This is a genomic window from Novosphingobium sp. AAP93, assembly GCF_001296055.1.
Taxonomy (GTDB): Bacteria; Pseudomonadota; Alphaproteobacteria; order Sphingomonadales; family Sphingomonadaceae; genus Novosphingobium.
This window is the reverse complement of record NZ_LJHZ01000075.1, coordinates 1-56,078: the sequence shown is the minus strand read 5'-3', so window position 1 is coordinate 56,078 and position 56,078 is coordinate 1. Positions and strand designations below refer to the sequence as shown.

The following is a 56,078-nucleotide window of genomic DNA, read 5'->3' as shown; positions in this document are numbered from 1 at the left end:
AGCACGCCCATCAGCTTCGCCGGGATGATCAGGAAGTCCGAGGTGAAGGCGCGCAGGATCGCGTAGAACGGCCAGAAGTACCATTCGGGAACGATGTGCGCGGGGGTCGAAAGCGGGTTCGCCGGGATATAGTTGTCCGGGTGGCCCAGCAGGTTCGGTGCGAAGAACACCAGCGCGCAGTAGACCATCAGGAAGATGCCGAGGCCGAAGCCGTCCTTGGCGGTGTAGTAGGGGTGGAACGGCACGGTGTCCGATTCCTGCTTCACCTCAACGCCGGTCGGGTTGGACGAGCCGGGGATGTGCAGCGCCCAGACGTGGAGGATGATCACACCCAGGATCACGAAGGGCAGCAGGAAGTGCAGCGAGAAGAAGCGGTTGAGCGCGGCGTTGTCCGGCGCAAAGCCACCGAGCAGCCATTCCTGCAGCGGCGGGCCGACCAGCGGGATCGCCGAGAACAGGCCGGTGATGACCTTGGCGCCCCAGAAGCTCATCTGGCCCCAGGGAAGCACGTAGCCCATGAAGGCGGTCGCCATCATGAGCAGGAAGATCACGACGCCCAGCAGCCAGATCATTTCGCGCGGGGCCTTGTACGAGGAGTAGAAGAAGCCGCGGAAGATGTGGGTGTAGACCACGATGAAGAACATGCTCGCGCCGTTGGCGTGGGCATAACGGAGCATCCAGCCCCAGTTCACGTCGCGCATGATGTGCTCGACGCTGTCAAACGCCACGCCGGCATTCGCCGCGTAGTGCATGGCGAGGACAACGCCCGTCACGATCTGCAGAACCAGCGCGAAACCGGCGAGCACGCCGAAGTTCCACATGTAGTTCAGGTTGCGCGGAACCGGATAACCGGCGCCGACCGCGTTGTAGACAAAGCGGGGGAGGGGAAGCTTCTCATCGATCCACTGCATCAGCGGATGCGACGGCTTGTATTCGTTCGCCCAGGGAAAGCTCATCGTGTCAGTCCTCAGCCGATCTTCACGACAGTGTCGGAAGAGAATTCATGGGGGGGCACCTCAAGGTTCTTGGGCGCGGGGCCTTTGCGAATGCGGGCCGCGGTATCGTAGACCGAGCCGTGGCAGGGGCAGAAATAGCCGCCGAACTCGCCCTTCACTTCGCCCTCGCCGGCGCCGAGCGGCACGCAGCCGAGGTGGGTGCAGACGCCCATCGTGATCAGCCAGTTGGTCTTGCCCGCGGTGGTGCGCTGCTCGAGCGTCTGCGGGTCACGCAGGCTCGCCACATCGACCGCGTCGGCCGACTTGATTTCCTCGGGCGTCAGATTGCGGATGAAGACCGGCTGCTTGCGCCACACGGCCTTGATCGCCTGACCCGGCGCAATCGCCGAGATGTCGATTTCGGTCGAGCTTTCCGCCAGCACGTCGGCTGAAGGTGCCATTTGCGAAATCAACGGATAGAGCGCGGCGAGACCGCCGACGCCTGCGAAGCTCACCGCAGCAATATTGATGAAGTCACGGCGCCGTACGCCGTCACCAGCCATGGTAGCCTCAGCGATGCTTGCTTGTTCAGCCATTGCCATTCCCTGCCTGCGCTGCCGCCGCCACGGATCGGGCGCGATAGCGTGTCCTAAAATGTCCCACACCGATCCGGCGGGAAAGTGCCCAAAGGGACGCTCGTCCAGCCATGCCGCACCAATCCCCCGCCTGCGCGAGAGTCCGGTCCCCTTGGGCGCGCCTGATAGACGCAAAGCCTTGCGTTTGCCAACAAGCATTTTGTCGCGAAGGCGAGGCAGCTAATCGCATTTTAAACAGGGACTTGGCTGATTACTGCAAGTCATTCGCAAGACCGGTCTTGCTGCGGTGTGACAAAGTATCAATCGGCCGCCTTTCAGATGACTCGGTGGAGCCCTGCCCCATCGGGCCATCCCGGCGCCGCAAGACCCATCACCTTGAACAAGGCGCCCATTTCCGCCGGGGCGGTGAGGCGGATCGTCGCTGCCTCGATGGCCTCCGCCGCCTGGGGCGCCGCCCGCGCAAGGCTCCCGGCCCGTGCCCCGATGCCGAGGGCGGCAAGCCAGTGCCCTTGCGTGCTGGTCCCCAACCAGCGCGCACCGGCCTGCTCTGCAACTTCGCCTAGCGTGGCAAAGTCGACATGCGCGGTGAGGTCCGCCTCGCCCGGCGCGGCAAAAACATCCACTTTCCGGTGTGCGCGAACCGCCTGCAAGGTGCTGCCCAATTGCGGCTCGGCATAGCCATAGTCGATCAACAGCGCCGCGCCACCCTGCGCCGCAAGTCGGCCCGCCACTTCCTGCACGATCGTCGCCGCAGCCGGCGATGCCTCGACGATTGCGCCTTCGGCCGCCGTGGCGAAGCGCTCAGGTACCGCCGCATCCATCGGCCTTGTCCCCGCAACCGGGAGGAACGCACCATCAGCATCAAGCCCCACCATGCGTTCGCGCCAGCCGCTCGCCGTGCGCACCAGCTGCCGCACCGGCAGTGCATCGAGGAACTCGTTGGCGACGATCAGCAAGGGCTTGTCCGTCGGCAACCCGGAAAGATCGTGATGCCACACCGCGCCCGGATGCGCCGCTTCCTGCAGGGCCTTGAGCGCCGGACTGGTCTCGACAAAATGCACCTCGGGACAGAGCCCGCCGCGCCGGGCCGCCCGCAGCGCATCCCGCGCCAAAGTCCCGCGTCCAGGGCCAAGCTCCACATAGCAGGCACCCTCCGGCCTCCCGGCGCGCTGCCAGAGATCCGCCAGCCACAGGCCGATCAGTTCGCCGAACATCTGGCTGATCTCGGGCGCGGTCACGAAGTCGCCCGCCGCGCCCAGCGGATCGCGCGAGCCATAGTAGCGCGCGTTCGCCTCGGCCATGTAGTGCGCGATCGAGATTGGCCCGGTTGCCGCAATCAACCGCGCGAAAACTGCCGTCAGCCCCTCTGTCATCGCTCCCGCTCCGCGCTCAGGATACGATTGTCTGCCCCGCAGTCTGCCCGGCCGGCTGGATCGTCACCGCCAGCGGCGGGCTCATCAGCGCGCGGAACGCGAGGCCCAGCCCGATCGCCATCATCGGCAGGGTCAGCCACTGGCCCATCGAGAGCCCGCTGCGCATCGCGAAATCGAGCAGCTGCGCGTCCGGCTCGCGGTAGAATTCCACCATGAACCGCGCCAGCGCATAGCCGAGGCCAAATACCCCCACGAGCAGGCCCGGCCGCCAGCGCGCGCGGGTCCTCCAGAACAGGAGGAACAGCACGACGCCGAGGACGAGGCCCTCCAGCAGCGCCTCGTACAGCTGGCTGGGATGGCGCGGCATCGGGCCAGCGCCGGGGAACACCATCACCCACGGCACTTTCGAATCGGTCACCCGCCCCCACAGCTCGCCGTTCACGAAGTTGGCACAGCGGCCGAAGAACAGGCCCGGCGGCACGCAGACGGCGATGTAGTCGCAAGTCCGCACGAAGTTCAGCCCGCCGCGCCACGAAACCCAGGCGATGGCGATGACCGTGCCGATCAGGCCGCCATGAAAGCTCATGCCGCCCTCCCACAAGCGGATCAGCCGCGCAGGATCGGTCAGCAGTTCCGGCGCATAGAACGCCGCATAGCCAAGCCGGCCGCCGAGGATGACTCCCAGCGTGGCGTAGAAGAACAAGTCATCGGCATGGCGCTGCGCCAGCGGTGCGCCCGGCTGGCGGATCATCCGTCCGAGCTGGAAGTAGGCCAGCATGATCCCCGCCAGATAGGCAAGGCTGTACCACTTGATCGCGAAAAACCCGAGGTCGATCGCGATCGGCGACAGGCCGAGGTTCTCCCAGTGCAGCGGCGGGTGACCCGCAACAGCGGCGGCTGCGGCGGCCGATAGTGACAGCAAGGGTCAAGCTCCCTAGAGTTCTCGCAACGACGAGGTTTGTAACAGAACGGTTTTGTTTTGTGCCGCGTGCGCCGCAGCCTTGCGCGGCCTTCTGGCACAGGGCAAACCCGTCAGGCAAACCGAATAAAAGGTTGGACCCCGACGCTGTACCTTTTGCAGGGTAGCCAAGCGAATTGGGGCTGAGAGGAGAGTTCAGATACCCATGTTGACCCAGCTCGATCGGGATCTCGCCCAGGTGATGGATGGGCTTACCGCCCCCGGCGGCATGCTCGCCACCACACCCTTCCGCGCCTTCGATCGCGACCTCCCGATGATTGCTGCCGCCCCGCCCACGCTCGGCGCCTATTTCACCCAGTTCTGCACGTTCCACGGCGCGAAGGAGTACATCGTCGATGGTGATGTGCGCCTGACCTTTGCCCAGACGCTCGAAGCCGCGCGAATCGCCGCAGGCGGCCTCGTTGCCGGGCATGGCCTCCAGAAGGGTGACCGCGTCGGCATCGCCGCGCGCAATTCGGCGAACTGGATCGTCGCCTACATGGCGGTGCTCATGGCCGGCGGCTGCGCTGTCCTCATCAACGGCTGGTGGCAGGGCGAGGAAATGGCCCAAGGTATCGACATGGTCGGCTGCCGCATGATCATCGCCGACCGCCAGCGTGCCGAGCGCCTGACCGGCATCGCCCACGGTGCCGAGATCATCCCGCTCGTCCACGATTGCTATCCCTCCGAAGGCCTTGCCGCGCTCACCGCCAAAGGCGGCGATGCTTCTACCCCGCTCCACGAAGTCGGACCCGACGATCTCGCCACGATCCTGTTCACCTCGGGCTCGACCGGCGTCTCGAAGGGCGCCTACTCCAACCACCGCGGCGTGGTGCAGGGCACCTTCAGCTACCTCGCGCAGAGCGTCATGGTCCTCGGCCTGATGACCGCGCGCGGCGAGGCGCCCCCACCGAACGCGCAGCCCATCGCGCTCGTCAACGTTCCGCTGTTCCACGTCACCGGTGAAGTGCCGCTGATGCTCCAGTCCTACGCGCTCGGCCGCAAGCTGGTGCTCATGCCAAAGTGGGACGCGGTCACCGCGATGCAGCTCATCGAGCGCGAGAAGGTAACCTATTTCGTCGGCGTCCCGCTGATGAGCTACGAGATCGCCACGCACCCCGATCACGACAAGTACGACCTTTCGACTTGTGTCACCTTCGCCGCCGGCGGTGCCCCGCGTCCGGTCGAGCACGTCGACCGTATCCGCAAGGCGCTGCCCCACGCCTTCCCAATCCTCGGCTACGGCCTCACCGAAACCAACGGCGTCGGCTGCGGAAACTTCAACGAGAACTACATCGCCAAGCCCGGCAGCACCGGCACCCCCTCGCGCCCGCTCGTCGACCTTGCGATCCTTGACGATAGCGGAAACCCTGTCGTGCAGGGCCAGCTCGGCGAAGTCGCGATCCGCAGCGTCTGCAATTTCCTCGGCTACTGGGACAACCCCGAGGCGACCGCTGCCGCCATCATGCCCGATGGCTACTTCCGCACCGGCGATCTCGGCTATCTCGATCCCGAAGGCTACCTCTTCATCGTCGACCGCAAGAAGGACATCATCATCCGCGGCGGCGAGAACATCGCCTGCATCGAGGTCGAAAACGCGATCTACGCGCACCCCGGCGTCGCCGAAGCCAGCGTGTTCGGCCTGCCCGACGAGCTCTACGGCGAAGTCCCCGTCGCGGTCTATCTTGCCAAGGAAGGCTGCACGGTAAGCCCGGACGACCTGCGCACGTTCCTCGCCTCCCACATCGCCGCCTTCAAGATCCCCGTGCAGTTCTGGGAAGAACATGAAGCGCTGCCCCGCCTCGGCACCGAAAAGGTGGACAAGCGCACCCTCAAGCAGCGCTACGGGGCGCAATGGCAAGAGACGCGCAAGGCGGGATAGGCTAGAGGGGAGGGGTCATGATCACCCCCCGGATTCCCAACCAGCGCGCCATCATCGATCGCCGGGCGCTTGCCGATGCGATTGCCGAACAGGTCGCGGCGCAGGGCGACAAGGCCCGGACCGCGATCGTCGAGCTGCTGCGCTATGCCCTCGCCAAAGGGCGTGACGAACTCGCCCGGCGCTTGCGCGAAAAGCCTTCGCACGGAACCGAATGCGCGCAGGGTCAGGCCTTCCTGATCGATCAATTGGTGCGCGTGATCCACGATCACGTCGTCGGCCACGTCTATCGCGCGAGCAACCGCTCGACCGGCGAACGCATCGCGCTGGTCGCGGTCGGCGGCTACGGGCGCGGCGAGATGGCGCCTCACTCGGACGTCGACATCGCCTTCCTCACCCCGACCAAGCCGACGGCATGGTGCGAGCAGGTGATCGAGGCGATGCTCTATTTCTTCTGGGACCTGGGTCTCAAGGTCGGCCAGTCTAGCCGCTCGCTCGACGAGATGGTGCGCATGGCGCGCAGCGATCTCACCATCCGCACCGCGCTGCTCGAAGGCCGCTATATCTGGGGTGACCGCGCTCTTTACGAAGAAGGCTCGCGCCGCTTCTGGGCCGAAGTCGTCACCGGCACCGAGCGCCAGTTCGTCGCCGAGAAGCTCGCCGAGCGCAACGAGCGGCACAAGAAGCTGGGTGACAGTCGCTACGTCGTCGAGCCCAATGTGAAGGAAGGCAAGGGCGGCCTGCGCGACCTCCACACGCTCTACTGGATCGGCAAATACATCCACAAGGTTCGAGATCCCAGCGAACTCGTCGAAGTCGGCCTGCTCACCGCTGCCGAATACCGAGCCTTCCGCCGCGCCGAGAGCTTCTTCTGGTCGGTCCGCTGCCACCTCCATGCCGTCACCGGCCGCGCCGAGGACCGCCTGACCTTCGATCTCCAGCGCGAAGTCGCGCTGCGCATGAACTTCGCCGATCGCCCGTGCAAAAGCGCGGTCGAGCGCTTCATGCAGTACTTCTTCCTGCAGGCGACGCAGGTCGGCTCGCTCACCGGCATGTTCCTTGCCCAGCTCGATGAACAGTTCGCCAAGACGAAGCTCGGCTTCTTCGCCGCGCTGCGCGGCCGCCGCAAGCGCAAGATCGGCGCCTTTCCGATCCAGGCCGAAAAGCTCGGCGCCGACGGCGATGATTTCTTCCGGCAGGATCCCGTCCGCCTGATCGAGATCTTCCTCGTGGCCGACCGCGAGGGCCTCGAAATCCACCCCGAAGCGATGCGCCTCGCGCGGCGCGATTCCGGCCTGATCGACGCATCGGTCCGCCGCGATCCGCGCGCGAACACGATGTTCATGGAACTGCTCACCAGCCGCCGCGACCCCGAAACCGCGCTGCGCTGGATGAGCGAGGCGGGCATCTTCGGGCGCTTCGTCCCCGATTTCGGCCGCGTCGTCGCGCAGATGCAGTTCGACATGTACCACCACTATACGGTCGACGAGCATACCATCCGCGCCATCGGCCTCCTGTCGCGCATCGAGAAGGGCGAGGAAACCGAGCAGCATCCGATGGCGACCGAGGTCATCTCGAAGGTCGCCTCGCGCCGCGTGCTCTATGTAGCGACCCTGCTCCACGATATCGCCAAGGGCCGGCGCGGCGATCACTCGATCCTCGGCGCGGAAATCGCGATGAAGCTCTGCCCGCGCCTCGGCATGTCGCCGGCCGAAACGGAACTCGTCGCATGGCTGGTGCGTTGGCATCTCCTGATGAGTGCAACCGCCTTCAAGCGCGATCTTGCGGACTACAAGACCATCGCCGACTTTGCCGGCCGTGTGCAGAGCCAGGAGCGGCTGCGTCTCCTCCTGGTGCTCACCATCGTCGATATCCGCGCGGTTGGCCCCGGCATCTGGAACTCGTGGAAGCGCCAGCTGCTGGGCGATCTGTTCACCTCCACCGAGGAAGTGCTGCGCCTCGGCCACAAGCAATATGGCCGCGCCGAACGCATTGCCGCCAAGAAGAAGGCTGTCGCCGCCCTCCTCAAGGAGCGCGACGCCCTCATCGGCACGGTCGGCAAGCAACTCGGCGATGCCTACTGGATCGCCGAGCCCGAGGACATTATCGCGCTCAACCTCCAGCAGATGGATATCTCGCTCGATGAGCCGCTGACAGTCGAAGCCCACTGGTACCCTGCGCGCGGAGCCACGCTCGTTACCGTGCTGGCCGCCGACCACCCCGGCTTGTTCTACCGCATCGCCGGCGGCATCCACCTCGCCGGCGGCAACATCATCGACGCGCGCATCCACACCGCGCGCAACGGCCTCGCGGTCGACAACTTCCTCGTGCAGGATCCGCTTGGCCGCCCGCTCAACGAGCCCGCGCAGATCGCCCGGCTCAAGAACGCCATTGCCGATGCGCTCGCCAACCGGGTCAAGCTCCTGCCCCAGCTTGCCGCGCGCCCCTCCGCCCGCCCCCGCGCCGAGGCGTTCGAGGTCGAGCCCATCGTCATCTTCGACAACAAGGCCTCCAACCGCTTCACCGTGATCGAGGTCGGCGCGCGCGATCGCCCCGCGCTGCTCAGCCAGCTCGCCCGCGCACTGTTCGAGGCGCGGCTGGTCGTCCACTCCGCCCACATCGCCACTTACGGCGAACGCGCGGTCGATACGTTCTACGTGACCGACCTGCTCGGCGAGAAGATCGAGGCCGATACCCGCATGCGCGCCGTCGAGAAGCGCCTGATCGAAGCGGCGGAGGATCGTCGCAGCAAGGCCGCCGCGGCATGACCGAGGCGCAATACCTCGCCGGCCGCATCCTCCTCGCCATGCCCGGCATGGGCGACACCCGCTTTGATCACGCCGTCATCGCGATGTGCGTGCATGATGAACACGGCGCGCTCGGCATCGGTGTCGGCAGCATTCGCGAAGGCGTGACCCTGCACAGCCTGCTCACCGACGTCGGCATCGATCCCGGCGTCGCGCCCGATGGTCCGGTGCTCAACGGCGGTCCGGTCGAAACCTCGCGCGGTTTCGTGCTCCACAGCACCGATTGGGGCGGCAGCGGTTCGGTAGAGGTCAGCCCGCTCTGCGCCTTGTCCGCTTCGATGGACGTCCTGCGCGCCATCGCCGAAGGGCGCGGCCCCTCGAAATGGCTCGTCGCGCTCGGCTATGCCGGCTGGGGCGCCGGCCAGCTCGAAGGCGAAATGCGCCATCACGGCTGGTACGCCGCCCAGGGCCGCAGCGAGATCCTGTTCGAAACCCCCGTCGCCGCCCGCTGGGCCGCCACCTGGCGCGCCGAGGGCATCGACCCCTCCCACCTCGTCAGCCAGACCGGCCGCGCCTGAGCCGTGCCCCCTATGCTGATCCGCCGCGCCGAAGCCGGAGACGCTGCCGCAATCTGGGCAATCATCGAGCCGATAATCCGCGCCGGCGAGACCTATGCCCTAGATCGAGCGATGAGCGAGGCCGACGCGCTGGCCTACTGGCTCAGTCCTGATCGTGAGACGTTTGTGGTTGAAGCGGATGGCGCCATCCTCGGCACCTACTACCTTCGCGCCAATCAGGCTGGCGGCGGCAGCCACGTTTGCAATTGCGGCTACATGACGAGCCCTGCCGCCATGGGCCGTGGCGTGGCCCGCACCATGTGTGCCCATTCGATCGAACAGGCCCGCGAACGAGGTTTTCGGGCCATGCAGTTCAACTTCGTTGTCAGCACCAATGAGCGAGCTGTCAGCCTCTGGCAAACGCTGGGGTTCGAGATCGTCGGGCGTTTGCCCAAGGCATTCCACCATCCGGTCCGAGGTTATGTCGATGCCCTGGTCATGTTTCGCGGTCTCTGCTGACCCTTCTGATGAACATCACTTTCCTGCGAATCGCTGCAGTGCCTCATCCTTGCCAATCAGCGGCAGCAGCGCCTTCATATCCGGTCCGTGGTCCATGCCTGTCAGCGCCTGCCGCAGCGGCAGAAACAGCGCCTTGCCCTTGCGTCCGGTCATGTCCTTGAGGGCTCCGGTCAGCGCACCCCAAGGTTCGTCCGACAAATCAATTCCTGCGAGGACTGTCGCCGCCTGATCCAGAAAAGCCCGCGTTTCCGCATCGAATTCCGGCGCCGCAATCGGCCCCGTTACGACGCGCCACCAATCGGCAGCTTCAGCCACAGCGTTCAGATTGGGCCGGATAGCCGCCCACGCAGCTTCGCCCATACCCTTCGGCAACCGCTCCGCCACCCGCGCAAACGGCAGCCGATGGATTACCGCTGCATTCACCCGCGCCAGTTCCGCATCATCGAACCGCGCCGGCGCCCGTCCGAACCGCGCAAGGTCAAAGCTCGCCGCCAGGTCGTCCGCGTCCAGCGCCGGATCGATCGGATCGCTCGTGCCCAGCCGCGCCAGCAGTGCGATCAGCGCCTCGGGCTCGATCCCGCTCTCGCGCATCTCTGCCACGCCTAGCGAGCCCAGCCGCTTGGAAAGCTTGCCCTCCGCGCCCGTCAGCAGCGCCTCATGCGCAAAGCGCGGCACCTGTGCACCCAGCGCCGCGAACATCTGCAGCTGAGTTGCGGTGTTGGAAACATGGTCCTCGCCGCGCAGCACGTCGGTCACGCCCATCTTGATGTCATCGATCACCGAAGGCAGCATGTAGAGCCACGATCCATCCGCCCGCCGCACAACGGGATCGGACATCTGGCGCGGATCGAAATGCTGGGCCCCGCGGATGCCATCAACCCATTCGATCGGCGTTTCATGGTCAAGCAGGAAGCGCCAGTGCGGCGCCTCGCCCGCCGCAGCCTTGGCCGCATGGTCCGCCTCGCCCAGCTTCAGTGCGGCGCGGTCATAGATCGGCGGCAGCCCGCGCCCCAGCAGCACCTTGCGCTTGAGCTCCAGTTCCTGCGCCGTCTCGTAGCAGCGATAAAGCCGCCCCGCCGCGACCAGTTTCTCGAATGCCGCCTCATAGATCGCAAAACGTGCAGATTGCCGCTCCTCGCGCTCGGGATGGAGCCCCAGCCACGCCAGATCGGCGCGGATCGCCTCGACATGCTCCTCGCGGCTGCGTGCAACGTCGGTATCGTCGATCCGCAGCAGGAACCGCCCGCCGCTTTTCTTCGCCAGCAGCCAGTTGTGCAGCGCCGTGCGGATATTGCCGACATGCAGCGTGCCGGTGGGCGAGGGAGCGAAGCGCGTAGTGACCGTCATGGCCTGTGCCTATAGCGGCCCCCGCTTGCCCGACAAGGTCAGCGCATCAGCATCAGCGCGTGCGTGCAGGCAGCCCACAGCGGCTCATGGCGGTCGGGCCGGACAAGGCCGCCAATCGCGGCGTCGAACGCCGTTCGGTCCCTTGCGCACCCGGCCTCGGCGAGCAGGGCCACCGTCGCCTCGTCCGGCGAAAGACGCTGGCAACACGCTCGACCGACGACGAAAGGTTCAGGCCACGCCTGCGCCACCGCACGCACCAGATCATGCACGGCATAGGCCGCCTCGCAATTGCACAGTCGCAGGGCCAGTGCCGGCAAGGGGTCGGTCCGATCGCGTGCGGCAAGCGCGCAAAGTCGGAAGGCATGAACCACTTCCTGCGCGGCAGGGCTTTGCGCTTGCAACACGCGCGGCTTGGCGAGTGCAGCGATGGTGGCGGCGTAGCGGGTGAGCGAAGTCATGGCCAAACCTGTCTGTTGCGAGCGATTCGCAAGTTATCAGGTCGCGCTCCTTCGTCAATGCGAATCGTTCGCAATAAGATCAGCCGGTGCGGAAACCATGCGTAATCGGATAGCGCCGGTCGCGCCCGAAGTTGCGCATGCCCAGCTTCACCCCCGGCGGGGCCTGACGACGCTTGTACTCCGCCACGTTGAGCAACCGCTCGATCCGCGCGACTGTAGCCCGCTCGAAGCCTTCCGCCACCAGTTGGTCGACGCTCTTCTCGTGCTCTACCAGTCCCAGCAGGATGCCATCGAGCACCGCGTAATCCGGCAGCGAATCCGAATCCTTCTGGTCCGGGCGCAGTTCGGCACTGGGCGGCTTGGTGATGATCCGCTCGGGCATGACCATGCCTTCTGGCCCCAGCCCGATCTTGGGCCGCGCGGCATTGCGCCAGCGCGAGATCGCGAACACGGTCGTCTTGTAGGCGTCCTTGAGCGGGTTGTAGCCGCCGTTCATGTCACCATAGATCGTCGCGTAGCCGACGCTCATTTCGCTCTTGTTGCCGGTCGTCACCAGCATCGGGCCAAACTTGTTCGAAAGCGCCATCAAGGTCGTGCCGCGAATGCGCGACTGCAGGTTCTCCTCGGTGAGGTCCGGCGAGCGGCCCTCGAACGTCGGCGCCAGCATATCGGCAAAGGCATCCACCGCCGGCACGATCGGGATCGTATCGAGCCGCACGCCCAGCATCTTCGCGCAGGCCTCTGCGTCTTCAAGACTCTCGGCGCTGGTATAGGCACTGGGCATCATCACGCACCACACCCGCTCCGGCCCCAGCGCATCGACTGCAATCGCCGCGCAGATTGCCGAATCGATCCCGCCCGAAAGCCCAAGGACCACGCCGGGGAACCGGTTGGTGTTCACATAGTCGCGCAATGCCAGGACCATCGCGCAGTAGATATCCTCGGGATGCTCGGCGAGTTCGCAGACCACGCCCGGCTGGCAGCGCCAGCGGTTGCCGACCTTGTTCCAGACCGTGTCGACAATCGCTTCTTCCCAGTCCGGCAGCTGCGCCCACAGCGCGCCCTCAGGACCGACGACAAAGCTCGCCCCGTCAAACACGACTTCATCCTGCCCGCCGACGCGGTTCACGAAGACCAGCGGAATGCCGGTATCGATCGCCCGGCGCTTGGCCACGCCTTCGATCCGCAGCTCTTCCTTGTCGATCTCGTAAGGGCTGCCATTGATGCAGATGAAGATTTCGGCGCCCTGTTCGGCCAGATGGCGGCACACCGGTGCGTGCCAGATGTCCTCGCAGATCGGCAGGCCCAGCATCGCGCCGCGAAATGGCACCGGCTCCGGCAGCGGACCGGGCAGGAAATAGCGCTTCTCGTCGAAAGTGCCGTAGTTGGGCAGTTCGACCTTGAAGCGCACCGCCGCCACTTTGCCCTGATCAAGCAGCGCCACCCCATTGTGCAGCGCTCCGTCGCGGACGAACACCGAGCCGACCAGCATCGCCGGCCCGCCGTCCGCCGTGGCCGCCGCCAGCGCATCCAGCGCAATCGCCGCGCGTTCGATCAGCGCCGGCTTCAGGATGAGGTCTTCCGGCGGATAGCCGATCAGCTGCAGTTCCGGATAGACGATGAGGTCGCTGCCCTCCGCGCGTTCGCGCACGGCGAGCATCGCGGCGGTGTTTGCGACCAGATCGCCGACCTTCTGGTTGAGCTGGGCAAGTGTGATGATGAGTGTATCGGCCATGGGGTGACCCTAGGCGGCATTGGCCCGGCAGTTCAAGGACCACCATTGGTGCAAAACCGTATGTCGGAACGTTGCAATGCTGTCATCTTGGGCTAAGGGCGCAGCCATCGCCCAGATTCGAGGGACTCGGGGAAGCCCATGAAGATCATGTCCGGCAACGGCAACCTGCCGCTGGCCCGCGCCATCGCCGCCTATCTCGAACTGCCGCTGACCGAGGCTTCGGTCCGCCGCTTTGCCGACGAGGAAGTCTTCGTCGAGATCCACGAAAACGTGCGCGGCGAGGACGTGTTTATCGTCCAGTCGACCGGCTACCCGGCCAACGACAATCTGATGGAACTGCTGATCTGCATCGATGCGCTGCGCCGCGCCTCGGCCAAGCGGATCACCGCAGTAGTTCCCTACTTCGGCTATGCAAGGCAGGATCGCAAGCCAGGCCCGCGCACGCCGATCTCGGCCAAGCTCGTCGCCAACCTGATCACCACGGCGGGTGCCGACCGCGTCCTCGCCGTCGATCTCCATGCCGGGCAGATCCAGGGCTTCTTCGACATCCCGACCGACAACCTCTTCGCCGCGCCCGTCATGGCCGCCGATATCCAGACGCGCTACGGCGGTCAGGACCTGATGGTCGTCTCGCCCGACGTCGGCGGCGTGGTGCGTGCCCGCGCGCTGGCGAAGCGGCTCGACAACGCCCCGCTCGCCATTGTCGACAAGCGGCGTGATCGCCCCGGGCAGAGCGAAGTGATGAACATCATCGGCGACGTTTCGGGCCGCATGTGCATCCTGATCGACGACATCATCGATTCGGGCGGCACGCTCTGCAACGCGGCGCAGGCCCTGCTCGATGGCGGCGCCAAGGGCGTCGCGGCCTATATCAGCCACGGCGTGCTTTCGGGCGGTGCAGTGGCGCGGGTCAACAATTCGGCGCTCAAGGAACTCGTGATCACCGACACGATCCTGCCGACCGATGCCACCCAGGCCTCCGACCGCATCCGCGTGCTCACCATCGCGCCGCTCATCGGCGAAGCGATCCGCCGCATCGCCGACGAAAGCTCGGTCTCCAGCCTGTTCGACTGACTTGAAAAGGTTCCGGCCCCCCCTGAGGGGGAGGGTGCGGGACATCCCGTCAGAGGCCGAATGCCTCCAATGCGGCCTTGGCGATCACATCGCCGCGCTCCTGCACGAAGTGGCCCCCATCCGCGATTTCGAGCGGGAGCGGGCAGCCGTGGATCGTCTTGCGCAAATTGGCCATGACGTCCGGTCCCAGCACCGGGTCCATCATCCCCACCGCCATGAAAGTCGGCCCGCGCCAGTCATCGTGCCACCAAGCCGCCGCACGCTTGGCCTCGGCGACGCCTTCCATGTCCGGATCCGTCATCACCAGTTCCGGGAAGCGTCGCACGCCCGATTTGTAGGTCGCATCGGGGTAGGGTGCGCCATAGGCCGCTGCCTCGGCATCGCTCAGCCCAACTTGCGCCCGCTTGAACAGGGCCGGAATGTCGAGGTCCGGCTGGCTGCGATTGTAGGTCCGCCATGCATCGAAACCCGGCCCAGCCGAACGCCCGGTCGGGATCGCCGTGTTCATCACCAGCAGCCGCTCGAATCGCTCCGGCATCTCCGGCGGGATCGTGAGACCAAGAATGCCGCCCCAGTCCTGACACACGAGCGTCACGTTCTGCAGATCCAGCGCCTCGATGAACGCCATCAACATCCCGCGATGAAAGTGGAAGGTATAGACCGCCTCCTCCACCGGCTTGTCCGAACGGCCAAAGCCCAGCAGGTCAGGCGCGATCACCCTGTACCCGGCATCGGCGAAGACCGGGATCATCTTGCGGTAGAGGTAGCACCAGCTCGGCTGGCCATGGAGGCACAGGAACGTGGTCTTCGCATCGCGCGGCCCTTCGTCGAGGAAGTGGACCCGCAGCCCCTCATAACCCTTCAGAGTGTCGGTATAGTGCGGCGCAAAGGCATAGCCGGGCAGGTTCTCGAACCGGCTGTCATCGGTACGCAAGGCTTCCATTGAGCCTGTCTCCCATCGTGTTATCGTATCGCCGCGACCAGATTCTAGCGCTTGCCGCGCGCCTTGCAATTACCACCCTGCGGTTTTGACACCCGCGAGATTGCAGCCCAAGAGCAGCCGATGGCGCTGATCCTGTTCAACAAGCCCTTTGGTGTGCTCTGCCAGTTCAGCGCCGAGCCCCATGGCCTGCCGCGCCCGACATTGGCGGACTACATCAATCGCCCTGGCGTCTATCCCGCCGGGCGGCTCGATCACGACAGCGAAGGCCTCGTCCTGCTCACCGACGATGGGCGCCTGCAGGCCCGCATCGCCGATCCGCGCTACAAACTGGCCAAGACTTATCTGGTGCAAGTCGAAGGCGATCCGAACGAGACAGCTCTGGAACCGCTGCGCCGGGGACTCGTGCTGAAGGACGGCCCAACGCTCCCCGCCGAAGTCCGCCGCATCGATCCGCCAGCGCTTTGGCCCCGCGATCCGCCGGTCCGGTTCCGAAAGAGCGTGCCGGATTGCTGGCTGGAACTGACTATCCGCGAAGGCCGCAACCGGCAGGTCCGCCGCATGACCGCAGCCGCGGGTTATCCCACCCTTCGACTGGTTCGCTGGCGGATCGGCGAGTGGACGCTCGCGGGTTTCGCACCCGGCGACTGGTGCGAACTGCCTATTGCCAGGGTTTGATATCGCCCGGCGCGATCCGCGCGGTCGTCTCCAGCCGCCGCGCCTGCCGCGTTTCCAGCGACAGCGTCATCAGTGGCTGCGGCGAATCGACAAACTGGCGCGGGCTCATCCCGAACAATGCGGTGAACTCGCGGATCAGGTGGCTTTGATCGTAGTACCGCAGCGCGAGCGCCTCGGCCTCGTTGTGATCAGCCACGCCGCGCAGATGGCTCGCCATGTCGAGCGCCCGGGCGCGGCGCAGCACCTGCTTGGGCGGGATGCCGAAATCCCGGCGCACCAGTCGTTCCAGCCTGCGCTGTTCGGCACCGCACTGCTCTGCCAGCCGTGCGACGGTGATCTCCGGATTGGTGAAGGCAGCCGCTTCCACCGCCACAGTTACCGGATCAGGTTCAACCGCCCCGCTCCTGCGGACAAGGCGGCGCATGGCTTCCTCCATCGCGAGGCACCAGTCTTCAGCCGATGCGCTCTCGTCGAACAGCGCCATCCACTCTTCCCGGCACATGCCCAAAGTCTCAAGCGGCGCAAGCTTGTCGCACATCGTGTCGAGCTTGAGTTTGCCGAGCGCGTGGCAGGCACCTGGGCGGAACGAGAGGCCTACGCTGGTGAAGCTGCCCTTTACGGTGATCGGCATCCGCCGCGTCTGCGGGCCGAAATAGAGCGCAGCGCGGCCCATCTCGCGGCGTCCTTCGGCCGTCTCCGCCGTCCATTCCCCCCGCAACTGGATGCGCAGCATGGCCGCATCGCTGAAGATGCCGCACGAAAGCGCGTAGTCCTCCGGGGCATCGACGATGGTGACATAGAGCCGCGCGATCCATGGCGCGAGGTCGCGTGCCGGGGCGCGGCTGTATGAGATCGGCTGGCCGTCCCGCGTCGCTGCCCCGCCCGAGGCAATCGCCGGGTCAATGGCAGGTCTGCTCATTCGGTTCATCAATGCCCCCACACGCTCACCTGACGCAGCATTACCCGTTCGGTTAGCGATCTAGCCACCCAAACGTCCCCCGGGTGTGCGCAACATCACTATCGATAAGCACAAACCTGTGCCTTAGCCAAGGTGGTACGCCCGCGGAGGCAAGGTCCAGGGTGGTACAGGACAGGCCCCCTTGACCGCGCCCCCGGACGAAGGCCATGGCTGGGGCATGAAGGACACCGACCTCGATCGCGATATCGCTCTCGCCTTGCGCCTCGCCGATGCTGCCGGAGCGGCGATCCGTCCCTTTTTCCGCAGTGGCCTCACCGCCGATCGCAAGCCGGATGCTTCGCCGGTCACCCTTGCCGACCAGGCGGCGGAAGAGGCCATGCGTGTGATCCTTGCGGCCGAAGTGCCCGAGGACACCGTGATCGGGGAGGAAATGGGCTCCACTCCGGGCACTTCCGGGCGGAGCTGGGTGCTCGATCCGATCGACGGCACCACCGGCTTCCTTGCCGGCCGCCCGCTGTTCGGCACGCTCATCGCGCTCGTCGTCGAAGGCTTCCCCGTCCTCGGCGTGATCGATCAGCCGGTCCTGGGCGAACGCTGGCTTGGCGTGATCGGGCGGCCAACTACGCTCAATGGCCACGCCGTCCGCACCCGTGCCTGCGCTCAGTTGTCCGATGCCGCGCTTGCCACCACTGGCCCGCACTATTTCAACGATCACGATGGCAGCCATTTCATGGGCCTTGCCGCAAAGACCGATCACAAGCGCATGGTCATGGGCGGCGATTGCTACAACTACGCGATGCTCGCATCCGGCCATCTCGACGTGGTCTGCGAAGCCGGCCTCAAGCTGCACGACTGGGCCGCGCTCGTACCCGTGGTCGAAGGCGCCGGCGGCACGATGGCGGACTGGAACGGTGAGCCGCTCCATGCCGGGTCCGACGGTCACGTCATCGCCGTGGGTGACGCGGCGCGGCTCGAGGATGTCGTTGAAGCGCTCGCCTGCCACCACTGACAAGATGGCCTTCCCGCGCCGCCTGTTTTTCTACGGCACGCTGACGCACGAGCACTCCAATACGCTGACAACAACTTTGCTGCCTCGCCTCGGTGGCCGCCCACGCCGGGGCTGGGTGCGCGGAGCGCTGTTCCTCCGGCACGATCCTCTGGGCGTCTATCCGGTGCTGATGCCGGGGGCGGGGCGGGTGCGCGGCTGGGTCTATGGCGGATTGCGGCCGATCCCGCGTGCCGTTCTCGCCGCCTTCGACGCCTGGGAATACTGCGATCCCCGGCGACCGGGACGGGGCGAGTACCGGCGCGTCAACCTGATCGTCCACACGCGCGGCGGTCCCTTGCGCGCGGCCGCTTATCTTCCCAACCGCCGTGCGCCGCTCGGCCTAAGGGCTGTCCCGGGCGGAGATTTCGCTGCCTACGCGGCTGCTCGCGGACTTTCCGTACTGAGCGAATGAGCCATCTTGCCAGCCTCGCCCCCGCGTGCGAGCAAGCTTTCGTTACTTATTCGAAAGGCAGGGGCAATGCGCAAATGCGTCGCGGCGATCACACTCGGGCTGGCACTCGCCGCTGTTCCCGCCAGCGCTAGGACGGTCGTCGTCCGCGCCGCGCACATGGTCGATGTCCTTGCCGGCCGCACCGTCGACAACGTGCAGGTCGTGATCACCGATGGCCGCATCGCCTCGGTCGGCAAGGCAGGGGATGCCGTGCCCGCCGGTGCGGAGACCATCGATCTCGGTGCGCGCACGCTCGTGCCCGGCCTCATCGACATGCACGTCCACCTCACCAGCGATCCGCGCCTCAGCGGCTATCGCGGGCTTGCATACACCGACAACTTCTGGACGGTCGTCGGCGTCGCCAATGCCAAGCGCACCGTCGAGGCGGGCTTCACCACCGTGCGCAACGTCGGGGCCGGCAACTTCGACGATGTCGCGCTCAAGCAGGGCATCGAAGGGGGGTACATTCCGGGCCCCCGCATCGTTCCCGCGACCTACGCGCTCGGCGCGACGGGCGGGCACTGCGATTCGACCGAGTTCCCGCCTTCGATCAAGGTCCCATCCCCCGGCATCGCCAATTCGCCTGACGAGTTCCGCGCCGCCGTGCGCACCATGCGCAAGTACGGGGCCGAAGTGATCAAGGTCTGCATGACCGGCGGCGTCCTTTCAAAGACCGACAGCGTCGGCGGCCAGCAGATGAGCCTTGAGGAGATCAAGGCCGTCACCGACGAGGCGCATATGCTCGGCATGCGCGTCGCCGTGCACGCGCATGGTACGGCAGGGATCAACGACGCGATCCGCGGCGGGGTCGATACGATCGAGCACGCCAGCCTCGCGGATGACGAAAGCTTCAAGCTGGCCAAGGCCAAGGGCGCCTGGTTCGACATGGATATCTACAACGACGACTACATCCTTGCGGAAGGCGCCAAGAACGGCGTGTTCGAGGAAAGCCTCGCCAAGGAGCGCATGGTGGGCCGCAAGCAGCGCGAGACCTTCCGCGCGGCGCACGCCGCCGGGGTCAAGCTGCTGTTCGGGACTGACGGCGGCGTCTACCCCAATGGCGACAACGCCAAGCAGTTCGCCAAGATGGTCGAGTGGGGGATGACGCCGATGGAGGCGATCCAGGCCGCGACCAAGAGCGCTGCCGAGGCGCTGGACAAGACTGCCGACGTCGGAGCCATCGCACCGGGCCGCTATGGCGACATTGTCGCGGTGGACGGCGATCCCCTCGCCGATGTGCGCGTGCTGGAAAAGCCGGCGTTCGTGATGAAGGGCGGCGAAGTGGTCCGCGCCGCCCCCTGATGCCTCAGGCCTCGGAGGCCTCGCTGTTGAGCTGGATGTAGTTCGCGAGTCCCATCCGCGCGATCATCTCGAACTGGGTTTCGAGCACGTCGACGTGCTCTTCCTCGTTCGCGAGGATATCGGCGAACAAGTCGCGGCTGACGAAATCGCGCACGGTTTCGCAGTGGGCAATCGCGTCCTTCAGCAGCGGGATGGCATCGTGCTCCAGCGCGAGGTCGGCCTTGAGCACGTCCTCGACATCCTCGCCGATGCGCAGGCGGCCGATGGCCTGAAAGTTGGGCAGTCCGTCGAGGAACAGGATGCGGTCCGCCAGCCGGTCGGCGTGCTTCATCTCGTCGATCGATTCGTGGCGCTCGTATTCGGCGAGCTTCTTGAGGCCCCAGTTGGCCAGCATCCGGTAATGCAGCCAGTACTGGTTGATGGCCGTCAGCTCGTTGAGCAGGGCCTTGTTGAGGAATTCAATGACTTTGGGGTCGCCCTTCACGCTTCGTCTCCTCGCTATGCCAAGAGACTAGAGAGCGGCGCTCCCGGGCGCAAGGCAGCCGTTCACGCAGCGATGCAGGCGCGCGCCTCGCTCACGATCTGCTCTGCGTCTTCGAGGCACTGGCGGCACTGCGGCGCAAAGCCGAGCTTGCCATAGAGCGATTCGGCGTCACCGCTCTGCTCGCAGGCGGCGCGGCGCAAGTCTTTTTCGCGGATGGCGTTGCAGATGCAGATGTACATCGATTGCGAGTCCTCGCTGTGCTGAGGATTATTTAATGCGAGGCATTTGCAATAGCAAGAGGCATATGCGCCCGCCGTCAGTACGACGCAGCGTTGCATTTCAGCGTCGGCAGCCCTATGTCCGAACGCGCATCAAGAGTTGGGGTGTGACGCCCCGACGCCAACCTGCCGGTCTCCGGGCAAGGTGGCGCCTTCGGCGACGAAGGGATGCGGCCGGTCCGGCAACCAAACGGAACAAGGCTGCAGGCGGCGTCTCACCCTCGAAGTCCAAAGGGTTACGACACGTGCCGATTCGCATTGCCGACAATCTTCCCGCCCGCCGCACGCTGGAGTCCGAGGGCGTGATCGTCATGAGCGAGACCGAAGCGGCGCGGCAGGATATCCGCCCCCTGCGGGTCGCCCTGCTCAATCTGATGCCCGACAAGATCACCACCGAGACGCAGATCGCCCGCCTGCTCGGCGCGACGCCGCTGCAGATCGAACTCGAACTGGTGCGCATTTCGGACCACGTCAGCAAGAATACCTCGGCCGGTCACATCACCGCGTTCTACCGCCCGTGGGAGGATATCCGCGCCGAAAAGTTCGACGGACTTATCATCACCGGCGCGCCGGTCGAGCAGATCGAATATGAGGAAGTGACCTACTGGGACGAGATGCGCCGCATCCTCGATTGGTCGCAGGACAATGTGCACCGCACCCTTACGCTGTGCTGGGGTGCGATGGCGGCGCTGCATCACTTCCACGGCATCCCCAAGCATGCGCTGACGGAGAAGGCGACCGGTGTGTTCAGTCATGCGAATCGCGTTCCGGCAAATCCGATCATGCGCGGGTTGCCGGACCGCTTCGACGTGCCCGTCTCGCGCTGGAGCGAGCTCAGGGCCACCGATCTGCCGTCCGGGCGCGGTCTGGAGGTGCTCGCCGACAGCGCCGAGACCGGGCTCTGCCTGATCGCCGATCCGGCACACCGCACCGTCCACATGCTCAATCATCTCGAGTACGATACGCTGACCCTTGCCGGCGAATATGCCCGGGATGAGGGCCGCAGCCTGCCGTTGCATTACTTCCCGGGGGACGATCCGGCGGGCCAGCCATCCAACACCTGGCGCGGCCACGGGCACCTGCTGTTCGGCAACTGGATCAACGAGACCTACCAGACCACGCCGTTCGATCGCGAGGATATTGGACGGTGATTCCGCAATCGCTTGCCTTTTGCGCACATCGCCACTAAGCGCGCCCACTTCATCGGATGCGGCATCGATGACTCGCCTGGCCATGCAGGGCTGCCACGGCAAGTCGGACGCATCCTAATCAAGGAGACGAAAATGCCCAAGCTCAAGACCAAGAGCGGTGTGAAGAAGCGCTTCAAGATCACCGCATCCGGCAAGGTCAAGCACGGCGTGGCCGGCAAGCGCCACCGCCTGATCAGCCACAACGCCAAGTACATCCGCCAGAACCGCGGCATGGACGTGATCTCCGATGCAGACGCAAAGGTGATCAAGAAATGGGCGCCCTACGGGCTGAACTGAGGAGCGAAGACCCATGAGCCGCATCAAACGGGGTGTCACCACCCGCGCCAAGCACAAGCGCATTCTCGAACAGGCCAAGGGCTATCGGGGCCGCCGCAAGAACACCATCCGCGTTGCCCGTCAGGCGGTCGAAAAGGCCGGCCAGTACGCGTACCGCGACCGCAAGGTTAAGAAGCGGGAATTCCGCGGTCTGTGGATCCAGCGCATCAACGCTGCTGTCCGCGCCGAAGGCTTGACCTACTCGCAGTTCATCCACGGCACCAAGCTTGCCGGGATCGAACTCGATCGCAAGGCGATGGCCGATCTGGCGATGAACGAAGGCGCCGTGTTCACGGCGATCATCGCCCAGGCCAAGCAGGCCCTGGCAAACTGATCGAAGCGTTAGCGGTCCGACGTTCCAATCTGGTGCGCGGCTTATCCGTTAACTTTTGAATCTGGCTGAAATGCAGGGGGACGCGGGTTTTTGAACCAGCGTCCCTTTTGCCATTTTGGCCAGTTCCCGTTTATGCCTCGAAGCGATATAACCCTACCAACGGGGATATAACGAGGGGCGCAGCAGTGAACGGTCAGTGTGCCGTCAGGGTACGATTCTATCAGCCTCCTGCGGCGATGCGCGCCTTTTTCACGACCTTTTACCTCACTGACATCGATGTCGGGCCTGACGGACGGGTCACCGATCATCTCCATCCGGAATGGGCGAACCTGCGAATCATCAGCGGTACCTTGCCCGTCTCGGAGATCCGCAATGCAGCGCCGTTTGGGGGCACCAACGCGATCGTCACCGGGCCGACCAGCACGGCGGTGCGCTTCACCACCGGCACCTCGCGCATCTGGGGCATCGGCCTCCTGCCGCTGGGCTGGGCCAAATACGTCGCAGCGCCCGCGAATGCCTTCGCTGACCGGCTCTGCGATCCGGCCACTGAACGCGATTTCGCGCCGCATTGTCGGCTCGTCGATCCCCTGTTCGGGCCGGAGCCAGACGAAATGGCCGAACTCGCCCGCATCACGCAGCACTTCGAAAGCCTTTCTGCGCGCCCGGTTCCGGAAGAAGCGCGCATCCGGGCTGTCCATCAGGCTCTGGTCGATAAAGAAGTCGCCAGCGTGGCGGACATGGCCGAACATGCGGGCTTGCCTACCCACACGCTCGAGCGCGTCTGCCGCCGTCACTTCGGTTTTCCGCCGAGCCTGCTGCTGCGCCGCCAGCGCTTCATGCGCAGCCTCTCGCAATACATGCTCGATCCTGCGCTCACGTGGATCGGTGCCATCGATTCGCACTATCACGATCAGGCGCAGTTCGTGCGCGAGTTTCACCGTTTCATGGGCATGAGCCCGAGCGCCTATGCCGCGCTGCCTCACCCGGTGCTGGCCGGCGTGATGCGCGCGCGCATGGCGGCAGCTGGGGCACCGGTGCAGGCGCTCCACGATCCCTCGAAGGATTGAACGCACGCCTTGGATTCCGCCGCGTTTGGCGCTAGCGGCGGGCGCGATGGAACAGCTTGAAACCACTCTTGCCGCAATCGCCGCGGCTGACACGATCGAAGCCGTAGAGGCCCTGCGCGTCGGCGCGCTGGGCAAGCAGGGCTGGGTCTCCGCTCTGCTCAAGTCGCTTGGCGGCATGACCCCCGAGGAACGTACCAGCACCGGCCCGCGCATCCACGCCGCGCGTGAGGCAGTCACCGCCGCGCTCAACGAACGGCGCGGTGCACTGGAAAGCGCCGCGCTCGAAGCAAAGCTTGCGGCGGAAACGGCTGACCTGTCGCTCCCGGCCCCCACCGCGCCGCGCGGCTCGGTCCACCCGGTGAGCCAGGTCATGGACGAACTCGCCGAAATCTTCGCCGACATGGGCTTCGCGGTCGCGACCGGCCCCGAGATCGAGGACGACTGGCACAACTTCACCGCGCTCAACATGCCGGAAACCCACCCGGCGCGCGCGATGCACGACACCTTCTACTTCCCGGACCGCGATGCCCAGGGCCGCTCGATGCTCCTGCGCACGCACACCTCGCCGGTGCAGATCCGCTCAATGCTGAGCCAGGGCGCGCCCTTGCGCGTGATCGCCCCGGGCCGTGTCTACCGTTCGGACAGCGACGCGACGCACACGCCGATGTTCCACCAGATCGAAGGCCTCGTCATCGACAAGGGTATCCACCTCGGTCACCTAAAGTGGACGCTGGAAACCTTCCTCAAGGCCTTCTTCGAGCGCGACGACATTGTCCTGCGCCTGCGCCCGAGCTACTTCCCCTTCACCGAGCCATCGGTCGAAGTCGACGTCGGCTACACCCTCGTGAACGGCAAGCGGGTGGTCGGCGGCAGCGGCGATGCGGCCAATGGCGGCTGGATGGAAGTGCTTGGTTCCGGCATGGTCAACCGCAAGGTCATCGAGTTCGGCGGGCTCGATCCGAACGAATGGCAGGGCTTCGCCTTCGGCACCGGGGTCGACCGCCTCGCCATGCTCAAGTACGGCATGGACGATCTGCGCGCCTTCTTCGACGGCGATGTGCGCTGGCTCCAGCATTACGGCTTCGGCGCACTCGACGTGCCCACCCTTTCTGCCGGCGTTGGCGTTCTTTGGGGAGTACGCGCATGAAGTTCGCTCTCTCCTGGCTCCAGGCCCTGCTCGATACCAAGGCGGATGCGAAGGCGATCGCCGAAAAGCTCACCTCGCTCGGGCTCGAGATCGAGGGTGTCGAGGATGCTTCGGCGGCGCTCACGCAGTTCAAGGTCGCCCGCGTGCTGACCGCAGAGAAGCACCCGCAGGCGGACAAGCTGCAGGTCCTATCGGTCGATCTGGGCGACGGCAGCCCGCTCCAGGTCGTCTGCGGCGCCCCCAATGCGCGCGCAGGCCTTGTCGGTGTGCTGGGTCTCCCCGGTGCGGTCGTTCCGGCCAACGGCATGGAACTGCGCAAGTCCGCCATTCGCGGCGTCGAATCCAATGGCATGATGTGCTCGACGCGCGAACTTGGTCTCGGCGAGGAGCATGACGGCATCATCGAGCTGCCCGCCGATGCGCCCGTCGGCACCAGCTTTGCCGACTACCTCGGCTCGGACCCGGTGTTCGACGTCGCGATCACGCCCAACCGCCCCGACTGCATGGGCGTGCACGGCATCGCGCGCGATCTGGCCGCTGCGGGCCTCGGCGTGCTGAAGCCGATCGACGCCGCTCACGTCCCCGGCACCTACCCCTGCCCGGTCGAAGTGCGCACCGATGACCCCGAAGGTTGCCCCGCCTTCTATGGCCGTGTCATTCGCGGCGTGAAGAACGGCCCCAGTCCGCAGTGGTTGCAGGACCGGCTCAAGAGCGCGGGCCAGCGCCCGATCTCGGCGCTCGTCGATATCACCAACTACGTGATGCTCGGCTATGGTCGCCCGGCCCATGCCTACGACCTTGCCAAGCTCAACGGCGCTGTCGTCGCCCGCCGCGCAGTTGAGGGCGAGACCTGCCTCGCGCTCAATGGCAAGGAATACGCGCTCCAGCCGTGGATGACCGTCATCGCCGACGATTCCGGCGTCCACGATATCGCCGGCATCATGGGCGGTGAACACTCGGGCTGCTCGGACGAGACGACCGACGTCCTCCTCGAAGTCGCTTACTTCACGCCCGCCAATATCGCCCGCACCGGGCAGGCATTGGCATTGACGTCGGACGCGCGCGGCCGGTTCGAGCGCGGAGTTGATCCCGCGTTCCTCGATACCGGCATGGACCTCCTCACCAGCCTGATCCTCGAGATCTGCGGCGGCGAGCCTAGTGAGGTGATCCGCGCGGGCACCCCGCCCACGGACCGCAAGACGCTGGCCTACGATCCGGCGCTTGCCGGCAATCTCGGCGGCATCGACGTTGCGGACAGCGAACAGAAGCGTATCCTCGCCGCGCTCGGTTTCGAGGTCGCCGAAGACTGGACGATTACCGTGCCCACATGGCGCCCGGATGTCGACGGCGCGCCGGATATCGTCGAGGAAGTGATCCGCGTCCACGGTCTGGATGCGGTCCCCTCCACCCCGCTGCCGCGCGCAGACGGCGTTGCAAAGCCGACCGCCACGGCGGCGCAGATGCAGGAACGCCGCATCCGTCGTGCCGCTGCCGCACGCGGGCTGAACGAGGCGGTGACGTGGTCGTTTCTCCCCACGGGCGAGGCTGAACACTTCGCGGAAGGGAATGGCGGCCTCTGGACGCTCGCCAACCCGATCTCCGAAGATCTGAAGACCATGCGCCCCTCGCTGCTGCCGGGCCTGCTTTCGGCCACGCGGCGCAATCTCGATCGCGGCGCCACCACGGTTCGTCTGTTCGAGATCGGCCGCCGCTATCTGCGCGGCGAGGGCGGGGCCTCTGATGAGCAGCCCAGCCTGGCGGTCGTGCTCGCGGGCGAAGCGCAGGCGCGCGGCTGGGCGACTGGCAAGGCCAAGCCCTTCGATGCGTTCGACGCCAAGGCTGAAGCGCTCGCGCTCCTCGCCGAGGCCGGTGCGCCGGTCGAGAACCTGCAGGTGATGGGCGAAGCCGGGAGCCAGTTCCATCCCGGCCAGTCCGCCACGCTGCGGCTCGGCCCCAAGACGGTGCTCGCCCGCTTCGGTCTGCTGCACCCGACCACGGCCAAGGTTTTCGATCTCTCCGGGCCGGTTGCCGTGGTCGAGCTGTTCCTCGATCGCATCCCCGCGCGCAAGGGCCCCGGCAGCTTCGCCCGCCCGCACTACGCCCCGCCCGCGCTGCAGGCGGTGACGCGCGATTATGCCTTCCTTGTGCCCGCCGCGCTCCCCGCCGGTGATCTGCTGCGCGCGGTGCGCGGGGCGGACAAGGCCAATGTCGTCGCAGCCCGCGTGTTCGACGATTTCCGGGGGCAGGGCGTGCCCGAGGGCCAGAAGTCGCTGGCCGTCGAAGTCACGCTGCAGCCGGTCGAGAAAAGCTATGACGAAGCTGCACTGAAGGCGATCTCCGACAAGATCGTCGCGGCCGGCGCCAAGCTTGGCGGCGTGCTGCGCGCCTGAACCGCCGCAGGGCAGATCTTCCAGCCGGGGTGCCTATGACCGACCTGATTGCCATCGCCAACGACCACCTCACCGCGCAGATTCATCCGTTCGGTGCGGAACTCTGGTCGCTGGTGGACGCCGACGGCGGCGAATACATGACCGATGCCGACCCAGCCTTCTGGACGGCGCATGCCCCGTTGCTGTTTCCCATTGTCGGCGCACTGGTGGACGACACGCTGCGAGTCGATGGCACGGCCTATACCTTGCCCAAGCATGGCTTTGCCCGGCGCAATCCCTTCACCGTGGTCGAACACGCGGCAGACCGTGTCGTGCTGCGGCTGGTCGACGATGCGCGGACACGCGAGGTCTACCCCTTCGCGTTCCAGCTCGACATGGCCTTCGCTGTCGAGGGCATGACGCTCAGGATGACAGCGACGGTGCACAATCCCGGTGACGTCCCGCTGCCCTTCAGCTTCGGCTATCACCCGGCCTTCGCCTGGCCGCTGCCGGGCGGTGCCGACAAGGCTGCGCATCGGATCGTGTTCGAACAGGACGAGCCGCAACCGATCCGCCAGATCGAAAAGTCGACGGGCCTGTTGCTTCCGGGCGGTGCGCCGACTCCGGTCAAGGGCCGGGAAATGCCGCTCGATGCAGAGCTCTTTCGCGCCGACGCGCTGATCTGGACCGACCTCGCCAGCCGCAGCCTGTCCTACGGCGCCGATGGCGGCGCGTGGCTCGACATCGCATTTCCGGACAGCCCGATGCTCGGCATCTGGCAGGTCCCCGGCGCGCGCTATGTCTGCATCGAGCCGTGGCAGGGCCATGCCGACCTGGTCGGCTATGCAGGCGCGTTTCGCGACAAGCCGGGTGTGGTAATCCTGCCCCAAGGGGCAAGCCGCAGCTTCCGCATGGATGTGTCTGTCCGCCCGGCATAGATTTCGGCCCATGCAAAGCGCCGCCACGTTCGCAAATCCCGATATCCTGCGCATCGCCTATGCGGCGAACATCTTCATCCTTGTTCCGGTCTGCTGGGGCATGATCGCACCGACGGCCGCAGCCACGGTGTTTCAGGGGGCCGTTGCCGAGAGCGCAGGCCTTCGCCTGCTTGTCCTCAGTCTGTGGTCCGCGATCCTCGCCGCCTCGATCTGTGGGCTCATCGCCCCTGCCTTCTCCGCCCCGTTGTTGCTGGTGCAGATCTTTTACAAGACGCTCTGGCTCGCCCTGTTCGTCTGGCCCGCTTTCCGAGCCGGCGCGCCCGTGCCCTGGGGTGTCGCGGGTACCTTCGCTGCCATCGTCGTCGTCTGGCCGATCCTGCTGGTCCTCGCCCTGCGCGGCTGAGGCGTGACTCCGCCGCGCCGCTCGGCTAGGCGCGCTGGCCATGAGTTCGAACCGCCGCACCTTCGCCATCATCTCGCATCCTGACGCGGGCAAGACCACGCTGACCGAGAAGCTGCTCCTTCAAGGCGGCGCGATCCACTTGGCTGGCGAGGTCAAGGCACGCGGCGCTGCTCGCCGCGCCCGTTCGGACTGGATGAAGATCGAGCAGCAGCGCGGCATCTCGGTCACCTCGTCGGTGATGACCTTTCAGAAGGACGGCGTCGTCTTCAACCTGCTCGACACGCCAGGCCACGAGGACTTCTCCGAAGACACCTACCGCACGCTTACCGCTGTCGACTCCGCGATCATGGTGATCGACGCCGCCAAGGGTATCGAGCCGCAGACACGCAAGCTGTTCGAGGTCTGCCGCCTGCGCTCTGTTCCCATCATCACCTTCGTCAACAAGGTCGACCGCGAAGGCCGCGCCGTGTTCGAAACGCTCGATGAAGTCGCCGATGCGCTCGCGCTCGATGTCTGCCCGATGTCGTGGCCCATCGGCATGGGCGGCATCTTCGAAGGCGTGCTCGATTTCGCGACGAACTCCATCGCCCGTCCCGAAGGCGACAGCCGCGAATACCTCGGCAAGCGCGACCCGCTGGTGGACGGCGCAATCCCTGCAGACGTGGCCGAGGAAATCGAGCTGGCGCAGGCGGGCTACCCCGAGTTTGATCTGACGGCTTATCGCAACGGCGACCTTACCCCGGTCTACTTCGGCTCCGCGCTCAAGAACTTCGGCGTCGCCGAAATGATCGACGCGATCGCGCGCTACGCCCCGCCGCCGCGCCCGCAGCCGAGCGAAAGCGGGACCATCGAGATCGATCACCCCGAAGTCACCGGCTTTGTGTTCAAGGTCCAGGCCAACATGGACCCGATGCACCGCGACCGCATCGCGTTCATGCGCATGGTCTCGGGTACCTTCAAGCGCGGCATGAAGCTTACACCCTCGGGTCTCGGCAAGCCGATCGCGGTGCACTCGCCGATCCTGTTCTTCGCGCAGGACCGCGAGATTGCCGATACCGCCGAGGCGGGCGACATCATCGGCATTCCCAACCACGGTACACTGCGCGTCGGCGATACGCTGTCAGAGAAGAACACCGTCCGCTTCACCGGCCTGCCGAACTTCGCGCCGGAAATCCTGCGCCGCGTCCAGCTCAAGGACCCGACCAAGACCAAGCAGCTGCGCAAGGCGCTCGACGACCTCTCCGAGGAAGGCGTGATCCAGGTGTTCTACCCGGAAATCGGCGCGCAATCGATCGTCGGCGTGGTCGGCCAGCTCCAGCTCGATGTGCTGATCTCGCGGCTCGAGGCCGAATACAAGGTCGAGGCCGTTCTGGAACCATCGCCCTTCGATACCGCGCGCTGGCTCAAGGGCAGCGATGCGGCACTGCGTTCCTTCGCCGATTTCAACCTGTCCAACCTCGCCAAGGACCGCGATGGCGATCCCGTTTTCATGGCGCGCTCAGCGTGGGATGTCGGCTATCAGCAGGAACGCAATCCCGAGCTGACTTTCAGCGCCACCAAGGAGCGGTAAGGCCATGCGCATCGCGGTCACGGGCAGCAGCGGCAAGCTTGGCAAGGTTGCGGTCGCGGCGCTGCGGGCCGCCGGACACCGCGTGACCGGCTTCGATATCGTCAGCTCCGTCTACGGCGACGACACCGTCCGCCTTGATTGCGCTGATTTCGGCGCCGTCATGGGCGCGCTTTCGGGCGTCGATACCGCCGCGCGCCGCTTCGATGCCGTGCTCCACCTCGCCGGTATCCCCAAGCCCGGCGCGACAACCGACGAGGCGGCTTTCCGCATCAACGTCATGGGCACCTACAACGTGTTTTCCGCCGCCGCCCGCCTAGGCATTGGCCGCGTCGTCTGGGCCTCCAGCGAGACGATCCTCGGCCTGCCCTTCGCCGAACCGCCCCTGTTCGCTCCCATTGACGAGACGCATCCGCTGCTCCCCAACTGGTCCTATGCGCTGGGCAAGCGGGTAGGGGAGACGATGGCCGACGAATTCGCGCGCTGGCATGCGGGCCTCGCGATCGTCTCGCTGCGCTTCTCCAACGTCTATGTGGCCGAAGACTATGCCGCGCTGCCGCAGATCCAGATCGATCCTGCCAGCCGCAAGTGGAACCTCTGGAGCTATATCGACGCCGAGGACGCCGCCCAGGCTTGCCGCTGCGCGCTGGAGGCCAGCACCACCGGCCACGAAGCCATGATCATCGCCGCCGCCGACAACCTGATGGGCCGCCCCTCGCGCGATCTGATGGTCGAGTACTTCCCCGGCGTGCCGCTCGCGGAGAGCCTTTCCGGCGAAGCCTCGCTGCTATCCTCAGTGCGCGCGGGCGAGCTGATCGGCTACGTGCCCCGCGTTTCATGGCGTCAGCGGGTCTGACCGTCTCCAAAACCGCACTTGCGGCCTGTTCGCACCTGCGGCACAGACATCTTATGACACTGCTCGGCCCCACCTCGAACACCTTCATCTCGCAGCGCCTGCGCCTCCACTACGTAGATTGGGGCAATGCGGACAAGCCGCCGCTCCTGCTCATCCATGGCGGGCGCGACCATTGCCGCAGCTGGGATTGGACCGCTGAGGCCCTGCGCGACGACTGGCACGTTATCGCGCTCGATCACCGCGGCCATGGTGACAGCGAGTGGGCGTCGGACGGCAACTACCGCACGATGGACATGGTCTACGATGTCGCGCAGCTGGTCCACCAGCTCGGCCTCGCGCCCGTCACCATTGTCTCGCACTCGTGGGGTGCCAACGTCTCGCTGCGCTATGCCGGGCTGTTCCCGGAAGACGTCGCCAAGCTCGTCGCGATCGAGGGCATCTTCCCGACGCCGGACTGGGAACTGCGCATGAAGGACGTGCCTTTCGCCCGCCGCGTGCGCGACTATATCGCCGAAAAGCGCAAGGCCGCCGGCCGCCTGCCGCGCCGCTATGCCACGCTGGAAGACGCCTATGCGCGCATGAAGGCGGAGAACACCTACCTGACCGATGCGCAGGCCCGGCACCTGACGATCCACGGGATCAACCGCAACGAGGATGGGACTTTCACCTGGAAGTTCGATCCCTACGTTCACATCGATCATCCCTACGACATCTCGACCGAGCGCAAGCACCAGCTCTGGGAGGCGATCACCGCGCCGACCTTGCTGCTCAACGGCGCGGATTCGTGGGCCGGCAACCCCGAGCGCGACGGGCGCATCAAGCATTTCCGCGATGCCAAGGTGATCGAGTTCGAGAACGCCGGCCACTGGCTCCACCACGACCAGTTCGACAAGTTCATCGCCACCTTGCGCGATTTCCTCTGATGGCCGAGTTCAGCGACCGCATCCTGCCCCAGCACGAAGCGATGATGGGCGCGCAAAGCGTGTTCTTCGTGGCGACGGCCGCAGCGGATGCGCGGATCAACCTCTCGCCCAAGGGCTATGACAGCTTCCGCGTGCTCGGCCCCAACCGGGTCGCCTATCTCGATCTCGCCGGTTCGGGCAACGAGACCCATGCCCATCTGGTCGCCGATGGCCGCATCACGATCATGATGTGCAACTTCGGCCAGCCCCCGCTGATCCTTCGGCTCTACGGCACCGGCCGCCCGGTCCTGCCGCAGCACCCGGAGTGGGAAGAGCTTGCCGCGAACTTCACGATCCTGCCCGGCACGCGCCAGATCTTCGACATCACGGTGAACACCGTCCAGACCAGCTGCGGCTGGGGCGTGCCCGTGATGAGCCTCGAGGCCGAGCGCAAGACGCTGGTGAAGTACCATGCCCAGTCCGACGAAACCGCGTGGATGACCAAGACCTCCGGCCGGAACCGCAGCATCGACGGCCTCCCCACGACGCCTACGGATCGCTTTTTCCGAGGCAATTGAGTCGCATAGCTGCTGCCTATTTTTTGGGCAGTTAACGGAATCTGCCCAAGATTCGAGCGTGCCACCTCCGTAGTTTCCCGCAGGTGCGAAAAGATTTCCCCTGATTCCAGTGCCCCATGAGTTTGGCACGGTGTTTGCGATACTTGCTCCGCCGGCGGGTCGCCCGGCGAGAAGGCCGCAAAGGGGGCATGAATGAAATTCATCATCGCCATCATCAAGCCGTTCAAGCTCGACGAAGTGCGCGAGGCGCTCTCCGGGCTGGGCGTTGCAGGGATGACGGTGTCGGAAGTGAAAGGTTTTGGCCGACAGAAAGGCCAGACCGAGATCTACCGCGGCGCCGAATACACCACCAACATGCTGCCCAAGGTGAAGATCGAGATCGCCGCGAGCGACGATCTGGCACCGCGGATCATCGAAACGATCCAGCAGACGGCCAGCACCGAGGCAATCGGCGACGGCAAGATCTTCGTGCTCGATCTTGCCTCTGCCACCCGCATCCGGACCGGCGAGACGGGGGATACCGCGCTGTGACGGCCGAAATTGAAAGTGCTGGCACTTCCGACATGAGGGGAACTTCGATGATCCGTAAGATGATCGGCGGGGTCGTTGGCGCGGGCGTGATGCTCGGTGCCGCTTCCACCGCCTTTGCGCAGGCGGCGCCTGCATTGGTTGATGTCGTCAAGCTGACCGGCGACAAGCAGATTGCGGCCCAGGCGGCCCTCGTCAACAAGGGCGATACCACCTGGATGCTCGTTTCGTCCGTGCTCGTCCTGATGATGAGCATCCCGGGCCTTGCGCTGTTCTACGGCGGCCTTGTCCGTACCAAGAACATGCTTTCGGTGCTCATGCAGGTCTTCATGATCGTCTCGATCGCGGGCCTGCTCTGGGCAACATACGGCTACTCGCTCGCCTTCACCGGCGGTTCGCCGTTCATCGGTGGCTTCGGCAAGATGTTCATGGCGGGTGTGACCAGCGGGACCTACGCCGCGACGTTCTCGAACAACGTCTACATCCCCGAACTCAGCTACTTCGTGTTCCAGATGACCTTCGCCATGATTACCCCGGCGCTGTTCATCGGCTCGTTCGCGGAGCGCATCAAGTTCACCCCGCTCATGCTGTTCGTGGTGCTCTGGTCGACGTTCGTCTATTACCCGATCGCGCACATGGTCTGGTACTGGGCTGGTCCGGACCTCCTCTACCCGTCCGTTGTCAAGGACGCTGCCGGTTCGATCGTCTCGCAGGACGCGGGCTATCTCTGGGGCAAGGGTGCGCTCGACTTCGCCGGCGGCACGGTCGTTCACATCAACGCGGGCATCGCTGGTCTGGTTGGCTGCCTCATGCTCGGCAAGCGCCTGGGCTACGGCAAGGAAGCCACGCCGCCGCACTCGCTGACCATGACCATGATCGGCGCCTCCCTGCTGTGGGTGGGCTGGTTCGGCTTCAACGCGGGTTCGAACCTTGAATCGAACGGCGTCGCCGCAGTGGCCTTCGTCAACACCATGCTGGCCACTTGCGCCGCTGCGGTGAGCTGGGCCGTGATCGAGCAGATCGTCCACAAGAAGCCCTCGATGCTGGGTGCTGCTTCGGGTGCGGTTGCCGGTCTCGTCGCGATCACTCCGGCTTCGGGTTACGGCGCGCCGATGACCTCGATCGTCCTTGGCCTCGTCGTCTCGCCGCTGTGCTTCTTCTTCGTCAGCACGGTGAAGAACAAGTTCAAGTACGACGACACGCTCGACGTCTTCGGCGTCCACTGCATCGGCGGCATCACCGGCGCCATTGCCACCGCCATCGTCGCGGCACCGGCTCTCGGCGGCCAGGGCGTGATCGACTACACCGTGTTCCCGTCGGTCCCGGCCTTCACTGCCGAAACCTACAACACCGTGGCGCAGCTGCAGATCCAGATCGAGGCCGTGCTCCTCACGCTCGTTTGGTCCGGCCTCGGCACCGCCATCATCTGGTTCGTGCTCGACAAGACGCTCGGCATGCGGATCAGCGAGGAAGGCGAACGCGAAGGCCTCGACATCGCCGACCACGGTGAGCGTGCCTACAACTACTGATTAACCAAGCTTGGCGGGGCCAGGGGGCAAGATCCTCTCCCTCGAGCCCACCGTGGCCCCGCCAGACCATGTTCCTCCTGCGAACAGACTAAGGCCGGAAGTGCATCACGCGCTTCCGGCCCTTTTTTGTTTATCGGCAAGGGATTGCTGCAGCCGTTTGGCCAGTCTCGCGGCGTTAACCTTCCTACAACGCCCCTGCATTACATACCTAATGTGAAGTAACTAGCTGGCTAGGGGACACCGGAGTGGTGCTGCGCAAGGCACGCGGAGTATTCGGATTGGGGGCAGGCGATGCCTCGCCCGTCCGCACGTCCGAAGGCGAAGCGGCTGCCCTCTGCCATACCTACGAGGATCTTGGCCTCGGCTTCTTCTGGTCGACCGACGTCGAAGGCCGCGTCACCTATCTCTCCCCGGGCGCGCACGCACTGCTGGTCGAGAGCGGCTCGGCAACGGGCCAGAGCTTCCTTGAACTGTTCCTGCGCGCCGGCAACGAAAGCGAGGGCGAGCGCACACTCCCGTTCGCCTTCGCGCGCAAGGGCCGTTTCGAGAAGCTTACCGTCCGCAGCGAACGCGCCGATGGTGAAACACTGTGGTGGTCGATCTCGGGCGAGCCGATCATCCAGCGCGGCGAGTTTGCCGGCTTCCGCGGTCACTGCGAGGACATCACCGGCGAGCGGCGCTCGGCCGAGGAAAGCTCGCATATGGCGATGCACGATGCGTTGACAGGCCTGCTCAACCGGCGCCGCATGTCGCAGCTGCTCGAGCGCACACTGACGCAATGCTCGCAGCAGCGCAGCCCCTGCGCGATCATGCTGATCGACCTCGACCGCTTCAAGCAGGTCAACGATACGCTGGGCCACGCGGCGGGTGATGCCCTGCTCAAGCAGGTTGCCGCGCGCCTCGTTCGCGTGGTGGGTGACAAGGAAAAGGTCAGCCGCCTCGGCGGTGACGAATTCCAGGTGATCCTGCCCGGGACCAAGGATCGCGGCGTGCTCGGCGACATGGCGACAAGCATCATCACCAGCATCTCGCAGCCCTATACCATCGACGGCAGCCGCTGCCTCATTGGCGCATCGGTCGGCGTCGCGGTATCGCCCTTCGATGGCGACGACAGCGACAGCCTCGTGCGCAACGCGGACCTTGCGCTCTATGCCGCCAAGGGCGGCGGGCGCGGGCGGTTCCGTTTCTTCAGCGCGGACTTGCTCAAGGCCGCAGCAGATCGCCGCCTGCTCGAGGAAGATCTTCACGACGCGCTCCAGCGCGACGAGCTCGAGATCCACTACCAGCCGGTGGTGCGCGCGGCGGACAACCATGTCGTCGGGGTCGAGGCGCTGGTGCGCTGGAACCATCCCGAGCATGGCCAGGTCAGCCCGGCGCGGTTCATCCCGATTGCCGAGGAATCGAACCTCATCAAGGGCATCGGCGAATGGGTCCTGCGCAAGGCCTGCGAGGAAGTCGCGGCCTGGCCCGGCGGGCTGCGCGTGGCGGTCAACGTCTCGCCGGTGCAGTTCGGTGATGAAGGCTTCCCCTCGCTCGTCGCCAGCGCGCTCGCCAATTCGGGACTGGAGCCCGAGCGGCTGGAGCTGGAAATCACCGAAAGCGTGTTCCTGCAGGAAGGTGGCGCCACCAACGAGCGGTTCAAGGCGCTCAAGGGTCTTGGTGTCCGCCTCGCGCTCGACGACTTCGGGACGGGCTATTCGTCGCTCGGCTATCTGAAGACCGCACCGTTCGACAAGATCAAGATCGACCAGTCCTTCGTGCGCGGTGCGACCGAGGCCGGCTCGCGCAACCGCGCGATCATCGCGGCGATTGTCGCATTGGCGCAGGCGCTGGAGATGGATACGACCGCCGAGGGCGTCGAGAGCTTCGACCAGTTCGATCTGATGAAGAGCCTCAACGTGACGCTGGTGCAGGGCTTCATCTACAGCCAGCCGATCCCGAACGAGGCGTTCGTCAACAAGCTCAACGAGGGCAACTGGACGATCGAACCGTCGGGTCCAGCGTTCCAGCGGCATGACCGGCAGGCGATGTTCCGCCGCATCGGCGCGATCCATGACAACCACTACTACCCCGTCGTGCTGCGCAACCTGTCGGTCTCGGGTGCGCTGATCGAAGGGCTGGTCGATGTGCCGGTGGGCACCGAGTTCGTGATCGATCTCGGCGAAGGCCAGCTTGCCGTCGCCCGCGTGCGCCGTTCGCGCAAGCGGCAGCAGGGGCTGGAGTTCGAGCAGGCGCTGGTGCCCGATGGCAATGGCGGCCTGTGCACCCGCCACCGCGCCTCGCCCTACCAGCTGGCGGCGGCGGGCTTGCCGCAGAGCCCGAAGGGAGATGGCGTCCAGCCGATCGGCCCGCATCTGATCGGCGGCGGCGGCGAGGACGGCAAGGCCTCGATGCCCGCCTTCGCCATGGCCAGCGACTGGAAGGGCGCGGTCCTTCGGGTCGATCCCTAGCGAAGGCCCTAGCAGACGGTTCCCTTGGCGCGGCAAGACCGCTAAGGCGCGCCGGTCATGTCCGAACCATCCACCCCCGTGATCGCCGCTCGTCCCGTGCCCAAGCCGTGGATTGCCGCGATCCATCCCTACGTGCCGGGCAAGTCGACCGGCAGCGACGGGAAGGTGCTGATCAAGCTTTCGGCCAACGAGAACCCCTTGGGCACCAGTCCGCTGGCCCGTGCGGCGCGGCTCGGCAGCGGGGAGGGCGCGGGCGATCCGGCGCGCTATCCCGATCCCGAAAGCCACGCCGTGCGCGATGCGCTCGGGGCGCTGCACGGCATCGATCCCGCGCGGATCGTGATGGGCACCGGCTCGGACGAGCTGCTCAACCTTGCCGCACAGGCTTTCGCCGGGCCGGGAGACGAAGTGCTCTACCAGCGCTACGGCTTCTCGGTCTACGAGATCGCCGCGCGGCGCTGCGGCGCGGAGCCGGTGGTGGCGGCGGACCGGGACTATGCGGCGGACGTCGATGTCCTGCTCGGCTGCGTGACGGAGCGGACGCGGGTGGTGTTCCTCGCCAATCCGAACAATCCGACCGGCAGCTATCTCCCGCGCGCCGAACTGGCGCGCCTGCATGCCGGACTGCCGGCGGACGTGCTGCTGGTGGTCGATCAGGCCTATGCCGAATATGTTGCCGCCGAGGACGACGATGGTGCCTTCGCGCTTGCCGCGACGACCGAGAACGTGCTGATTACGCGCACGTTTTCCAAGATTTACGGGCTGGCGGGCGAACGCGTCGGCTGGGCGACCGGTGCGCCGCATCTGATCGACATGCTGAACCGCATCCGCGGGCCGTTCAACCTCACCGTGACGGCGCAGGCGGCGGCGCTGGCGGCGCTCGGCGATCAGGAGTTTGTCGATGCCTCGCGCGAGCACAACCGGACCGAGCGGGGGCGCTTCGTGGCCGCGCTGGCGGCGCTGGGCAACCACGGCCTGCGTCCGCTGCCGAGCGAGGCGAACTTCGTGCTGATCGAGTTTTCCGGTAAACTGACGGCTGAGGCGGCTTACAAGGGCCTGATGGACCACGGCTTCATCACGCGCTGGTTGCCGGGTCAGGGCCTGCCGCAGTGCCTGCGCATCACGATCGGCACGGCGGCAGAGATGGACCGCGTCGCCGCCGCGCTGCGCCAGATGGCTGAAACCGCGCGATGAGCTTTGATCGCGTCGCCATTATCGGATTGGGCCTCCTTGGCGGCTCGGTCGCAAGGGCGGTCCATGCGCACTTGCCGGACGCCATGACCACCGGCTTCGATGCCGATCCGGCGGTGCGCGAGCGGGCGCGGGAAATCGGCCTTGCCAATTTCGTGCCCGAAACGGTCGCCGAAGCGGTGACCGGGGCTGACCTTGTGGTGCTGTGCGTGCCGGTCGGCGCGATGGCGGCCGCGGGCGCCGCGATCCGGCCGTGCCTCGCGCCGGGTGTGATCGTGACCGACGTCGGTTCGAGCAAGGCAAGCGTTGCCAAGGCGCTGGCCGAAGCGCTGCCGGGCGTGACCGTGATCCCCGCGCACCCGGTGGCAGGCACCGAACAGAGCGGGCCGGATGCGGGCTTTGCCGCGCTGTTCCGCAACCGCTGGTGCATCGTGACGCCGCCAGCGGGCGCCGACGAGGCCCACGTGGCGCGGGTCATGGCGTTCTGGGAAGCGCTCGGCGCGCGGGTCGAGGTGATGGATGCCGAGCATCACGACCGCGTTCTCGCCGTCACCAGTCACCTGCCGCACCTGATCGCCTACACCATTGTCGGCACGGCTTCGGACCTCGAGGAAGTGACGCAGAGCGAGGTGATCAAGTATTCCGCGGGCGGTTTCCGCGACTTCACCCGCATCGCCGCCTCCGATCCGACGATGTGGCGCGACGTGTTCCTCAGCAACCGCGATGCCGTGCTCGAAATGCTGCAGCGCTTCAGCGAGGATCTGACCGAACTGCAGAAGGCCATCCGCAAGGGCGACGGCGCGATGCTGTTCGACACCTTCACGCGGACCCGTGCGATCCGCCGCTCGATCATCGAGATGGGCCAGGACGATGCACGGCCCGACTTCGGTCGCAGCCACGACGATTAAGAGTGTCAAAAGCGACAAAAGCGACACTGTGTCGCTTTTGGAAATGCGGTTTAACTATTTGATTGCGCGGCCATAAAAGCTGAAAAAGCGACAAGGCGACACTTTTGCGCGCAAGGCACGTTTTCGGTGTTTCGACGATTTCAAACAGCAGGTGGGACGAGAGCGTTCCTACCACTCGTCATGCCAGAAACCGCCGCTGTAGGAAAATCGCCGCTCAGCTGAGCAGGAACATCGCCGAGACAAGGATCATCACTGCCGTCGCCGCCCAGCCGCCAATCTTGAGCAGCGGGGGCAGGGTGAGCCGGCCCATGACCTTGGGATTGCTCGCGGCAAGCATGGTCATCACCATCAGCGGCGGGGCGAGCAGGCCGTTGATGACCGCCGTCCAGTAAAGCGCCTGCATCGGGTCGATCCCGATGAGGTTGAGCGCGACGCCGCCGAGCACCGCGACGACGATGGCGCCGTAGAATGCCTTGGCCTCGTGCGGTTTGCGGTCGAGCCCCTCGGTCCAGCCGAAGGTTTCGGAGAGAGCGTAGGCGGCCGATCCGGCCAGCACCGGCACCGCGAGCAGCCCGATGCCGATGATCCCCACCGCGAAAAGCAGGAAGCTGAGATCGCCCGCAATCGGCCGCAGCGCACTTGCCGCCGCATCGGCCGAAGCAATCTGGTTGATCCCGTGCGCGTGCAGCGTCGCCGCCGTGGCGATCACGATAAACAGCGCGGTCACGCTCGTTACCGCCATGCCGACCACGGTATCGGTGCGCATCCGGGCAAGGCCGGGGCCTGCAGCACGCGGGAAGACGCCGAGCGGATGCGTGTGCAGCCGGTGCTGCTCCTCCACTTCCTGCCCGGCCTGCCAGAAGAACAGGTAGGGGCTGATCGTGGTGCCGAGCGTGGCGATCACCGCCATCGTCGTCTGGCGGTCAAAGCTCAGTTGCGGCACCAGCACGCCGTGCAGCACCTCGCTCGGCGAGAGCTGCGCGACGAACGGCACGAGGATATAGGCCAGCAGCGAAAGCGCGGACCATTTGAGGATGCGGGTATAGCGCGCGTAGCTGACGAAGATCTCGAGCAGCACCGAGACCACGCCGAACAGCACGACATAGAGCATGGTCGGCCCCGGGAGCAGCAGATTGAGCGCCGCGGCCATAGCGCCGAGGTCCGAGCCAAGGTTGATGGTATTCGCCACCAGCAGCAGCAGGACCGAAAACCACAGCACCGGGCGCGGGTAGTGCCGCTTCAGGTTGTGCGCGATGCCGTGCCCGGTCACCGCGCCGATCCGCGCGCAGATCAGCTGGGTGGCGACGAGCAGCGGGTAGCTGAACACCATGATCCACGCGAGGCTGAAGCCGAACTGCGCGCCGACCTGGCTGTAGGTGCCGATCCCGCTGGGATCATCGTCCGCCGCGCCGGTGATCAGGCCGGGGCCGAGCACTTCGCCCCAGCTGCGGACGTCGACCTCGGTATGCCGCTCATCGGTGCGGGCGTCGTCGATGGTCACGCGCTCAGCACATTGATCGCGGCGTGGACGCGGGCTTCGATCTCTTCGCGCGGAAGGCCGGGGGGGATTTCCTCCCCGAAGCGATAGCGGATCGTGCCGGGGCGCTTCCACACATGGTGGTAGAGCGGCCCGCTGTCGACCGCGACGGGGACGACCGGCAGGCCGAGCATCTTGTAGAGCCCTGCAAACCCGGCCTGCAGCGCGGGCTGCGTGCCGTGCGGAACGCGGGTGCCTTCGGGGAAGATGACGAGCGGCCGTCCGTCTGCCGTCCAGCGCCGGGCTTCGGCAAGCATGGTCCTGAGCGCGCTGGCGCCGCGGGCACGGTCCACCGCGATGAGGCCGTAGCGCGTGCCGATCTGGCCCCACAGCGGTATGCGCAGCAGCTGCTCCTTCGCGAAGACGACCGGCAGCGGGTACATGTGCGGCAGGTCGATCGCCTCGAAGAAGGACTCGTGCTTGATCGCGTAAAGCACGCCGGGCCGGGGGGCGAACCGATCGCCGACGACGGTGATGCCGAGCAGCTTTTCCACGCAAGTGCGGTGCCACGTGGACCAGATCCGAACGACCTCGCGGTAGCGGTTTCCGCCCAGCGGCATGACCGCGAGCGCGACGAACACCAGCAGCACGGTGCCGCCATAGAACGCAGCATAGAAGGCCATGCTGCGCAGCACGTCGGGCAGGCGCGGCATGGTTTGCCCTACCACCCCGCCAGCCAGGCGAGCACGCGCGCGATCAGCTTGTGGTACTCGATGAACAGCGTCTTCATGCTCGGCCGCGAGGGGACGGCATCGGGCAGGATCTCCACCCCGCGCGGGGCGGCCATGGCAAGATCGAACTGCGCGCGGCGCATGTGCCAATCGGTGGTGACAAGGCGGACCGAGGTGATGTGCTCCGCCGCGATCCAGCGCGCGGCTTCCAAGGCATTCGAGCGGGTATCGACGGATTCGAAGCCGAGCGTGACGCAGCAGGACAGCAGTTCGGGGGAGACCTTGTACTCGGCGGCGAACTCGGCCGGTTTCACTTCGCTGGCGACGCCGGCGATCAGCACCTTGCGGGCCTGGCCTGAGCGCAGCACGTCGATGGCGCGGGGGATGCGTCCGCCTGCGCCGGTCAGCGCGATGACGCCGTCGGTTTTCTGCGCGCCCGCCGGGCGGGGCAGGGCGAGCGCGAACCACAGGAAGCCGAGCACCCAGACGAGCATGACTGTCGCGCCGATGCGGCGGATGAGCCCCGGTGGTTTGCGCACGCGGGCCATGTCAGAGCATCCGCCGAAGCGCGGCGAGCACGGTCATCCGCGCCGTCAGCACCGCAAGGGCGACGCCGGCGAGCGGGATGGCGGCGATCACGATCCAGTCCTGCCAATGGAGCACGGCGCCCGCGACCATGCCCGAGCCGAGCCCGGCGAACTGGCGCGAGAGCACGACAATGGTGACGACGCCGGCGAGCAGGCCGACCAGCCCGCCCGCCGCCGCATCGAAAGCCATCGAGCGCTGGAACACGCGCGCGATCTGCCGGTCGGTGCCGCCGAGCATGTGGACGATCTCGATCGTCTCGCGGTGATTGCCCAGCGCATTGCGCGAGGCGAGCAGCACGGCGGCGATGGTGGCGAGCGCGAGCAGCGCGATGAGGCCGCCCGCCAGCCATTGCAGCGTGCCGATGGCGGCGAACACCGGGGCGAGCCAGCCCGCCTGCGCATCGACGCGGGCGGAGGACGCGACCGGCACGGCCAGCGCGCGCAAGTGCGCCACCCGGTCGGGCGTGGCCGGACCCTTGAGCCGCACGTCGATCAGCGCCGGGATGGGCAGCGCCTCGACATCGTCGCCGGGCCGCGTGCCGAGCCAGGGCTCGACCAGGGTGTTGAGTTCCTCCTGTGCCACCTGCCGAACGTCTGCCACTTCGGGCGCCTTGGCAAGCACGGCGACGACGGCTGCCGCCTGCTTGAGGCGTTCGGACGGCGCGGCGGTGACGATCTGCACGGTGACGCCGCCTTCGAGATCGGCGCTCGCGGTCTGCGCGGCGTTGCGCAGGGCGAGCCCGCTGGCGGCGGCGACGACGGTCAGCGCGATCATGATGGCGATGACCCACGGCATCGGGCCGGACAGCTGCGCCTCGGGCAGCAAGCGCGGGTCCCCGGTGGCGGCCGTGCCGCGCCAACGCTGGAAGAGGGAGGAGAAGAGGGCCATCAGGTTGCCGGCGGCGCATCCGCACCCGACATCGTCGCCCGGCGCGGGGGATAGCGCAATGCGCCGGTCGGATCGCTCAGGCGGCCCTTGTCGAGGCGCATGATCAACGATTCTGGCACCTTGCGGATCAGGTGGACGTCGTGGGTGGCGACGACCACGGTCGTGCCCAGCCGATTGAGGCTTTCGAACAGGCGCAGCAGCTTGAGCGCCATGTCGGGATCGACGTTGCCGGTCGGCTCGTCCGCCACCAGCATGTCGGGCCGGGCGATCACTGCGCGGGCGATGGCGACGCGCTGCTGCTCCCCGCCCGAAAGCGTGGCAGGGCGGGCATGCTGGCGGTCGCCGAGGCCGACCCAGTCGAGCATTTCGCCGACGGGGCGGGCGATGTCTTTCTCGTTCACCCCGGCGACGCGCAGCGGCAATGCCACGTTGTCGAAGGCGGAGAGGTGGGGGACGAGGCGGAAGTCCTGGAACACCACCCCGATGCGGCGGCGGAAGCCGGGGAGGCGTTCGCGCGGCAGGGTGATCGCATCGGTGCCGAACAGGCGGATCAGCCCGCGCGAGGGGCGCTGGGCGAGGTAGAGCAGCTTGAGCAGGCTGGTCTTGCCTGCGCCGCTCGCGCCGGTGAGGAAGTAGAAGCAGCCCGGGTAGAGCGTGAACGAGACATCGGCGAGGATTTCCTTGTCCGTTCCGTAGCGCAGCCCGACGTTGTCGAACTGGACGATTTCGGCATCAGGCTGGCTCATGTCAGGCGTTGCGATCCCGGTGGGTTGTGGCGCACGCGCAGGGCCCGCGCGCCGCTCGGGGCGGCTATAGGGCGCAATCGATGTGGAAAAAAGGGCGGGTGAGCACTTCTCCCCGTCCATACCTATTGTTTCTCCGCAAGTTCGCATGCTTAACCGCCGCATGATCATTGCGTGCCCCGCCTGTTCGACGCGCTACGTCGTCCCTGACAGTGCGATCGGTGTCGACGGGCGCACCGTGCGCTGTGCGAAGTGCCGCCACAGCTGGTTCCAGGCCGGGCCGGAACTGCCGCCGCGCGAAGAGCCGGCGGCGGCACAAGCGCCGGTGACGACGGCTGTTACCGAACCCGAAGTGCCTGCCGCATCAGTGGAGCCGGTTCCCGAACCGCCTGTCGTGCCGCGCCCGGTGGTCCGGCCCGCCGCGCGCGTTGCAGACGAAACGTTTGATGAGGCGCCGTCCAGCTTCGATCACCAGCCGCCGTTCCGTCCCCGGCGCAATATGGCGAAGGTCTGGACCATCGCCGGTGTAGGCTTTGCAGTGCTGGTCGCGCTGCTGGTCGCCCTTGCGACATGGCTTGGCCTGCCCAGCTGGTTGCCGACCGCGCACGGCACGTTCGGCTCGGGCAATCCCGATCTCGTGCTGGCGTTCCCGTCCGAGCGGCAGGACCGGCGCACTTTGCCCAACGGCACCGAGTATTTCGGCGCGAGCGGCACGGTCACCAATGTCGGCAAGCAGCCGCAGGAAGTGCCGCCGATCCTGATCGTGCTGCGCGACGCCAAGGACAAGGTGGTCTACACCTGGAACGTCGCCCCGCCGCGCGAGCTGCTCAAGCCCGGCGAAAGCGTGACGATCAACGAGGCGGTCACCGACGTTCCCAAGAGCGCCAAGGTCGCCGAGATCGGCTGGAAGCCCGAATAAAAAAACCGCCGCTAGGTTGTTGCGCCGCGCGGGGGGCTTTGCTAGGGGCGCCGCTCTACCCCGGCGGGGCAGCCTTCTCGAAGGCAAACCCGCATTCGATGTGCGGTCGTGGCGGAACTGGTAGACGCGCAACGTTGAGGTCGTTGTGGGCGAAAGCCCGTGGAAGTTCGAGTCTTCTCGACCGCACCAGACAAACTGACAAGCGAAACAGACTTTGCCTTCGGGCACCCCTGCGGTGCAGACTTGCATCGTTTGTGCGCAAGGTGAACGAGCCGCAGTCGCCCTAACACGCCCGCGATGTACGGCCGCGCGCCCGACTTCAATCAGCATGGATGCCAATTTTCAGGACCCGCCCGAATTCATCGCGAATTTGGACGAGATTGTACGCCGTTAACTATTTCTCTTTTGGTGCAAATGATTTCCAGTGTGGCTATCCTCGCCTGAAATCAGCGCTGCGGGCCTCTATTCTGATGCATTCCAGGTCCCATTCATCTGGCGGGCGCTCGATCGATCTCGCGCAGCAGCGGCCCTTTCAGCTCGGTGGGCTGGCGGTTGAACCCTCGTTATGCCGCGTCAGGTCTGGCACCGTGCATCATCTCGAGCCGCGTGTGATGCAAGTTCTTGTGGTGCTGGCCGAACATTCGCCCCGGGTGGTCAGCCGCGACGCCCTTGTCCAGCTCTGCTGGAACGGCCGAATCGTCGGCGAGGACGCGATCAACCGCGTGGTTGGTCGCTTGCGCAAGCTGGCCTGCGCCGACGGGGTCGAACGGTTCCAGATCGAGACGTTCAAGAAAGTCGGCTACCGGCTGCTTGGCCAGATCGATCGGCCGATCTTCTTCGCGGGAGAAATTGGCGAAGCCGCGCAGTCGGAGCCGACAGCGGAAGTGCGGGGCGCAGCCGCCACGATCCCCGGCCTCGCCGTGCTCCGCTTCCGGCAGCCCGAGCGCGGCGGCGATGAAGGGGATCTGGCCGAAGGCATGGCCGAGGAAATCATTGCCAACCTGACACGCACGCCGCTGCTGCGCACCATTTCGCCGCTTTCCTCGCTCTCCTACCGCCCCGCCGCCGGCGGTGCGCGCCAGGCCTGCGAAGACCTCGGCGTGCGCTATCTGGTGCAAGGGCAGATCCGCTGCCTTGCCGGAGAACTGCATCTGCTCCTCACCCTCGTGGCCGGGCAGAGCGACAAGACGATCTGGAGCGCGCGGTACAGGCGGCCCATCGGTGATCTGGTCGCCGTGCAGACGGAGCTTGCCGTGGAGATTGCCGGTGCGATCGGGCCGGCGATCCTGCATCACGAACAGCTCGAGGGTCGCCGTACACCGCCCGGTCGCGACTTCTGGAATCTGCTCATCCGCGCCCGGTTCCATATCTGGAAAGGCAAGGTGGATGACCTCGAACAGGCCGACGCGCTGCTCCTCCAGGCTTTGATCGAAGAGCCCGAAGACGCGGCGGCGCTCTCGCTGCTGGCGATGGCCTCGCTAGGCCAGCAGTGGTCGGGCGGGTGTCCGGATCCGGCGTGGTTCCTGCAAAAGGCCGACGGCTATGCGCGCCGCGCGCTCGCCGCAGACAACCGGTCTGCGATGGCGTTCCATGTCATGGGGATCGTGCTGGCGCAGCAGGGCGCGCACGAACAGGCACTCGCGGCGCAACTGCGGTCGCTGGAGCTGAGCCCCGGCAATGCGCAGGCCCTAGGTGAACTGGCCCGGCTCATGGCGTTTGGCGGGGGCGATACAGGGCAAGTCCTGTCACTGGCCGATTCCGCGCTTCAGCTGAGTCCGAACGACCCGCACGACTGGTTGTGGCTGTGGTCGAAAGCGATCGCGCTGTTTCTGGCCGATCGTCCCGAGCAGGCGCTGGGTGCGGCGCGGGCGGCCGCGGCGCGGCGACCGGACTATGTTTTCCTGCATGGTATCGTTGCCGCTTGCGCCGCCAATGCCGGGGACATGGCGACCGCTCGCAGCGCCTGCGCGCGGATCAAGGCCTTGTCGCCGGATGATAGCGGCCGCGACCAGCGGCTGGGCCACCCGTTTGTGCATGGAGACGATGCGCAGCGCTTCATGGCTGCGCTCGCACTGGCCGGGTGGGACGAGCGGGTGCAGACGAACGATCCACAGACATCGCCGCAGGCAGAGGGCCCGGGCGCCCACACATTCTGGACGTCGTCCTTGCCGCGCTGGTGGCGGCAAGCGACCTGACCCGTTCGCATGTGCCGGGCTGACCGGCAGCCCGGGACTGTCTGCGGCGCTGCTGCCATTTCAGCGAATCAATGGGAGCAAAGTTCCAGCTTCGGTTCAGTCCGTCGGCAAAGCGCTTGCTGCGGGCCCCAATGACGCGCTCGCTGCAGCCATCTTCGCATCGTCGCGACAATGGGGATCTCGCTGTGCCCGTCAGGCCGGCCAGCAACCGATTGAGGCACCGCATTTATCGGCATATCATCGGCATTTGATCAGGCGCCGGTCATGTCGGCGGACACCTGATGTGCCTATTGTCCGCCGCTTGGGTGCTTGCCCCAATTCGGTGATCCGCACCTTGGCCCTGTTGCCGGGAGGCGATCACCGATGCGGGCCGAGCAGGGCGCAGCTGGCAGGATCGTATATGGCACCAATCGGGACTTGGGGAGATTGCCGTACGTTGTGCGGACGCAAGGCGGGGCACGGGGCATGCGGATCGCCGGCATGATCGGCCATGACAACTCCGCCACACCGGCTGCGGCCGATCTCTTCAACCAGTTGCCCGTCGGAGCACGCTACATCGAGCAGGCGCTGGGCATGGTAGCCGACTTTCTGATGCGCGGCCAGGCGATCAGGGCCGCACGGGTGAGCCTCGACAACCCGGCGTTGGGCCGCCGTCTCTACGTGGAGCGCAGCCGTACAGAGCGCGAATGGGCGCGCGGCGCGCCCCTGCGCCAGCGGTTGAGCTATGGTCCGGCCTCGATCGGCCTCATCGAAGTCGATCTCGACCATGGCAGCAACGATGCTTTTGCAACGCAGGATGCCATGGCACAGCTGGCCCCGCCATTCGCGCGCTATTGCCGCCGCGCCGAAGTCGAGCGCTGGAGCATGGCTGAATATGGCGTCCCGTTGGCGTTCGTGGGCGGCAGTCCGGCACTGCTTGCGCATGAAACCGCGCTGGAACGCGCCAGCCTGAGCGACCTCCCCGTGCTGCTGACGGGCGAATTCGGGACGGAGAAGCTGCTTTCGGCATTGTCGATCCATTGCCTGGGCGAACGTGCGCGCGGCCCTCTTGTCGAGGTGAACTGTGCCGAGCCGCGAGGGGATCCGGCCGCGTGGTTTTCCGCAGCCGAGCGCGGGACGTTGTTCCTCAATGGTATTGAACGGCTCGCCCGCTGCCATCAGGAGCGATTGCCGCTCTATATGCGCTCGCACCTCGGCCAATGGCTGAAGGGGCCGGGAGCCGGCGATGTCCGGGTCATTGCCTCCACCTGCGAATACCTCGTCGATGCAGCGGCTGACGGGCGTTTTTCACGGGCCTTGCTGGCCGAGATCGACATGCTCAATCTCGCCGTGCCGCCGCTGCGCCTGCGCCGGACCGATATCGAGCCGCTGGTCGATTGGACCTTGCGCCGCAATGGCTTCGACCCCGCGCAGAAGAAGAGTCCGGCACTCATCGCGCTGCTGCAGCAGTACGACTGGCCGGAAAACCTTGTTGAACTGGAGCGCGTGATCATGCGGCTGGTGGTCATGACCGACGGCCTGCCGATCCGGTGCAGCGATGTGCAACGCTACGCCCCGTGGATCGCTGGCCCCGGGCAGGGGGCGGGGTCCGCGAGGAGCGGATCGGAGGCGCCAGTATCGGCTCCCGGGCCGATCGAGGCGCCGGACTGGGCGCAACGAGTCTTCGCCGATGATCAGGAAGCACTGGGATCGGTCCATCCTTGCCTGCGCCGTGCGCTGGCGCATCTCGCGCGGCACTATGGAGAGCCGCTGAGCATCGGTGGTCTGGCCTCTCTCAGCCACGCCAGCGCCTCGCATCTGGGCTATCTGTTCCGCACCGAACTGGGCATGAGCTTCAAGATGCTGCAGGCCCGACTGCGCATCCTTCATGCCCAGCGCTTGCTGGCCCACCGCGACAGGCTTCCGATTACCGAGCTGGCGCTGATGCTGGGCTTCGCCGATCTCAGCCACTTCGAGAAGACCTTCCGCAAGCAGGTCGGAATCAGCCCGTCCGCTTACCGGCGCGCGCATCAGGGCCAGTGATCCCGGCAGCGGTGTTGGGGCTGTGTGGTTGTGCGGCCTTTGCCCGCCCGGTCACTGGAAGAGGTCTGGCACTTCCTGCAGAACGGAGACGGCATCCTCATCGAACAGCTCATCAAGGATTGCCACGATATCCCCGACCGCCGAGGGTTCGGCGATCGACAGCAAGGCGCGTACTTCGGGCGCGATCTGCGGCTTGGCGATGGCCTCGTCGATGAGCAGCTTTGCATCATCCCGCGAGAAGATCGTCAGCGGGGTCGGGCAGCGGCGCAATCCCCGCGCCTGTGCCAGCAGCCGCAGCCGGTGGTCGATCACCATGTCCCACAGACTGCCCGCTCCGAACAGAGGCAGCGCCTGCAGATCGCAGTTGGGGAGATTGAGCCGGATCAGGATCATGATCAGACGATTGCGGAACAGCGCAATGATATGCGCGACCTGTTCGGGGGTGGCAGGCAGGATCGCCACGATCGCGCGGTCGTTGAAACCCAGATTCCGGGATTGGGCAATTTCCGCCAGCCTCTGCGCGATCACGGCAGGTGGCAGGTTCGGATTCTGCAGCGCGTGGGCGATTCCCGGCAGATAGCGGATGATCGAGATCGGATCGGCATCGAAGGGGTTGTGCTGGAGGTAGACCGCGGTCTCGAGCTCGCTCCAGCTCCGCACGGCCTCGACATGGGCAAGGCCGGTCAGCCCTTCGGACATGGCGGTAGCCCGCTGATCAAGGATGCGGCGAACTCCGGCGACATCGCGGTGCTTGAGGGATTGCTCCAGTTGGCGCCAGACCTCGGTGGTCAGGAGGACGTCGGATGTCGAGTAGACATGCGAAAGGATCACGCCGCCGGGTGCGCAGAGTGCGGCAAAGCAGCCGATCAGCGATGCCGACAGGCAGAAGTCGAGCACAATGATGTTGGCGCGCACACCCGACCGGGCCATCGGACCGACCAGATTGTCGCGCAGGTCCTTGGCCGTCCAATGCGCGAACCGGCCAAGATCGCCGTGCCCCTGGTTGATCACCAGCAGATCGAGCGAGCGGTCGACCGAAGGCGCGGCGGGCGGCAGGGTCAGCGCCTTGCGCAGCGCCGCCCGGTTGCGGGTGAGGACGAGCTTGAGCGCCATGTTGGAGGCCGCATAGCTTTGCGGATAATCAGCGCCGCGGCCGATCGCGAGGCTGTCGGAGCTGATCATCAGATGATGACCGGTGCCATCGCGCAGGGCCGCCGTGGCCGGATTGTGGATCGCCGGATCGATCGCCCGCGTCGCGTTCTCGCCCAGCGCATCGGTGGTCCGGCGAAGGCGGGACCGGCATCCATAGTCTTCGATGTCGGCCGTCTCGGCGCGATACTCGCCGACAAGGTCGCGCAAGCCCAGCACCGGCAATCCCCAGACGTAAGTCAACAGGGGCCGCGCCGGCGGCGGCAACACGACAAACTCGATGGCGAGCCCGGCATAGTCGGCCGTTCTGGCATCGCCGTTGACCGGCTGGAAGGTGAGCGTGAGATCGGCCTGGTTCCAGAACAGCCGGATCACCTGCGCGCCGGGATCGTCGCTGCGTTCGAACCGACCGACAAAGCGGGCTTGCTGCAGGCAATCCTGCACGGCATCCTGCAGCAGTTCGAACAGCACGGGAGGGGCGGCGTGCGGGTTTGAGGAATAGACCCCGATCGAGATGAAGGCGGTCGGATCGAGATCGGCAGTGCGCAGCGAATTGGCGTAGGAGCCTTGCAGCCAGGCGCCGTAACTGCCCCGGATCGCCGCCTGCAGTTCGCGTTCCTCGGTCGGCGAGACCAGATGGCTGGTGAAGAAGAACTGCAGAAAGGCGTTGAGCTCGGCATTGCGGCCGAGCACGAACGCGGCGCGCTCCTTGAGGTGGGCCTCGGCCCATTGCGAGACCTGCTCGGCAAACCCGATCGCCCTTGCAAGGCAGAGTGGCCCGGGCTGTTGATTGAGAGTGTTCAGCATGTCCGCCACCCCTGGGGGATAGGGCGCCTCTTGCGGCAAGGCGGGCACGAGCGGGGCGAGGACCGCATCGAATGCCTGCGCAAATCCCATGACCGGCCCCTGCGCACCGTTGAAGCCGATGTCCTTGTCCAGACCATAGGCCTTGATGAAATCGGCGAGCGTGACCAGCAGTGCGCGGCGGCTGGGAATGTCCTGCACCCGCAGCACCTGATCATAGGAAAGCGGCAGCCGGGCCTGGACAACAGCGCCATGGTGGGCCGCGACCAGCGCATCGACACCGGGCAGGTTGAGCATGTTGTAGAGTCGCTCGATCCGGACGGGAGCCTTGCGCAACGAGTGCGAGTGGCCGGCGAATACCTCGCGTACCATCATCAGGTATTCGGCGATGTAGTATAGCGGCCCGGGGTAGGGAACGAGATCGGGTGCGATCTGGATGTTCTCGCGCAGATGACGCCACTGTTCCAGCGCCTCGATCGTGTCATAGCGCGGCAGGCCGATGTCGATCAGTTCGGCCTTGCAGTTGGCCTTGTGGCGGCGCGGCAGCGGGTCCTGCAGTTCATCCTCGTTCAGCCAGTCTTCCAGCGCATCGAGGTCGATCCTGTCCCAGACCACATCGAGCAACTGGGCCTGGTTGGGCGGCGGCGGATCGGGCGGTTGCACGAGATCCGCCAGCTCTTGTTGCATCCGGGCCGCATGGTGGTGGAGCAGCGTGTACAGTTCGGCGTTGAAATCCTGCAGCGCCATCAGCACTTCGTTGGAGACGCGCCGGAACAGATCGTACCAGTCGGCCGGGGGCAGTTCGGGATTGATGACGATCTGCGTGTCCCAATCGTTCTTGCCGCGCTGCGGCTGTCCCTCGAGATACCGCAGCGCGCGGCCGCCCTTGAGAAAGAACAGCGTGTTGTTCGCCGGATCGACACGCCGGATCCGGTCGGCCAGTTCCACGATCTTGTCGCGCAGCCAATCGTTCAGCCAGGGATGACCGTTGGTCATCAGATCGGTCAGCGCACCGCTGGCCTCGGCAATCGCCTCGTCGCTCAGATGGCGAGGTGATTCGATCTGGTACCGGACCAGCAGCCGGAAGAGATAAAAGGTTTCGATCACGTAGAACATCTGGACCGAGCCGAGCCCATTGGCCGCCTCGGTCAAGTTGCGGCGCGCCATTTCCATGCGCCGGATGATCTCGGCAAATCTCGGCACGGTGTTGGCCTGTGCGATCTCATGACGCAGGCCATCGAGCGCGTGGGTGGCAGCATCGATCGCCGGGACTTGCCACTGGTCGGAATCCGGCAGGCTTACGAAGATGGTCCGCACCGCTCTGGCCCGATCGAATGCTGTCCGGAGAACCTGGCGCAGCTTGTCGACATCGACCGGCGCTCCGCCGCGGGGCTGAAGCAGCGCTTCGGCGTCCTTGAGCAGATGACGGATCGCGCGCAGTTTGTCATTGATCAGCGGGTGCGGATCACCGTCATAAGCCTCGCCCTGCCCGACCCCGAGCAGGCGCGGTGCGCCAGCATCGAAAAAGTAGAATTGTCCCAGCGCCTTGCCTTCGGCAAGTTTGCGCTGTTCGGGATTGTCCATTCCGCGCACGGCATCGTGGACAATCCCCTGGTGTTCGGTTTCCATCGCTTGCAACGGGTGTACGGCCGCCGCCTTCCAGGTCAGCGCGGCATCGCGCGGTGCCGCGAGGCTGATCTGCTGCTGCAGCCGCGCTCCGGCGATCTCGGCGACCTGTTCAAGCGCCTGCTTCGGATCAACCGCCTCTGGCCGGACCTGGAGGATGCGGACCATGGGTTAGCGCGCTCCCGGCAAACGGGGCGATCCGGCTCGGCAACCCGGGTTGCCGTCAGGCATCGCTGGTCTCGGCGACGACATCTTCCGCGTAGATCCCGGCCTCGGTTGCCCGCTCCTGGGCTTCCTCCATCGCCCGGACATTGCGCCATTGGTCCAGTTCGGTCTCGAAATCGGCGAACTCGACCGCCAGTTCGGCCAGTCGCTGCGCGCGGTCGACCTTCGCCATCTCCTTGTTTGCCCGCAGAGCTTCCCGCCGCGCCTCAAGCGCCGCATGGCGCTCCAGATAGGCGGCCTCGCGCTCAGTCAGGCTGAGGCGCTGTTTGCGCTTGATCATGGCTCTTGTTCCTCCTTGGCTAGATCGAACATGGTTGGCTCGGGCGCACGCGGATCGTGTGTCGCGTGACCGAACGGATTGATGATCTGATCGGAAGAAGCCGCCTTCTGCAGGCTGCTGAGGGCGATGATACCTGCCGGGTCAAGCTGGACACGGGCAACGTAATCGCCGGCAGCCATGCTGTAGTGGCAGGTTGCGCCGTCCTGACCCATGAAAGGCTGGCGGATCTTGGCCCGCAAGGTGATGGCCTTGACCGTCTCGACATAGGCTTCGAAGCGATTGCGCGCCCAGGCTTCGCGGTGCGTGAACCAGTTTTCGTCACCGACAAAGCGCGTGTTCAGGACAATCTCGCGGACGCAGGCGGAAATCCGTGCAAAGCCCAGCGCGCGCCCTGAGGCCGCCCACATCTCGACCGCAAGCGCGACATCATCGGGGCTGCTGAGCGGACTGGTCTGCGGGCAATCCAAGGCATGGAAGGCCAGCGGCGACAGCAGATGAACGGCGGATTGCGACGCCTCAGCAAGCTCTGCACGCCCGGCCTTGCCGCCGGAAAGCTTTTCAGAAACGCCGATATAGCATCGAAAGAAATCGATGAACTCGAGCGGCGTGCGGCTTTCGGACTTGGCGAAGCCTGCCGCATCGACGCTCGTGGCCGCGCTGATCCGGTGCTCCTGCACCCAGTCCGCCAGATTGGCGATCGCGACCTGATCGGTAAAGGAAGCCACCTGAAACAGATCGAGGTCGGGGAGCTGGAGTGTGCCGAGCCAGTCCATCCCCGCTCGCAACTGGTCGATCGTCAGCAACCCGTGCGCGCTGAAGATGAGCTTCAGACGTTCATTCTGCGCCACAGGCTCGCCTTCGATCTCGGCGCGGGCAATCAGCTGGAGGTCATCCAGCGACAGGGTCATCAGCTTGATCGGGCTGACGATCAGCCGCAGGTGCGGCAGATAGGCAAACGGACCGCCGTGCAACCCGGACTGGATCGCACCGACCATCTGGCTCTCATCGGTGAAGCTGGCTCTGACCTCGTTGCCGTGGAGTGCCCACCGCGCCCACACGGTGCCGCCGTCGATGAACGCGATCGTCTGGCGGGTGAGCTCGGAAATCGCGCTCCCGTCCTTGATCAGTTTCGGGCCGATGAAGATAGCCATCAGCCAGACTTGAATTCGCCGATGATGGCATTGGAGGCCTTGCCGATCGCGGCGAAATCGGCCGTCGCGTTCGCCATCATCGTCTTGGTGATCGCAAGAAACGCCTGCATGTCGGGCTGCCCGGTGGCGAGATACTCCGCCATGGCCACGCCGGTTGCGGTCGTCGCGATGGTCGAGATGTTGCGCAGGTTGTCCGCCGCATCCTGAATGGCGATGGCCGCGGTCTGGGCAACCGACTGATAGGCCTTGCCCGCGCCGCTTGTCAGGACCGTCTGCGGCCCCATGACCGCATCACGGCTGTTGACGACCGCATCGATCAGCGCCTGGTCGATCTGGGTGCCGCTCATTGTGTCTCACTCGCGCTGGGTGGATTCGGGTCGGTCTTGTCTGCCTGCGGCTGCGCGGGAGCGGCGCTCGCAGCCGGTGGACCCGAGACCGGAGCAACCGGGGCCGGCTGCTCCGGCGGCTTGGGCATGAAGTTCTTGATCGCCTCGGCGATGCCCGAAAGCGTCGAGCTGGCTGCAGTCCCATTCTTCATCTCGGCGCCGAGCGTGTTGATCGCGCGGTCGGCCTGGGCCTTTGCCGTTGCCACCGCCACAGCGCCGTCGGGAGGAGGAGGAGGATCGGGCGGTCCATCCAGCGGGGGAATGACGGGAGGATCGACTGGCGGCACGTGCGGCTTGACCGGCTCTCCACCCCAGCGCGACTGCAGCATTCTTGCGCAAGCCGCCGTGGTTGCGGCCGAGCTGACCATGCTGTTCGACTGCTGCCGCATCACCGCGTTGTGCATGGCCATGCCCAAGGTTTCGGCCATCACCGCGTTGAGCATCGCCTGCGCATTGTTCTGCGACGAGCCGGTGTTGATGAAGTTCACGGCAGCGACGGAATCGACCATCTGCTTGTTAAGACTGCTCTCGGTCATGGCGCTCCACTCCCTGCTGATAAGATTCGGACGATCACTTTTGCCAAGGCCGTGGCACCGATCAGTTGTCCGCGTTGCTGGGCAAAGGCGGCATTCCCCATGACAAGTGCGATGGAATTGGCGTTCGCCAGGTAGGTCATCCCCATCGCCTGCTGCGGGGCCGCGCCGGCGTTGATCATATCGACATCGCCGACCCCGCGTGCGATGACGGTCAGGCCTGTGGCGGAGGGCATCCCGGCTGCCCGATCCGACCGTTAACGCCGGATCCGCGCTGTCGCCGCGCCGGTCGAGCCGATATCGATCGAAAGCAAGGTGGCGACACCCTGCGTGGTCGAGGCCTGCATCGTGACGCTGGACTGCTGCTGGTTCGCCGTGGCGTTGTGGGCGGCGTTGGCAAGCGCCTGACTGGTGGAGATATAGAGGTTGCCCATGGCCATGGCCGGGGCATCACCGACCACTTTCACATTGGCCTGCGATACTGCATCGGTGATCTGGCTGTTGAGCGAGGTGGGAAAGGCCACTGTCTAGTTCCTCTCTGAACGGGTTTCGCAAAGCGGACGGGGGCAAGCTATTTCGGCACGGCCGCAAGGATCAGTGCGACCCCTGCCGAAGTCGCGGCTTGGCTGGTGATGTTGAGCTGCTGCTGCGCCTGCACGGCATTGTGCGCGGCAAGCGCCAGAGCCTGGGCCGAGGCCTGGTACAGGTCGGCCATGGCGATCGACGGCGCAGAACCGATGACTTGCAGATTGGCCTGCGAGACCGAATCTGTAATCAGTTCATTGACGGGCGTCGGGAAAGCCATCGACTGTCATCATCCCTGCGGACCAGGGGCGTTTCCTTGCCCAGCTTCAGCAGCGATCGCGGCATGCTGAATTCACGCTGGGCCCGGAACGCCGAAGCCGGTCTGTCAGCTGCCGAGGATGCTCTTGGTCGCGATCCCGGTCGATGCGGTGTCGAGCGAGTAGAGCGTGGCGACGCCCATCGTCGTCGCGGCCTGTGCGGTGACATAGCTCTGTTGCTGGGCGTTGGTCGCATTGTGCGCCGCATTGGCCAGCGCCTGCGCGGTCGCCTGATAGAGGTTGCCCATGGCAAGGGCGGGGGCATCGCCCAGAACCTTGACGTTCGCCTGTGTGACGCTGTCGGTGATCTGGTTGTTGACGGCGGTCGGGAAAGCCATGCGAAATTCCTTTCAGTGGGGTCGGTTGAATTACAGGCCGCGCGGCGTGCTGTTCAGGATGGCGGACGTGGCCTTGCCGGTGGAGGCCGTGTCGAGCGAGTAGAGCGTGGCGACGCCCATCGTGGTGGCGCTCTGCGCGGTGACATAGCTCTGCTGCTGGGCGTTGGTGGCATTGTGAGCCGCGTTGGCCAGCGCCTGCGCGGTCGCCTGATAGAGGTTGCCCATGGCCATTGCAGGGGCATCGCCGAGCACCTTGACGTTCGCCTGGGTGACGCTGTCCGTAATCTGGTCGTTCACTGCAGTCGGGAATGCCATATATCCTCCTGTGAATCGGTCGGGTCTCACCGGCCCGAAAGTCCAATCGACAGGGGAAGCGTAACCAGCATCGCCTGGTTCTGGACTGTAGTTTCCGCTCAAAAATGCGGGCGCTTTGCGTAATTGTCAGATGATGAGATTTGCCGGATCCTGGCGATTATGTCCGCATGCGCCCCTCGGCGGATGGTCCGGTTCAGGAGCCGGCGGCGAGGAACAGCGCGATGGCAGAGGCCTGGGCGGAAGCGCCCACCTGGCCCGACCCGCCGCTCCACAGGCCATCTATCGGCTCCCTGCC

55 protein-coding genes, 1 tRNA gene and 1 riboswitch (1 of these 57 running past the window's edge) are annotated in these 56,078 nt (G+C 65.8%); of the genes, 30 read left to right on the top strand and 26 right to left on the bottom strand.

The window, feature by feature from the left end; translation table 11 throughout:
- The 4 genes from IP83_RS12150 to lgt all read right to left on the bottom strand — a co-directional run.
- Positions 1–956: the 5' portion of a cytochrome b N-terminal domain-containing protein gene (locus IP83_RS12150; protein ID WP_054122486.1), read on the bottom strand. 349 nt of this gene lie to the left of the window's left edge; the window shows 956 of its 1,305 coding nt (coding positions 1–956); the start codon lies at positions 954–956; its stop codon lies off the left edge, out of view.
- Positions 957–967: 11 nt separating this feature from the next.
- The gene (petA, locus tag IP83_RS12145) at positions 968–1,531 is read right to left on the bottom strand and encodes a ubiquinol-cytochrome c reductase iron-sulfur subunit (protein WP_171955454.1); all 564 of its coding nucleotides are present in this window, start codon (positions 1,529–1,531) and stop codon (positions 968–970) included.
- Between the two features lie 314 nt (positions 1,532–1,845).
- Complete coding sequence (locus IP83_RS12140) at positions 1,846–2,904, bottom strand: class I SAM-dependent methyltransferase (protein ID WP_054122485.1); 1,059 nt, start codon at positions 2,902–2,904, stop codon at positions 1,846–1,848.
- A gap of 16 nt (positions 2,905–2,920) precedes the next feature.
- The gene (gene lgt / locus IP83_RS12135; protein ID WP_054122497.1) at positions 2,921–3,823 is read right to left on the bottom strand and encodes a prolipoprotein diacylglyceryl transferase; all 903 of its coding nucleotides are present in this window, start codon (positions 3,821–3,823) and stop codon (positions 2,921–2,923) included.
- A gap of 205 nt (positions 3,824–4,028) precedes the next feature.
- Here lgt and IP83_RS12130 point away from each other — a divergent pair, with 205 nt between their 5' ends.
- The 4 genes from IP83_RS12130 to IP83_RS12115 are packed head-to-tail and all read left to right on the top strand — an operon-like array spanning position 4,029 to position 9,564.
- On the top strand, positions 4,029–5,744 hold the full coding sequence (locus tag IP83_RS12130) for a class I adenylate-forming enzyme family protein (protein ID WP_054122484.1): 1,716 nt from the start codon (positions 4,029–4,031) through the stop codon (positions 5,742–5,744).
- Positions 5,745–5,761: 17 nt separating this feature from the next.
- Positions 5,762–8,509, top strand: coding sequence for a [protein-PII] uridylyltransferase (locus IP83_RS12125; RefSeq protein WP_054122483.1), 2,748 nt, complete (start codon positions 5,762–5,764; stop codon positions 8,507–8,509).
- The gene (locus IP83_RS12120) at positions 8,506–9,066 is read left to right on the top strand and encodes a YqgE/AlgH family protein (protein WP_054122482.1); all 561 of its coding nucleotides are present in this window, start codon (positions 8,506–8,508) and stop codon (positions 9,064–9,066) included. Before IP83_RS12125 ends, IP83_RS12120 begins: the two co-directional genes overlap by 4 nt.
- 12 nt (positions 9,067–9,078) lie before the next feature.
- Positions 9,079–9,564, top strand: a complete 486-nt coding sequence (locus tag IP83_RS12115; protein ID WP_054122481.1) for a GNAT family N-acetyltransferase — start codon at positions 9,079–9,081, stop codon at positions 9,562–9,564.
- Between the two features lie 15 nt (positions 9,565–9,579).
- Here IP83_RS12115 and gltX read toward each other — a convergent pair whose 3' ends face one another.
- The 3 genes from gltX to IP83_RS12100 form a co-directional block, all read right to left on the bottom strand.
- Complete coding sequence (gene gltX / locus IP83_RS12110) at positions 9,580–10,911, bottom strand: glutamate--tRNA ligase (RefSeq protein ID WP_054122480.1); 1,332 nt, start codon at positions 10,909–10,911, stop codon at positions 9,580–9,582.
- A 38-nt stretch (positions 10,912–10,949) separates the two neighbouring features.
- A complete protein-coding gene (locus tag IP83_RS12105) occupies positions 10,950–11,369 on the bottom strand; it encodes a hypothetical protein (RefSeq protein WP_054122479.1) in 420 nt (139 codons plus the stop codon).
- Between the two features lie 79 nt (positions 11,370–11,448).
- Positions 11,449–13,104 carry an NAD+ synthase gene (locus IP83_RS12100; RefSeq protein WP_054122478.1) on the bottom strand — a complete coding sequence of 552 codons (1,656 nt, stop codon included), beginning with the start codon at positions 13,102–13,104 and terminating at the stop codon, positions 11,449–11,451.
- 138 nt (positions 13,105–13,242) lie between these two features.
- Here IP83_RS12100 and IP83_RS12095 point away from each other — a divergent pair, with 138 nt between their 5' ends.
- The gene (locus IP83_RS12095) at positions 13,243–14,178 is read left to right on the top strand and encodes a ribose-phosphate pyrophosphokinase (protein ID WP_054122477.1); all 936 of its coding nucleotides are present in this window, start codon (positions 13,243–13,245) and stop codon (positions 14,176–14,178) included.
- 49 nt (positions 14,179–14,227) lie between these two features.
- On the opposite strand, the gene IP83_RS12090 is transcribed toward IP83_RS12095, so the two are convergent.
- Complete coding sequence (locus tag IP83_RS12090; RefSeq protein ID WP_054122476.1) at positions 14,228–15,121, bottom strand: haloalkane dehalogenase; 894 nt, start codon at positions 15,119–15,121, stop codon at positions 14,228–14,230.
- Between the two features lie 120 nt (positions 15,122–15,241).
- Between IP83_RS12090 and IP83_RS12085 the strand changes: the two genes are divergently transcribed.
- Positions 15,242–15,796: a pseudouridine synthase gene (locus IP83_RS12085; RefSeq protein ID WP_054122475.1), complete on the top strand. Its 555-nt coding sequence runs from the start codon at positions 15,242–15,244 to the stop codon at positions 15,794–15,796.
- Here IP83_RS12085 and IP83_RS12080 read toward each other — a convergent pair.
- Complete coding sequence (locus IP83_RS12080) at positions 15,780–16,724, bottom strand: helix-turn-helix domain-containing protein (RefSeq protein WP_054122474.1); 945 nt, start codon at positions 16,722–16,724, stop codon at positions 15,780–15,782. The two genes, IP83_RS12085 and IP83_RS12080, sit on opposite strands and share 17 nt — an antisense overlap.
- Before the next feature lie 208 nt (positions 16,725–16,932).
- Here IP83_RS12080 and IP83_RS12075 point away from each other — a divergent pair, with 208 nt between their 5' ends.
- The 3 genes from IP83_RS12075 (at position 16,933) to IP83_RS12065 (ending at position 19,516) form a co-directional block, all read left to right on the top strand.
- Entirely contained in the window at positions 16,933–17,724 is a 792-nt protein-coding gene (locus IP83_RS12075; RefSeq protein ID WP_054122473.1) for an inositol monophosphatase family protein, read from the top strand.
- Complete coding sequence (locus IP83_RS12070) at positions 17,699–18,175, top strand: gamma-glutamylcyclotransferase (RefSeq protein WP_197274352.1); 477 nt, start codon at positions 17,699–17,701, stop codon at positions 18,173–18,175. The genes IP83_RS12075 and IP83_RS12070 overlap by 26 nt, the downstream gene beginning before the upstream one ends.
- Before the next feature lie 66 nt (positions 18,176–18,241).
- Complete coding sequence (locus IP83_RS12065) at positions 18,242–19,516, top strand: amidohydrolase family protein (RefSeq protein ID WP_054122471.1); 1,275 nt, start codon at positions 18,242–18,244, stop codon at positions 19,514–19,516.
- Positions 19,517–19,520: 4 nt separating this feature from the next.
- On the opposite strand, the gene bfr is transcribed toward IP83_RS12065, so the two are convergent.
- Both bfr and IP83_RS12055 read right to left on the bottom strand, forming a co-directional pair.
- The gene (gene bfr / locus IP83_RS12060) at positions 19,521–20,000 is read right to left on the bottom strand and encodes a bacterioferritin (RefSeq protein ID WP_054122470.1); all 480 of its coding nucleotides are present in this window, start codon (positions 19,998–20,000) and stop codon (positions 19,521–19,523) included.
- A gap of 62 nt (positions 20,001–20,062) precedes the next feature.
- A complete protein-coding gene (locus IP83_RS12055; protein WP_054122469.1) occupies positions 20,063–20,239 on the bottom strand; it encodes a bacterioferritin-associated ferredoxin in 177 nt (58 codons plus the stop codon).
- Between the two features lie 124 nt (positions 20,240–20,363).
- Positions 20,364–20,478, top strand: a riboswitch (SAM-I-IV-variant riboswitch).
- A gap of 45 nt (positions 20,479–20,523) precedes the next feature.
- Between IP83_RS12055 and metA the strand changes: the two genes are divergently transcribed.
- The 17 genes from metA (at position 20,524) to IP83_RS11970 (ending at position 38,571) form a co-directional block, all read left to right on the top strand.
- Positions 20,524–21,429, top strand: a complete 906-nt coding sequence (metA, locus tag IP83_RS12050) for a homoserine O-succinyltransferase (RefSeq protein ID WP_054122468.1) — start codon at positions 20,524–20,526, stop codon at positions 21,427–21,429.
- 132 nt (positions 21,430–21,561) lie between these two features.
- The gene (gene rpmI, locus IP83_RS12045) at positions 21,562–21,765 is read left to right on the top strand and encodes a 50S ribosomal protein L35 (RefSeq protein ID WP_054122496.1); all 204 of its coding nucleotides are present in this window, start codon (positions 21,562–21,564) and stop codon (positions 21,763–21,765) included.
- 13 nt (positions 21,766–21,778) lie between these two features.
- Positions 21,779–22,138: a 50S ribosomal protein L20 gene (gene rplT / locus IP83_RS12040; protein WP_054122467.1), complete on the top strand. Its 360-nt coding sequence runs from the start codon at positions 21,779–21,781 to the stop codon at positions 22,136–22,138.
- 236 nt (positions 22,139–22,374) lie between these two features.
- Positions 22,375–23,205, top strand: coding sequence for an AraC family transcriptional regulator (locus tag IP83_RS12035; protein WP_082364667.1), 831 nt, complete (start codon positions 22,375–22,377; stop codon positions 23,203–23,205).
- A 46-nt stretch (positions 23,206–23,251) separates the two neighbouring features.
- Positions 23,252–24,352: a phenylalanine--tRNA ligase subunit alpha gene (pheS, locus tag IP83_RS12030; RefSeq protein WP_054122466.1), complete on the top strand. Its 1,101-nt coding sequence runs from the start codon at positions 23,252–23,254 to the stop codon at positions 24,350–24,352.
- The gene (gene pheT, locus IP83_RS12025) at positions 24,349–26,742 is read left to right on the top strand and encodes a phenylalanine--tRNA ligase subunit beta (protein WP_054122465.1); all 2,394 of its coding nucleotides are present in this window, start codon (positions 24,349–24,351) and stop codon (positions 26,740–26,742) included. Before pheS ends, pheT begins: the two co-directional genes overlap by 4 nt.
- Positions 26,743–26,777: 35 nt before the next feature.
- Complete coding sequence (locus tag IP83_RS12020; protein WP_054122464.1) at positions 26,778–27,659, top strand: aldose 1-epimerase family protein; 882 nt, start codon at positions 26,778–26,780, stop codon at positions 27,657–27,659.
- Positions 27,660–27,669: 10 nt separating this feature from the next.
- Positions 27,670–28,062 carry a hypothetical protein gene (locus IP83_RS12015; RefSeq protein ID WP_054122463.1) on the top strand — a complete coding sequence of 131 codons (393 nt, stop codon included), beginning with the start codon at positions 27,670–27,672 and terminating at the stop codon, positions 28,060–28,062.
- Between the two features lie 40 nt (positions 28,063–28,102).
- Positions 28,103–29,632, top strand: coding sequence for a peptide chain release factor 3 (locus IP83_RS12010; protein WP_054122462.1), 1,530 nt, complete (start codon positions 28,103–28,105; stop codon positions 29,630–29,632).
- A gap of 4 nt (positions 29,633–29,636) precedes the next feature.
- Positions 29,637–30,485, top strand: a complete 849-nt coding sequence (locus IP83_RS12005; protein WP_054122461.1) for an NAD(P)-dependent oxidoreductase — start codon at positions 29,637–29,639, stop codon at positions 30,483–30,485.
- 53 nt (positions 30,486–30,538) lie between these two features.
- The gene (locus tag IP83_RS12000; RefSeq protein ID WP_054122460.1) at positions 30,539–31,408 is read left to right on the top strand and encodes an alpha/beta fold hydrolase; all 870 of its coding nucleotides are present in this window, start codon (positions 30,539–30,541) and stop codon (positions 31,406–31,408) included.
- Positions 31,408–31,965, top strand: coding sequence for a pyridoxamine 5'-phosphate oxidase family protein (locus IP83_RS11995; protein ID WP_054122459.1), 558 nt, complete (start codon positions 31,408–31,410; stop codon positions 31,963–31,965). Before IP83_RS12000 ends, IP83_RS11995 begins: the two co-directional genes overlap by 1 nt.
- Before the next feature lie 192 nt (positions 31,966–32,157).
- Entirely contained in the window at positions 32,158–32,496 is a 339-nt protein-coding gene (locus IP83_RS11990) for a P-II family nitrogen regulator (protein ID WP_054122458.1), read from the top strand.
- 47 nt (positions 32,497–32,543) lie between these two features.
- Complete coding sequence (locus IP83_RS11985; protein WP_197274351.1) at positions 32,544–34,022, top strand: ammonium transporter; 1,479 nt, start codon at positions 32,544–32,546, stop codon at positions 34,020–34,022.
- Positions 34,023–34,270: 248 nt separating this feature from the next.
- Positions 34,271–36,472 (top strand): bifunctional diguanylate cyclase/phosphodiesterase, encoded by a 2,202-nt coding sequence (locus IP83_RS11980; RefSeq protein ID WP_231625024.1) that lies wholly within the window; start codon positions 34,271–34,273, stop codon positions 36,470–36,472.
- Positions 36,473–36,529: 57 nt separating this feature from the next.
- A complete protein-coding gene (gene hisC, locus IP83_RS11975) occupies positions 36,530–37,666 on the top strand; it encodes a histidinol-phosphate transaminase (RefSeq protein WP_054122456.1) in 1,137 nt (378 codons plus the stop codon).
- Positions 37,663–38,571, top strand: a complete 909-nt coding sequence (locus IP83_RS11970) for a prephenate/arogenate dehydrogenase family protein (protein WP_054122455.1) — start codon at positions 37,663–37,665, stop codon at positions 38,569–38,571. Before hisC ends, IP83_RS11970 begins: the two co-directional genes overlap by 4 nt.
- A 214-nt stretch (positions 38,572–38,785) precedes the next feature.
- Here IP83_RS11970 and IP83_RS11965 read toward each other — a convergent pair whose 3' ends face one another.
- The 5 genes from IP83_RS11965 to ftsE are packed head-to-tail and all read right to left on the bottom strand — an operon-like array spanning position 38,786 to position 43,001.
- Positions 38,786–40,072: a divalent metal cation transporter gene (locus IP83_RS11965; protein ID WP_082364666.1), complete on the bottom strand. Its 1,287-nt coding sequence runs from the start codon at positions 40,070–40,072 to the stop codon at positions 38,786–38,788.
- Positions 40,069–40,761: a 1-acyl-sn-glycerol-3-phosphate acyltransferase gene (locus IP83_RS11960; RefSeq protein WP_054122454.1), complete on the bottom strand. Its 693-nt coding sequence runs from the start codon at positions 40,759–40,761 to the stop codon at positions 40,069–40,071. Before IP83_RS11960 ends, IP83_RS11965 begins: the two co-directional genes overlap by 4 nt.
- Before the next feature lie 8 nt (positions 40,762–40,769).
- Entirely contained in the window at positions 40,770–41,327 is a 558-nt protein-coding gene (locus tag IP83_RS11955) for a YdcF family protein (protein ID WP_054122453.1), read from the bottom strand.
- Position 41,328: 1 nt separating this feature from the next.
- On the bottom strand, positions 41,329–42,255 hold the full coding sequence (locus IP83_RS11950; RefSeq protein ID WP_054122452.1) for an ABC transporter permease: 927 nt from the start codon (positions 42,253–42,255) through the stop codon (positions 41,329–41,331).
- Positions 42,255–43,001: a cell division ATP-binding protein FtsE gene (gene ftsE / locus IP83_RS11945; protein WP_054122451.1), complete on the bottom strand. Its 747-nt coding sequence runs from the start codon at positions 42,999–43,001 to the stop codon at positions 42,255–42,257. Before ftsE ends, IP83_RS11950 begins: the two co-directional genes overlap by 1 nt.
- A gap of 160 nt (positions 43,002–43,161) precedes the next feature.
- On the opposite strand from ftsE, the gene IP83_RS11940 reads away from it, so the two are divergent.
- From IP83_RS11940 to IP83_RS11925, 4 genes are all read left to right on the top strand, one after another.
- Positions 43,162–43,917, top strand: a complete 756-nt coding sequence (locus IP83_RS11940; protein WP_054122450.1) for an MJ0042-type zinc finger domain-containing protein — start codon at positions 43,162–43,164, stop codon at positions 43,915–43,917.
- A gap of 102 nt (positions 43,918–44,019) precedes the next feature.
- Positions 44,020–44,106 (top strand) — tRNA-Leu (locus IP83_RS11935).
- Between the two features lie 191 nt (positions 44,107–44,297).
- A complete protein-coding gene (locus tag IP83_RS11930) occupies positions 44,298–46,112 on the top strand; it encodes a winged helix-turn-helix domain-containing tetratricopeptide repeat protein (RefSeq protein WP_231625023.1) in 1,815 nt (604 codons plus the stop codon).
- Positions 46,113–46,577: 465 nt separating this feature from the next.
- Positions 46,578–48,134 carry a helix-turn-helix domain-containing protein gene (locus tag IP83_RS11925; RefSeq protein ID WP_054122448.1) on the top strand — a complete coding sequence of 519 codons (1,557 nt, stop codon included), beginning with the start codon at positions 46,578–46,580 and terminating at the stop codon, positions 48,132–48,134.
- A 51-nt stretch (positions 48,135–48,185) separates the two neighbouring features.
- Here IP83_RS11925 and IP83_RS11920 read toward each other — a convergent pair whose 3' ends face one another.
- The 10 genes from IP83_RS11920 to IP83_RS11875 form a co-directional block, all read right to left on the bottom strand.
- Positions 48,186–51,881 (bottom strand): hypothetical protein, encoded by a 3,696-nt coding sequence (locus tag IP83_RS11920; protein WP_054122447.1) that lies wholly within the window; start codon positions 51,879–51,881, stop codon positions 48,186–48,188.
- 55 nt (positions 51,882–51,936) lie between these two features.
- On the bottom strand, positions 51,937–52,218 hold the full coding sequence (locus IP83_RS11915) for a hypothetical protein (protein WP_054122446.1): 282 nt from the start codon (positions 52,216–52,218) through the stop codon (positions 51,937–51,939).
- Entirely contained in the window at positions 52,215–53,369 is a 1,155-nt protein-coding gene (locus tag IP83_RS11910) for a hypothetical protein (RefSeq protein ID WP_054122445.1), read from the bottom strand. Before IP83_RS11910 ends, IP83_RS11915 begins: the two co-directional genes overlap by 4 nt.
- A complete protein-coding gene (locus IP83_RS11905) occupies positions 53,369–53,716 on the bottom strand; it encodes a hypothetical protein (RefSeq protein WP_054122444.1) in 348 nt (115 codons plus the stop codon). Before IP83_RS11905 ends, IP83_RS11910 begins: the two co-directional genes overlap by 1 nt.
- Positions 53,713–54,291, bottom strand: coding sequence for a RebB family R body protein (locus IP83_RS20680; RefSeq protein WP_054122443.1), 579 nt, complete (start codon positions 54,289–54,291; stop codon positions 53,713–53,715). The genes IP83_RS11905 and IP83_RS20680 overlap by 4 nt, the downstream gene beginning before the upstream one ends.
- The gene (locus IP83_RS11895) at positions 54,288–54,470 is read right to left on the bottom strand and encodes a RebB family R body protein (protein ID WP_054122492.1); all 183 of its coding nucleotides are present in this window, start codon (positions 54,468–54,470) and stop codon (positions 54,288–54,290) included. The genes IP83_RS20680 and IP83_RS11895 overlap by 4 nt, the downstream gene beginning before the upstream one ends.
- A gap of 75 nt (positions 54,471–54,545) precedes the next feature.
- Positions 54,546–54,812, bottom strand: a complete 267-nt coding sequence (locus tag IP83_RS11890) for a RebB family R body protein (RefSeq protein WP_054122442.1) — start codon at positions 54,810–54,812, stop codon at positions 54,546–54,548.
- 47 nt (positions 54,813–54,859) lie between these two features.
- Positions 54,860–55,093, bottom strand: coding sequence for a RebB family R body protein (locus IP83_RS11885; RefSeq protein ID WP_054122441.1), 234 nt, complete (start codon positions 55,091–55,093; stop codon positions 54,860–54,862).
- Positions 55,094–55,198: 105 nt separating this feature from the next.
- Positions 55,199–55,468 carry a RebB family R body protein gene (locus IP83_RS11880; RefSeq protein ID WP_054122440.1) on the bottom strand — a complete coding sequence of 90 codons (270 nt, stop codon included), beginning with the start codon at positions 55,466–55,468 and terminating at the stop codon, positions 55,199–55,201.
- A gap of 30 nt (positions 55,469–55,498) precedes the next feature.
- A complete protein-coding gene (locus tag IP83_RS11875) occupies positions 55,499–55,783 on the bottom strand; it encodes a RebB family R body protein (protein WP_054122439.1) in 285 nt (94 codons plus the stop codon).
- Positions 55,784–56,078: the final 295 nt, after the last annotated feature.

Coding starts and splice junctions, on each gene's coding strand:
- IP83_RS12085 (WP_054122475.1), top strand. CDS start 15,242: ATGGCGCTGATCCTGTTCAACAAGCCCTTTGGTGTGCTCTGCCAGTTC.
- IP83_RS12140 (WP_054122485.1), bottom strand. CDS start 2,904: ATGACAGAGGGGCTGACGGCAGTTTTCGCGCGGTTGATTGCGGCAACC.
- IP83_RS12055 (WP_054122469.1), bottom strand. CDS start 20,239: ATGTACATCTGCATCTGCAACGCCATCCGCGAAAAAGACTTGCGCCGC.
- IP83_RS12105 (WP_054122479.1), bottom strand. CDS start 11,369: ATGACTTCGCTCACCCGCTACGCCGCCACCATCGCTGCACTCGCCAAG.
- rplT (WP_054122467.1), top strand. CDS start 21,779: ATGAGCCGCATCAAACGGGGTGTCACCACCCGCGCCAAGCACAAGCGC.
- IP83_RS11995 (WP_054122459.1), top strand. CDS start 31,408: ATGGCCGAGTTCAGCGACCGCATCCTGCCCCAGCACGAAGCGATGATG.
- IP83_RS12020 (WP_054122464.1), top strand. CDS start 26,778: ATGACCGACCTGATTGCCATCGCCAACGACCACCTCACCGCGCAGATT.
- IP83_RS11960 (WP_054122454.1), bottom strand. CDS start 40,761: ATGCCGCGCCTGCCCGACGTGCTGCGCAGCATGGCCTTCTATGCTGCG.
- rpmI (WP_054122496.1), top strand. CDS start 21,562: ATGCCCAAGCTCAAGACCAAGAGCGGTGTGAAGAAGCGCTTCAAGATC.
- IP83_RS12005 (WP_054122461.1), top strand. CDS start 29,637: ATGCGCATCGCGGTCACGGGCAGCAGCGGCAAGCTTGGCAAGGTTGCG.
- IP83_RS11955 (WP_054122453.1), bottom strand. CDS start 41,327: ATGGCCCGCGTGCGCAAACCACCGGGGCTCATCCGCCGCATCGGCGCG.
- IP83_RS12000 (WP_054122460.1), top strand. CDS start 30,539: ATGACACTGCTCGGCCCCACCTCGAACACCTTCATCTCGCAGCGCCTG.
- IP83_RS12075 (WP_054122473.1), top strand. CDS start 16,933: ATGAAGGACACCGACCTCGATCGCGATATCGCTCTCGCCTTGCGCCTC.
- IP83_RS11970 (WP_054122455.1), top strand. CDS start 37,663: ATGAGCTTTGATCGCGTCGCCATTATCGGATTGGGCCTCCTTGGCGGC.
- IP83_RS12015 (WP_054122463.1), top strand. CDS start 27,670: ATGCAAAGCGCCGCCACGTTCGCAAATCCCGATATCCTGCGCATCGCC.
- ftsE (WP_054122451.1), bottom strand. CDS start 43,001: ATGAGCCAGCCTGATGCCGAAATCGTCCAGTTCGACAACGTCGGGCTG.
- IP83_RS12010 (WP_054122462.1), top strand. CDS start 28,103: ATGAGTTCGAACCGCCGCACCTTCGCCATCATCTCGCATCCTGACGCG.
- IP83_RS11920 (WP_054122447.1), bottom strand. CDS start 51,881: ATGGTCCGCATCCTCCAGGTCCGGCCAGAGGCGGTTGATCCGAAGCAG.
- IP83_RS12080 (WP_054122474.1), bottom strand. CDS start 16,724: ATGAACCGAATGAGCAGACCTGCCATTGACCCGGCGATTGCCTCGGGC.
- IP83_RS11940 (WP_054122450.1), top strand. CDS start 43,162: ATGATCATTGCGTGCCCCGCCTGTTCGACGCGCTACGTCGTCCCTGAC.
- IP83_RS12035 (WP_082364667.1), top strand. CDS start 22,375: ATGCGCGCCTTTTTCACGACCTTTTACCTCACTGACATCGATGTCGGG.
- IP83_RS11985 (WP_197274351.1), top strand. CDS start 32,544: ATGATCCGTAAGATGATCGGCGGGGTCGTTGGCGCGGGCGTGATGCTC.
- petA (WP_171955454.1), bottom strand. CDS start 1,531: ATGGCTGAACAAGCAAGCATCGCTGAGGCTACCATGGCTGGTGACGGC.
- IP83_RS12130 (WP_054122484.1), top strand. CDS start 4,029: ATGTTGACCCAGCTCGATCGGGATCTCGCCCAGGTGATGGATGGGCTT.
- IP83_RS12065 (WP_054122471.1), top strand. CDS start 18,242: ATGCGCAAATGCGTCGCGGCGATCACACTCGGGCTGGCACTCGCCGCT.
- IP83_RS12115 (WP_054122481.1), top strand. CDS start 9,079: ATGCTGATCCGCCGCGCCGAAGCCGGAGACGCTGCCGCAATCTGGGCA.
- pheT (WP_054122465.1), top strand. CDS start 24,349: ATGAAGTTCGCTCTCTCCTGGCTCCAGGCCCTGCTCGATACCAAGGCG.
- IP83_RS12095 (WP_054122477.1), top strand. CDS start 13,243: ATGAAGATCATGTCCGGCAACGGCAACCTGCCGCTGGCCCGCGCCATC.
- IP83_RS11925 (WP_054122448.1), top strand. CDS start 46,578: ATGCGGATCGCCGGCATGATCGGCCATGACAACTCCGCCACACCGGCT.
- IP83_RS11950 (WP_054122452.1), bottom strand. CDS start 42,255: ATGGCCCTCTTCTCCTCCCTCTTCCAGCGTTGGCGCGGCACGGCCGCC.
- IP83_RS12090 (WP_054122476.1), bottom strand. CDS start 15,121: ATGGAAGCCTTGCGTACCGATGACAGCCGGTTCGAGAACCTGCCCGGC.
- IP83_RS11915 (WP_054122446.1), bottom strand. CDS start 52,218: ATGATCAAGCGCAAACAGCGCCTCAGCCTGACTGAGCGCGAGGCCGCC.
- IP83_RS20680 (WP_054122443.1), bottom strand. CDS start 54,291: ATGACCGAGAGCAGTCTTAACAAGCAGATGGTCGATTCCGTCGCTGCC.
- IP83_RS12125 (WP_054122483.1), top strand. CDS start 5,762: ATGATCACCCCCCGGATTCCCAACCAGCGCGCCATCATCGATCGCCGG.
- pheS (WP_054122466.1), top strand. CDS start 23,252: ATGGAACAGCTTGAAACCACTCTTGCCGCAATCGCCGCGGCTGACACG.
- IP83_RS11885 (WP_054122441.1), bottom strand. CDS start 55,093: ATGGCTTTCCCGACGCCCGTCAATGAACTGATTACAGATTCGGTCTCG.
- IP83_RS11905 (WP_054122444.1), bottom strand. CDS start 53,716: ATGAGCGGCACCCAGATCGACCAGGCGCTGATCGATGCGGTCGTCAAC.
- gltX (WP_054122480.1), bottom strand. CDS start 10,911: ATGACGGTCACTACGCGCTTCGCTCCCTCGCCCACCGGCACGCTGCAT.
- hisC (WP_054122456.1), top strand. CDS start 36,530: ATGTCCGAACCATCCACCCCCGTGATCGCCGCTCGTCCCGTGCCCAAG.
- IP83_RS11990 (WP_054122458.1), top strand. CDS start 32,158: ATGAAATTCATCATCGCCATCATCAAGCCGTTCAAGCTCGACGAAGTG.
- IP83_RS11910 (WP_054122445.1), bottom strand. CDS start 53,369: ATGGCTATCTTCATCGGCCCGAAACTGATCAAGGACGGGAGCGCGATT.
- IP83_RS11895 (WP_054122492.1), bottom strand. CDS start 54,470: ATGATCAACGCCGGCGCGGCCCCGCAGCAGGCGATGGGGATGACCTAC.
- IP83_RS12120 (WP_054122482.1), top strand. CDS start 8,506: ATGACCGAGGCGCAATACCTCGCCGGCCGCATCCTCCTCGCCATGCCC.
- IP83_RS11880 (WP_054122440.1), bottom strand. CDS start 55,468: ATGGCTTTCCCGACCGCCGTCAACAACCAGATCACCGACAGCGTCACA.
- IP83_RS11875 (WP_054122439.1), bottom strand. CDS start 55,783: ATGGCATTCCCGACTGCAGTGAACGACCAGATTACGGACAGCGTCACC.
- IP83_RS12100 (WP_054122478.1), bottom strand. CDS start 13,104: ATGGCCGATACACTCATCATCACACTTGCCCAGCTCAACCAGAAGGTC.